Genomic DNA, 57,671 nt, shown 5'->3' with positions numbered 1-57,671 from the left:
AGCTCCTTGAAGGGTCGTTCGAGACCAGGACGTTGATAGGCTGGGTGTGGAAGCGCAGTAATGCGTTAAGCTAACCAGTACTAATTGCCCGTAAGGCTTGATCCTATAACCAGTGTGTTTCTACCTGGTGTGAGTGTCGCGTGCCGCTGCAGCAGCAACAAGCAGCTTGGCCGATACGCACAACCCCTACTACATCCCTATTTGCTGCGTTGAGCACACCTCAACGCGGCCACCGTTTATGCCTGGTGACCATAGCGAGTTGGAACCACCCCTTCCCATCCCGAACAGGACCGTGAAACGACTCCACGCCGATGATAGTGCGGATACCCGTGTGAAAGTAGGTAATCGCCAGGCTCTCCCTTGAAACCCCCCAGTACGAAAGTACTGGGGGGTTTTGCTTTTGCACGATCGAAAGTGCGATCGAAATAGCGACGGAAATAACGCTGTCGCTACACCAGGAATCCCCGCGTCAGGGTACCCGAGCCTTCCTTCGCCCATATCCTTCTGTTACCGTTTGTCTCAAGCTCCGGCTTGGTCCGGCGTGACGCGGTTCGATGCATTGACGCAGTTCGAAAGATTGAAATAAGTCCGGGCCGGTGCGCGCCAACAGGCGTGACCAGGCGGTGGCATCCAGGTTTGGGGGATGAATGGCGGCCAGATTTTGCCTGTTGGCACTGACCAGCGTGGTGGGTGCGCTTGTTTTGACGGGTTGCAGCACACTCGGAACGACGTCCCCGCCGCGGGGACCGATCCCGCTGTCAGGGCCTGGCGCCATGGCTGCGCTCTCGTCGAACGACTGCGGCAACTTTGCCGCGCAGATTGAGCAACTCAGGCTAGCCGAACCGGCGCAGACGCCGGTTTCCGCCGAGAGCGCGACAGCGGGCCTGATCGCAACGAGCCAGGACCCAGCCGAAGCCGATCATGCCGAATCCAGCGAGCCGGAAGAGCACCCTACGCTGAAGCGCCTGCCCTTGTTCTCCGCGACACCAAGCGGGCTTAGCAAGCCGGCAGGCTGGCAGCCCTGGACCGTCAATCGCAACAAAATTCCCACGCGCTATACCCTGACAGAAGTCGACCAACGCATGGTGTTGCATGCCGAAGCCGACAGTTCGGCATCCGGCCTGTACGTACCACTGGTCGGGCGCGAGCCGGGCATGCTGAACTGGACATGGAAGACGCGCGACGTCATCCGTAGCGCCGACAACTCACTGGCCCCGCGCGAGGACTCGCCGCTGCGCATCTTCGTCGCCTTCGATGGCGACAAAGGCAGCCTCTCGTTGAAGGATCAGCTGATGTATGAAATGGCGCGGCTGACAACGGGACGGGAGATGCCTTATGCCACGCTGATGTACATCTGGGGCGGGCGCAAGCCTGAAGGATCCGTGGTGTCGAATCCGCACACTGAGCGTGTGCGGATGATCGTGGTCGACTCTGGTACCCGGCATACCGGCGAATGGCGTTGCCACCGGCGCGACCTGCGCGCCGACTATCGCAAGGCCTTCGGGGCCGATCCGGGCAAGGTGGTGGCGATCGGCCTCATGACCGATACCGACAACACCAGGAGCCGCGCCGAAAGCTGGTACGGCGACATCGCGCTGGATTGACGCGCGCTCAGGCCGGCGCGAGCCACTTCTCCGCCAGCTTCACGAAGAAGGTCGAGCCGACCGGCAGGATCTCGTCGTTGAAGTCGTAGCTGGGGTTGTGCAGCATGCAGGGACCCAGGCCGTGGCCGGCTTCGCGGTGCACGCCTTCGCCATTGCCGATGAACAGGTAGCAACCGGGCTTTTCCAGCAACATGAAGGAGAAGTCTTCGGCGCCCATGGTCGGCTCGATCTTGCCGTCGACATTGCCCGCGCCCACCAGCTCGCTCGCCACTTCGACGGCGAACGCGGTTTCCGCTGCGCTGTTGACGGTGGGCGGATAGTTGCGGTGAAACTCGAATTCCACGGTGCAATCGAACGCGCTCGCAACCGCCTTGGAGACTTCTTCCATGCGGCGCTCAATCAGGTCCAGCACCGGCAGCGTGAAAGTGCGCACCGTGCCACCGATCCAGGCCTGGTCCGGCACGATATTGGTGGCATCGCCACCATGGAACTGCGTGACGGAGATTACGGCGGCATCGATCGGGCGCTTGTTGCGGGTAATGATGCCCTGCAGCGCGGACACGATCTGCGCACCGGTGAAAACCGGGTCGTTGCCGTTGTGTGGCAACGCAGCATGCGCGCCCTTGCCGCGCACGACGATGCGGAATTCATTGCTCGACGCCATCAGCGGGCCGGCGGTGGTGCCGAAGCTGCCGGCCGGCATGCCAGGCCAGTTGTGCATGCCGAACACGGCATCGCACGGGAAGCGCTCGAACAGGCCATCCTTGATCATCTCGCGCGCGCCGCCTCCGCCTTCTTCGGCCGGCTGGAAGATCAGGTTGATGGTGCCATCGAAATTCCGGTGCTCGGCCAGATAGCGTGCCGCACCCAGCAGCATTGCGGTGTGGCCGTCATGGCCGCAGGCATGCATGCGGCCGTCGTGCTGAGAGCGGTGGCCGAAGGTGTTGGCTTCCTGCAGCGGCAGGGCATCCATGTCCGCACGAAGGCCGATGCTGCGCTTGCTGCTGCCGTTGCGAATCACGCCGACCAGGCCAGTGGTGCCAAGGCCGCGATGGACCTCGATGCCCCAGGCAGCGAGGTTCTGCGCCACCACGTCGGAGGTCCGTTCCTCCTTGAAGCAAAGCTCCGGATGGGCATGGATGTCGCGTCGGATGCTGCGGATTTCAGGCTGCGCCTGAAGAATTTCGGGGATGAGTGTCATGATGCCAGTTGAGGGCGATGGATACCCCGATCATACGACGCCTTAGTCCAAAGCGCCAAAACAGGCGCCCGGCAGGACACTTCCGCCACTTTCACCAGCGCTTGCGCAGCGCATCATCGCCAACCAGCGCGGGGGTTTCCCCGCATTGCCCCGTATGGTGCAGTGCTGGAACAGTTCATGCTTGATGTGCTTGCCTGGCAACGTTGCCGCCTGTCGCGTCCGTAGCCGCACCAAAATGCGGCGCCTGGCGTGATTTGCCTGCGCTGCCCTTAGTAGTCATTTGCTACATTTCTTCCCGGGAGAGTTGCGCGATGTCCCTTCGCACATGCAAGAAGGCATTCGGTGCCATGGTGGTAACCGCGGCCATGAGCTTCGGTTTTGCCAGCCAGGCCCACGCGGTCGATTTCAAGCTGGCCATGAGTTCGCCCCCGACCTCCATGGATCCGCACTTCTACAACCTGTTCTCCAACATCAACGTCTCCGAGCACATGTTCGAGTGCCTGGTGAAGATGGATGCGGACAGCAAGATCATTCCGGGCCTGGCCGAGTCCTGGAAGCTGGTGAACAACCTGACCTGGGAATTCAAGATCCGCAAGGGCGTGAAGTTCCACGACGGCTCGGAGCTCACCACCGACGATATCGTCTGGTCGCTCGAGCGTCCGTCCACCATCCAGAACAGCCCGGGCAAGTTCGACGTCTACACCAAGGCGATCATCAACAAGAAGGTGATCGACAAGTACACCATCCAGCTCACCACCAACACGCCGTACCCGCTGATGCTGAACGACCTGACGTCGATCTTCATCGTGCAGAAGAAGGCCACGCAGGGCCTGACCTCGGACGACTTCGCGCAAGGCAAGGGCATGATCGGCACCGGCCCCTTCAAGTTCGTCAGCTACGCGCGCGACGACCGGGTCGAGCTGGTGAAGAACCCCGACTACTGGGGTCCCAAGCCCGCCTGGGACAAGGTGACGCTGCGCTTCATCCCGAACCCGGCGACCCGCATGGCAGCACTGCTGTCCGGCGACGTGCAGGCGATAGAGAACGTGCCGACGCCGGACCTGCCGCAGGTGCGCAAGGATCCGAAGCTGTCCTTCTTCTCCAAGATCTCGCATCGCGTGATCTACCTGTACACCGATGACAAGAAAGACAAGTCGCCTTTTGTCACTACCAAGGAAGGCGCGCCGATGGACAAGAACCCGCTGAAGGATGCGCGCGTGCGCAATGCCATCAGCATGGCCATCAACCGCCAGGGCATCAAGGACCGCCTGATGGAAGGCCTCGCCGAGCCGACCAACAACCTGGTGCCGCCCACGCTGTTCGGCTACAACCCGAACCTGAAGACGGTCAAGTACGACCCGGAAGGCGCCAAGAAGCTGCTGGCCGAGGCGGGCTATCCGAACGGCTTCGGCATTACGCTGCACACGCCGAACAACCGCTACGTCAACGACGAGAAGATCGCCCAGACCATTGCGCAGAACCTGACCCGCATCGGCATTGCGACCAAGGTAGAGGGGATGCCGATGGCAACCTATTCTTCCAAGGGTATCAAGCACGAATTCTCGTTCGGCTTGCTGGGCTGGGGCGCGCAAACCGGCGAAGTGAGCTCGCCGCTGCGCGCGCTGCTGGCGTGTGAGGATCCGAAGAAGGGCTTTGGCACGACCAACTGGGGCGAGTACTGCAATCCCAAGATGGACGTGGTGCTGGAAAAGGCGCTGGCCACCGTGGATGACGGCGAGCGTTCCAAGCTGCTGCAGGAAGCTACCGCGATTGCCATCAACGATGGCGGTATCATCCCGATCCACCAGCAGGTGACCACCTGGGCTACCCAGAAGGGCATCACATACGTGCCGCGTACCGACGAACGCACGTACGCGCACAATTTCAAGCCGCAGTGAAGCGAAGCCTTGGGCAGTAGCGGTAAGGCCGGGGAGCGCGACCACAACGCCGCGCTCCCCGGGCGCAAGATCATCTGCAGGTAAAAGCGGGAAAGCGTCCGCGGTCTGGGTGGCCGCTTCCCGGCGAATCATCCCCGGACGGTAGCCGGGCCTAGCCACGAGCCGACTGCCGGTGCAGCCAGGCGGCGCCCACAGGCGCCGTGGCCTGTCATCGGCGAAGGAAAGCTTCCGAACATGCTGGTTTTCATTATTCGGCGCCTGATGCAGAGCGTAGTCGTGCTCTTCGTCATGTCGCTATTGGTTTTCCTGGGCGTCTTTGCCATCGGCAACCCGGTCGATATCCTGATCAATCCTCAGGCCGACCAGGAAGACATCAAGCGCACCATCGCGGCGCTCGGACTCGACAAGCCCCTCTGGGAACAATACTGGATCTTCCTGCGCAACGCGCTGCATGGGGACCTCGGCACCTCGTTCGCGCACGGCACGCCCGCGCTCAAGCTGATCTTCGAGCGCATGCCGGCCACCATGGAGCTGGCCGTGTGCGCCATCCTGCTGGCCGTGCTGCTCGGCATCCCGCTCGGGCTGTGGGCGGGCCTGCGTCCTGGCGGCGTGGCCGGCAAGACCATCATGGGCGTCTCCATCCTCGGCTTCTCGCTGCCCACCTTCTGGGTCGGGCTGATGCTGATCATGGTGTTCGCGGTGCAACTGGGCTGGCTGCCGTCCAACGGGCGCGGTGAAACCACCTCGCTGCTAGGCATCCCCGTCAGCTTCCTGACGGTGGACGGCCTGCGCCACCTGCTGCTGCCGGCGGTGACGCTGTCACTGCTCAATATCGCCATGGTGATCCGTCTCACGCGGGCCGGCACGCAGGAAGCGATGCTGATGGACTACGTGAAGTTCGCGCGGGCCAAGGGCCTGTCGAATACGCGCATCGTGGGCGTGCACGTGCTCAAGAACATCATGATCCCCATCGTCACGGTGATTGCCCTGCAGTTCGGCTCGATCATCGCCTTCGCCATCGTGACCGAATCGATCTTCGCCTGGCCCGGCATGGGCAAGCTGATCATCGATTCCATCCAGCTGCTCGACCGGCCGGTCATCGTGGCCTACCTGATGGTGATCGTGACGTTGTTCATCCTGATCAACCTGCTGGTGGACATCATCTACAGCGTGCTCGATCCGCGCGTGCGTATCGCCGACAACAAGGGCTGAGCTCATGACAACCGCAACCGAAACCACCGCGGCCCCGCCGCTAGCCGAGCAGACCCCGCTGCGGCGCTTCGCCAGCCAGTTTTTCTCGAGCAAGATCGCCGTGACCGGCCTGACCTTGCTGATCGTCATCCTGCTGATCGCGCTGCTGGCGCCCTGGCTGTCGCCGCAGAACCCGTATGACCTTGCTACGCTCGACGTGCTCGATGCGCGCATGGCCCCGGGCGAGCAGTCCGGCAGTGGCATGACCTTCCTGCTTGGCTCGGACGAGCAGGGCCGCGACATTCTCTCGGCCGTGATGTACGGCCTGCGCATCAGCATCGGCGTGGGTGTGGTCAGCACCGTGATCGCGCTGCTGCTGGGCGCCACGCTCGGCCTGATCGCCGGTTTCCTCGGCGGGCGCGTCGAGGCCATCATCATGCGCGTGGCCGACCTGCAGCTGTCGTTTCCGCCCATCCTGCTGGCGTTGATCCTGCTGGCGTTCCTGCGGCCCGGCATCGGCAATATCGTGATCGCGCTGGTGGCGGTGCAGTGGGCTTACTACGCCCGCACCACCCGCAGCGCGGCGCTGGTGGAGCGGCGCAAGGAATATATCGAGGCCGCCACCTGCCTGGGCCTGCCGCCGGGGCGGATCATGTTCCGCCACCTGCTGCCCAACTGCCTGCCGCCCCTGATCGTGATCGCGGCGCTGCAGGTGGCGTCCGCCATCACGCTGGAGGCCACGTTGTCCTTCCTCGGCCTGGGCGTGCCCATTACCGAGCCGTCGCTGGGCTCGCTGATCGCCAACGGACAGCAATACATGCTGTCCGGCAAGTACTGGATCAGCTTCTTCCCGGGCATTGCGCTGGTGGTCACCATCGTGGCCATGAACCTGGTCGCCGACCAGCTTCGCGATGTACTCAATCCGCGCCTGCAAACGCAGTAACGCAGCAAGACAGGAGCGAATATGAGCAAACCGACCCTTGTGGTGGAAGGCCTCAAGACCCAGTTTTTCACGCGCGGCGGTGTCGCGCGCGCCGTCGACGATGTCTCGTTCTCGGTTGGCCGCGGCGAGATCATGGGGCTGGTGGGCGAGTCCGGATCGGGCAAGTCGATGACCGGCTACTCGATCATGGGCCTGATCGATCCGCCCGGCAAAGTGGTGGATGGCCGCATCGAGCTGACCAGCCGCGACGGCGTCACGCGCGACCTGCGCAACCTCACGCCGGCGCAGATGCGCGATGTGCGCGGCAACCGCATCGCGATGATCTTCCAGGACCCGATGATGACGCTGAACCCGGTCCTGCGCATCGACACGCAGATGATCGAGGCCGTGCTGGCGCATGAGAAGGTCGACAAGGCGGTGGCGCGCGAGCGCTCCCGCAACGCGCTGGCCCGCGTCGGGATTCCTTCGCCGGACGAGCGCTTGCGCGCCTATCCCCACCAGTTCTCGGGCGGCATGCGCCAGCGCGTGGCGATTGCCATCGCGCTGCTGAACAAGCCCGACCTGATCATCGCCGACGAGCCAACCACCGCGCTGGACGTAACCATCCAGGGCCAGATCCTGTACGAGATGCAGAAGCTGTGCCGCGAGTCCGGCACCGCGCTGATCTGGATCACCCACGACCTGTCCGTGGTGGCCGGCCTGGCCGATACCGTGTGTGTGATGTACGCGGGCAAGATCGTCGAAGCCGGCGATGTGCGCCAGGTGCTGGAGCGGCCCGAGCATCCCTACACGCACGGCCTGATCAGCTCCGCGCCGTCGCGCAATCCGCGTGGCGCGCCGCTGCGGCAGATTCCCGGCATGACGCCATCGTTGCTGAACCTGCCGGCCGGTTGTGCTTTCCGCGAGCGCTGCGCTTACGCCACCGATGTGTGCAAGACCACGCCGCCGCTCGACACCGCGGCAGACGGGCGCCGCCTGCGCTGCTTTCATCCGGTTCTCTCCCAGCAGGAGGCCGCATGAGCGCCGCCGTTGTTGATCCCGCCCTCGCCGCCATGACGACTGATTCCAGCGCGGAACCCACGCCCAACGCGCCTATCCTCGAGTTGCAAGGCGTGTCCAAGCGCTTTGTCAAATCGCTCGACGCCGCAGCCAAGATCGCCAACCTCTTCGGCGCAGGCGCGAAGGAGGAGGTAGTGCATGCGGTCGACCGGGTCGACCTGTCCATTCGCGCGGGCGAGGTGGTGGGCCTCGTCGGCGAGTCCGGCTGTGGCAAGTCCACGCTGGGGCGCATGGCGGTGGGCCTGCATTCTCTGACCGAAGGCTCACGCCTGTGGCGCGGCGTTGACCTGGACCGCCTGCCGCCGGAAAAGAAGCGCGAGAAGCAGCTGGCGATCCAGATGATTTTCCAGGATCCGTATGCATCGCTGAATCCGCGCCTGCGCGTGATGGATATCGTTGGCGAGGCGCCGGTCGTGCACGGCATGGTGCCGGCCAGCGAGCAGAAGCGCTACGTGGAAGACATGCTGGTGCGTGTGGGCATGGACCCCACCGTGCTGCGCCGCTTTCCGCACCAGTTCTCGGGCGGGCAACGCGCGCGCATCGGCATTGCGCGCGCGCTGGCGGTCAAGCCGGAATTCCTGGTGTGCGATGAGTCGGTAGCGGCGCTGGATGTCTCGATCCAGGCGCAGGTGCTGAATCTCTTCATGCGCTTGCGGCAGGACTTGAACCTGACCTACCTGTTCATCAGCCACGACCTGGGCGTGGTCAAGCACATCAGCGACCGGGTGGTGATCATGTACCTGGGGCGGGTGGTGGAGTCGGCGCCGGCGGAAGATGTCTTTGCCAGCCCCAACCATCCCTACACGCAGGCGCTGCTGGCCGAGGCCCCGAAGCTGGAGGTGGGCAAGAAGACCTTCGTGGCGATCAAAGGCGAAATTCCCTCGCCGCTGAACCCGCCACCGGGCTGCCATTTTCATCCGCGCTGCCCGCATGCGATGCCGCGTTGCCGGGAGGAGCAGCCGCTGTTGAAGGAAATCGCGCCGATGCGGTTTTCGGCTTGCCACCTGAACGACATGGCGTAGGTGCTGTCAGCACCGGGCCCACATGGCCCGTCTCACGCGTGCGCGAGACGGGCCATGTGCCCATCAGCGGATGACCTGCCCCCGCGAGTTGATGATGGTCATCTCGACAAATTTCGAGCCAACGTGGCTGTCCGGGCTGAAGTTGATGATGTAGCCGCCGAGGTCGACGTTTCTCATGCTTTCCAGCGCGGTGATCAGCTTTTCGCGGGTGAGGTCCTTGCCGGCGCGGCGCGTGCCTTCGACAAAGGCCTTGGCGGCGATGAAGCCTTCGATGCTGGCGTAGTCGAACTCGTTGGGCTTACCGGCCGCCTGCAGCAGGCGCAGGTACTCGCGCACCACCGGCAGCGTGGCGTTGCCAGGGTGGGGCATGACTTGCGAAATGATCACGCCGCTGCCCTTGGCGCCGACCTCCTTGGCGAGTGCCTGGGTGCCGACGAACGAGACGTTGTAGAACTGGCCATTGAAGCCGCGGCGCAGCGCTTCCTTCACGAAGGCGCCAGCGGTCCGGTACGCGTTGATCATCACCACCGCGTCGGGCTTGGACTTCATGGCGCCCTGCATGGCGTCGCCGATCTCCACCGTATTGCGCACCACGCCCTCGCGCGCGACGATCTGCACGCCGCTGTCGGGCGCGGCCTTGAGGGCGCGTTCGAGCGCATCCAGGCCGGCCTTGCCGTAGGCGTCCTCGTTGTAGACCACGGCAACCCGCTTGAGGCCGGTGACGCGCACCTGGCGCAGGATGGCCGCGGCTTCCTCGTTGAAGCCGGCGCGCACGTGGAAGGCATAGCGGTTGAACGGCTCGCGCAGCGACTGGGCGCCACTGTAGGGGGCGAAGAACGGCACCCTGGCCTGGGTGGCCAGCGGCAGCGAGGCCTCGCCTGTCTCCGTGCCGACGTAGCCGAACAGTGCGAAGGCGTGGTCCTCGTCGATCAGCGCGCGGGTGTTCTTGGCGGCGGATTCCGGCTCGTTGAAGTCGTCCAGCACCTTGAGCTCGATCTTGCGGCCGTAGATGCCGCCGTGCTGGTTGATGTAATCGAAGTAGAGCCGCGCGCCAGAATTGAGCTGCTTGCCTAGCGTGGCGGTAGGCCCGGTGAGGGCAGCCGACTGGCCCAGCAGGATGGTGTCCGCGCTGACGCCGTTCTCGGCGCTGGCATTGGCAACGAATGAGCCGATGGCGCATGCCACCAGCAGGCCGGCAATGCGCCAGCCCCTGACCCCAGAATGCACTTGCATGGTTTCCCCGTGAAAAACGGTGTGTTCTTTACCCGTGAATGCCTTGCCGGTCTGTGCCGGCGCTGCCCTGGCGCCATCCCCTGGCGCAGCGTCGGGCTATCATAATCGAATACAATCAGAGCCTAACAATTTCCCCCGGCGGCGCCCGTCGGGGCGACGCCGGCATACAACACGCGATGCCACCAGGCTAGTCCGGCAACGGCCTTTCCTGCAGGGTGACCAGGTCCCGCCGCGTGTGGTCGCTCAGCCGCCCCAGTGCATGCTGCCCCAAGGCAGTCGCGCCGCCCGTCCCCAATTGCTTGCCAGGAGAGTCCATGGCTTCCCGCATCGTCCGTGCTGCTTGCCCGCACGATTGTCCTGATACCTGTGCGTTGCTCGTCACCGTCGAAGACGGCCGCGCGACCAAGGTGGCGGGAGATCCCGACCATCCCGGCACCCAGGGCGTGCTGTGCACCAAGGTCTCGCGCTACACGGAGCGCACTTACCACCCTGACCGCCTGCTGACGCCGATGAAGCGGGTCGGCCGCAAGGGCGAAGGCAAGTTCGAGCCGATTTCCTGGGACGAGGCGCTGGACACCGTGGCCACCCGCTTGTCTGCCATCGCCGCGCGCGACCCGCAGGCCATCCTGCCGTACAGCTATGCGGGCACCATGGGGCTGGTGCAGGGCGAGAGCATGGCGGCGCGCTTTTTTCACAAGCTGGGCGCCTCGCTGCTTGACCGCACGATCTGCGCCAGCGCCGGTGCCACCGCGCTGCGCTACACGTACGGAGCCAGCATCGGCATGGATATCGAGCATGTGCCCGATGCCAAGCTCATCATCATCTGGGGCGGCAACCCCATCGCCTCCAACCTGCATTTCTGGACGCGGGTGCAACAAGCCAAGCGGCGCGGCGCCACCCTGGTGGCGATCGACCCGTACCGCTCGCTGACCGCCGAGAAATGCCATCGCCACATCGCCTTGATGCCCGGCACCGACGGCGCGCTGGCGCTGGCGATGATGCACGTGCTGATGCGCGACGACCTTCTCGACTTTGAGTACATCGCGAGCCACACGGTGGGCTTCGAGGCGCTGCGCGAACGTGTCCAGGCCTACACCCCGCAGCGCGCGGCCGAGATTTGCGGCGTCAGCGTGGACGACATCGAATGGCTGGCCGGCCTCTACGGGCAACTCGCGGTGCGCGAGCGCCAGCCGGTGGCGATCCGCCTGAACTATGGCATGCAGCGTTCGCACGGCGGTGGCCAGGCGGTGCGCGCGGTGGCATGCCTGCCGTCGCTGGTGGGTGCCTGGCGCCACGCGGCCGGGGGCCTGCAGCTGTCCACGTCGGGCTTCTTCCCGGTGGACAACCTGGCGCTGCAGCGCCCGGACTTGCTGCCGGGCCTGCCGGCGCTGCCCCGCACGGTCAACATGAGCACCATCGGCGACGCGCTGCTGGATGCCGGTGATGGCGCGGGCAACCCGAAGATCGAGGCGCTGGTGGTCTATAACAGCAACCCGGTGGCGGTCGCGCCGCAGTCGACCAAGGTGGCCGAAGGCTTCGCGCGCGAGGACCTGTTTACCGTGGTGCTGGAGCAGTTCCGCACCGATACGGCTGACTACGCCGACATCCTGCTGCCGGCCACCACCCAGCTCGAGCACGTGGATGTGCACAAGGCCTACGGCCATACGTACTTCCTGGCCAACAACCAGGCCATCGCGCCGCTGGGCGAGGCCATGCCCAACACCGAGATCTTCCGCCGCCTGGCCCAGCGCATGGGCTTTGCCGAGCCGTGCTTTGCCGATAGCGACGAAGATATCGCCGCCCAGGCCATCGTGGCCACGGACCCGCGCGCGGCAGGCATCAGTTGGGAGTCGCTCAAGGCACAGGGCTGGCAAAAGCTCAACCTGCCGGCGGCGCCGCTCGCCGAGGGCGGCTTTGCCACGGCGTCCGGCAAGTGCGAGTTCTACTCGGAGATCATGCGCCGCGATGGCCTCGATCCCTTGCCCGACTACGTGCCCCCGTACGAGACCCCCGCGACCGCGCCGGAACTGGCTGCGCGCTATCCGCTGGCGATGATCTCGCCGCCGGCGCGCAATTTCCTCAACAGCTCGTTCGTCAACGTCGACAGCCTGCGCGCCACCGAAGGCGAGCCGCACCTGGACATCCATCCTGATGACGCCGCCCCGCGTGGCATCGCCAGTGGCAGCATGGTGCGCGCCTTCAACGACCGCGGCAGCATGCTGGCGCGTGCCCGCGTGACCGACCGGGCCCGGCGCGGGCTGGTGGTGGGGCTGTCGATCTGGTGGAAGAAGCTGGCGCCGGATGGCAAGAACGCCAACGAGCTCACCAGCCAGCGGCTGACCGACCTGGGCCGTGCGCCGGTGTTCTACGATTGCCTGGTGCAAGTGGAAGCTGCATCGGCTGCGGCCGCCGCCACCGCCTAGCCGCCATGAACCTGCGCCGGGCACGCACGCTTCAAGCCCTGGCTGCACTGGGGCTTGCCGCGCTGCTGTCCGGCTGCGACACGGTCGGCTACTACGCGCAGTCGATCGGCGGCCACCTTGGGGTGATGGCGGATTCCCGGCCATTGCCCGACGCCATTGCCGCGGCGCAGCAAGCCAAGGATACGCGGCTGGCTCAGCGCCTGGCTCTCGCCGGCACCATCCGCGACTTCGCCTCGCATGAGCTGAAGCTGCCTGACAACGGCAGCTACCGGCGCTACGCCAACCTGCACCGGTCGTATGTGGTGTGGAGCGTGTTCGCGACCCCCGAGTTGTCGATGGAACTGCACAAATGGTGCTTCCTGGTGGTGGGCTGCATCAGCTACCGCGGTTATTACGCGCAGGCGGATGCCGACGGCTATGCGCAGAGTCTGCGCAAGGAGGGCCTGGAGCCGTATGTCGCCGGCATCCCGGCGTATTCCACGCTGGGCTATTTCGACGACCCGCTGCTCAACACCTTCGTCTACCAGCCCGAAGGCGAACTGGCACGGCTGATCTTCCACGAACTGGCGCACCAGGTGGTCTATGTGCGCAATGACACCACCTTCAACGAGTCTTTTGCCACGGCGGTGGAAACGGCCGGGGTGGAGCGCTGGCTGGCGCTGGCGGCGTCGCCCGATGCCCGCGCCAGCTACCGCCAGTACGACCTGCGCCGCCAGCAATTTCGCGCGACGCTGCTGGACACGCGCGATCGGCTCGATGCGCTCTATCACTCGCCCCTGTCGGACGATGCCAAGCGCGCGGGCAAGGCGGAAATCTTCGCCGGCCTGCGTGCGCGCTATGCGAAGCTCAAGGAAGAGTGGGGCGGCTACAGCGGCTACGATCGCTGGTTCGAGCGGCCGCTGACCAATGCGCAGCTTGCCGCGGTGGCGACCTACCAGCAATGGGTGCCGGCTTTCACGGTGCTCCTGGCGCAAAACGGTGGCGACTGGACGGCGTTCTATGCCGAGGTCCGGCGCATCGGCGATCTGCCGCGCGCCGAACGCGATGCCCGCCTGCGCCAGCTGGCGCCGCCGGCCAGTGGCGCCGATGCGCTGACCGCCGGCGAGAGCGGGACCGCGGTTGGGGCCGCGATCGGCGCGGCACGCGCCAGCGGCGCGCCCGACACGCCATCCGCGCCCGCGGCGGGTGCCAAGCCTTGATGGACTGACTAGGTGCCCGTTTAGGTGCCCGTTGGGCGCTTCATCCGGCAGACCGACGGCAGATTCAGGTCTCCCCCTGCCGTCGTGCTGTCGAGGCGGAAGCCGTACTGCGTGCCTTCCACGCCAACCTTGACGGTCTTGCCGTCCACCGGCGCGATGGTCGAGACCACCTGCGGCAGCAGCAACTGGTGATCGCTCTTGCGCATCAGCACGTCGCCAACGGGCGAGCGGTACTGCATGCCCTCGAGCGCAAACGCGATGCTGGTCGGGTCGTCGGATCTGGCGCGGCGAATCGCCTCGCTGAGCATTTGCACGGCGATCAGCACGCGCGGGGCGAAGTATTCGCCCGCCGGGGTTTGCCTGACCCGCGCCGCCAGCGCCGCCAGCACTGGATCGTCGCCGTTGGGCAGGTACTCGGCGACCCAGGTCAGGTGCGCGTTCTTTGCCTGCGACACGGCCAGCACGGTGCCGGGCGCGCCGCCGCCACTGTGGTTCAGGTAGTTCAGTTCGTAGCCGGCCTCGCCGCCGGCCTTGATCAGCAGGCTGAGGTCCTGGCCCCAGTTGCCCGTGACCACGGTATCGGCGCCGCTTTCCTTGATCCGGCTCATGTACGGCGCGAAGTCCTTGACTCGCGCCAGCGGGTGCAGCGCCTCGCCGACGAACTGCACGTCGGGCCGCGCTCCCGCGATCATCTGCCGCCCCAGTGCTGCCCAGATGCGGCCCTGGGTGTAATCCTGGTTGAGCAGGTAGACCTTGCGCATGCCCTTTTGCTCGCGCGCGAAATTGGCCAGCGCGCGCATTTTCATCGCCGTGTTCGCTTCGGTGGCGAAGTGCCAGAAGCTGCAGCGCGCGCCCGTCAGGTCGGGGTCGAGCGAGGCGTAGTTCATGATCAGCACGCGCTGACCGGGGTTGCGCTCGTTGTGCCGGTTGACGGCCTCCACCAGCGCCGTGACCACCGGCGAGCCAGATGCGCCGGTGAACACCACGTGCACGCCGGCGTCGATCGCGCTTTGCAGCGCGATGAGGCTTTCCTGCGCAGAGAGCTTGTTGTCGTAGCTCACCAGCGCGTAGTTGCGCCCGAGCACCCCGCCCTGGGCGTTGGCGTCGTCGAGCGCGAACTTCAGGTTGGCCTGGAAGATCTGGCCGACGTTGGCCAGTGGCCCGGACAACTGGTCGATGAACGCCACCTTGATGGGCGCGGCGGCGCCGTCTTGCGTTTTTTCCTGCGCTTTTTCCTGGGCCTGTAGCGGCAGCGCGCCGACCAGCGCGAGCGCGGCAACGGCGACGCTGCGCATGAACACGCCACGCGCCAGCGCGGCGATCTGGGCGGCGGCGCGTGGCGCGTGCCTCAAGTCATGGGACATCGATCCTCTCCTTCTGCTTGTCACCACGTGTCGATGAAACGGCGCGATCCGGCCGCCGGCGTATCGCGCGCGGCCGATGCCGGGAGTGCCGAGGCCAGGCCGCGCAGCAGCCAGTGGCGTGTATCGGCCGGGTCGATGACGGCGTCGATTTCCAGGTGGCTAGCCATATTAAGCGCTCGGCCACGCTGGTAGGCGCCCTCGATCATGCGCGCAAACAAGGCTTCGCGCTCGTCCGGGTCGGCCACCGCTTCGAGTTCCTTGCGAAAGCCCAGCCGGATCGAGCCCTCGATGCCCATCGCGCCGAACTCGCCGCTGGGCCAGGCCGCGGTAAAGAACGGCGCGCTGAAGCTGCCGCCCGCCATGGCTTGCGCGCCCAGGCCATAGCCCTTGCGCAGCACCACGGTGAAGAAGGGCACGCGCAGCGCGCCAGCGGTGACGAACAGGCGCGAGACGTGGCGCACCGTGGCGGTCTTTTCCGCCTCCGGTCCCACCATGAAGCCAGGCGTGTCGCACAGCGAGACGATGGGCAAGCCGTGCGCATCGCACAATTGCATGAAGCGCGCGGCCTTGTCGGCGGCGGCGGCATCGATGGCGCCGCCCAGGTGCCGCGGGTTGTTGGCGATGCAGCCGAAGGCGCGGCCCTCGATGCGGATCAGCGCGGTGATGATGCCCGCGCCAAAGGCGGCGCGCAGCTCCAGCACGGAGTCGTGATCGGCCAGCGCCGCTAGCACGCCGCGCATGTCGTAGCTGCGCAGCCGGTTCTCGGGAATCAGGTGGCGCAGCGCGCGCGCATCGCCGGCCTCCCAGTCGGGCAGGTCTCCCTGGAAATAGGACAGGTAGCGGCGCGCCGTCTCCACTGCCGCTATCTCGTCGTCGACCAGCACGTCGATCACGCCGTTGGGTGCTTGCACGCTCACCGGACCGACCTCCTCCGGAGCGAACACGCCGAGCCCGCCGCCTTCGATCATGGCCGGGCCACCCATGCCGATGGTGGCGTTGCGCGTGGCGATGATCACGTCGGCGCAGCCTAGCAGCGCGGCATTGCCGGCAAAGCAGCGCCCGGAGACGATGCCCACCAGCGGCACCTGGCCGGACAGCCGCGCGAACTGGATGAAGGACGTGCAATCCAGCCCGGCCACCACCGGGGTGTCGGTGTCTCCGGGCCGCCCGCCGCCGCCTTCGGCGAACAGCACCACCGGCACGCGCCACTGGCGCGCCAGCGCCAGCATGCGGTCCAGCTTCTTGTGGCCGTAGAAGCCCTGGGTGCCGGCCAGCACCGTGTAGTCGTACGCCAGCACCATGCAGCGCGCATCCGTGGCCGGGAAGCGTTCGGCATTGACGGTGCCAATGCCGGTGACGATGCCGTCGGCCGGCGTCGCGCGCTCCAGGTCTTCCACGCTGCGGCGCTGGCGTTGCGCGGCGATGGCGAGCGCGCCGTACTCGATGAACGAGCCTGCATCGCACAGCTGGGCGATGTTCTCGCGCGCGGTGCGCCCGCCGCGGGCATGGTGCTTGTCCACCGCTTGCGGGCGGGCCGCGTCCTGCGTGAGCGCATGGCGGGCCAGGGCGTCGCGCAGGTCCGCGCGGATATGGGCCGGATCCACGGCAGCGCCGGCCAGGGCCCCATGATGGCCGCCTTCATCCAGCGACAGCACGATCACCGGCGCGCCCGCGCGCAGCACGTCGCCGGGCGCGGCCAGCACGCGCAGCACTTCACCCGCGCCCGGCGCTTCCAGCGGGTGCTCCATCTTCATGGCTTCGATGATGGCCAGCGATTGGCCGCGCCGCACGCGGTCGCCGGGGCGCACCTGCACCGCCGCCAGCGCGCCGTCCATGGGTGCGCTGAGCAGCTCGGCATCGTCGGGCAGGTCGTCCGGCAGCGTGGATGCGAGCGCTTGCACGCTGCCGGGCGCGGCCACCGCATGCAGCACCGGATGGCCGGGATCGCTGCCCCGCGACTGCGCCGCGAGGGCCGGCAGCGCCGCGTCCAGGTACTGGGTGTGGACTGCGTTGCGCCGCACATCGTCGCGCAGCAGCAGGTCCTGCAGCAGCCTGCGGTTGGTGTCGATGCCCTCGATGCGGAACTCGCACAGCGCCCGATAAGCCTGGGCCAGCGCGCGCGCGTAGTTGCCGCCGGGCTCATGCACGATCAGCTTGGCCAGCAGCGAGTCGAAACGCGGGTTGACCGTCATGCCGGCATGGCCCGCGCCATCGACGCGCACGCCGGGGCCGCTAGGCGGCTCGTAGGCATCGATGCGGCCGCTGGCGGGGCGCAACTGGCCCTGCGCGTCGAGGTGCTCGGCGTTGATGCGCAACTGCACCGCGATGCCGCGCGGCGCGGGCGCTTGCACCAGCCCGAGGTGGCCAAGATCCTGCCCGGCGGCAATGGCCAGCTGCACCTGGACCAGGTCCACGCCGGTCACCATTTCCGTGACGGTGTGCTCCACCTGCAGGCGCGGGTTGGCCTCCATGAACCAGAACTCGCCATCCGCACCATTCGCAGCATCCGCACCCAGCAGGAACTCAAAGGTGCCGATGCCGCGATAGGCGCTGGCGCGCGCCAGCGTGATCGCGGCATCGGCCAGGCGCGCACGCATGCCAGCATCGAGCGAAGGGCTGGGCGCCACTTCAACCAGCTTCTGGTGCCTGCGCTGCAGGCTGCATTCGCGCTCGCCCAGGGCGATCACGCCGCCGGCTGCATCTGCCACCACCTGGATCTCGATATGGCGTGGAGCATGCACGATGCGCTCCACGTAGACGGCGCCGTTGCCGAACGCAGCCGTGGCTTCGGAGACGCAGCGGGCATAAGCCTCGTCGATGTCCGCAGCCGCATGCACCGCGCGCATGCCGCGCCCGCCGCCGCCGGCCAGCGCCTTGATCATCATGCCGGCTGCCTTGCCTGGCGCTTGCAGCGAGGCAAAGAACGCGTGCGTCGCCTCCAGCGTTGTCGGCCCGGTGGAGCCCGGCACCACAGGCACGTCGCACTCGTGCGCCAGCGCGCGCGCGCGCGCCTTGTCGCCGAACAGGCGCAGTACATCGGGTGCGGGACCGACGAAAGCCAGGCCGGCGTCCAGACAGGCCTGGGCAAACTCCGCGTTCTCGGACAGCAGGCCGTAACCCGGGTGGACCACGTCGCAGCCACTGCGGCGCGCGGCGTCCACGACCTGCGCGATATCGAGGTAGGCGCGCGGGCCGGTGCCGGGCAGGGCTACCGCGCCATCGGCCTTGCGCACGTGGAGGGCGTCGCGATCGTCCTCGCTATAAAGGGCCACGCTTTCCAGGCCCATGGCCGCGGCGGCGCGGGCGATGCGGATGGCGATTTCACCGCGATTGGCGATCAGTAGCTTGCGCAACGTCATGAGGCGAAGAAGGTGAATGTGGCGGATTTCATTGGGAGGGGCATCGCGGGATCAGCCAAGCTGCTCGGCCAGCGGCGCCAGGTCCTGCTTGCGCACCTTGCCCGTGGCGGTCAGCGGCAGGGCGTCGACAATATGCACCAGCGGCACCTTGTAGACGGCCATGTTGGCGCGGCACCATTGCACCAGCGCTGCGCTGTCCACCGTGCCGATGGCCTCGGGCTTGAGCATGACAAAGGCCACCGGCAACTGGCCCCGGTCCTCATCCGCGCGGCCCAGCACCGCCGAGCCGAGAATGGCCGGATGCTGGCCCAGCAGCGCCTCGATCTCGGCCGGGAACACGCTCATGCCGTTGACCTTGAGCATCTCCTTGCGCCGGCCCAGGTAGTGCAGGTAGCCGTGCTCGTCGATCAGGCCGATGTCGCCGGTGTGGAACCAGCCGTTGCGTAGCGATTCGCGCGTCGCGTCGGGTTTGTTCCAGTAGCCTTTGAGCAGGGTCGGCGTGCGCACGCACAGCTCGCCCTCGGCGCCCGGCGGCAGCAGCTCGCCGCTGGCGAAGTCGCAGATCTTGAACTCGGTGCCGGGCACGGGCAGGCCGACAAAGATGGGCTGGGCGCGCAGGTCCAGGTCATCGTCCTGCATGCCGTAGGCAAAGGTGTTGCAGGTTTGCGTCTCGGTCATGCCCCAGGCGGTCTCGGCAATGACCGAGCCGGTCAGCGCTTGCCACGCGCGGCGATAGGGCAGGTTGAGCTTCTTGACGAAGGACGATACGCCCACATGGCGCAGCGAGCGCAATGTGTACTGCGCCGCGCGCGGGTGCTCCATCACCTCCACCGCGTTGTCCACCAGCATCGACGCGTTGGTGACTTGGTAGCGCTGCACCGCCGCCATGAAGGTCTCGGGATCCCAGCGCGCCAGCAGCACCAGCGGGATACCGAAGAAGGCGGGGAAGATCAGGCAGAGGTTTTCGCCCGCGATCCAGAACTCGGGGAAGAAGCCCAGCATGACGCTGTCGTCGGCGATGTCGAGCGAGACCGCGCCGAACGCGGCCGCCATGTCCACCATATCGCCCTGGGTGTGGATGCAGCCCTTGGGCAGGCCCGTGGTGCCGCCGGTGTAGTTGAGCGCGGCCACGGCATCGAGCGAGGCCGGTGCGGCAGGGGCTGCGTGCGTGCACGCCGCCATCGCGGACAGCAGGTCGATGGCGTGGCCGTCTGCTTCGCAGTCATGGCGCGGGGCCTGCACCATGGGCGGCAGCGGCAGCGTGGGCTCGGCGGGAATCACATCGGCAAAGCTGGTCGAAAACAGCAGGGCGAGCGGATCCTGCGTGCCCAGCGCGGCGCGCGTTTCGCGCACCAGCGGCACCAGCTGGTCCAGCGCGATCAGCGCGCGCGGCGTGCTGTCGGTGAGCGCGTGCTGCAACTCGGCCCGCTGCGAGAGCGGGCTGATCGGCACGTACACGGCGCCCAGCTTGAGGATGCCGAAGAACACGATGTGGAACTGCGGGCAGTTCGGCATCAGCACCGCCACGCGCTCGCCTGCGCCGATGCCGTGTGCTGCCAGCAGCGCGGCGCAGCGGTCGCTCTGCGCGTCGAGCTCCGCGTAGCTGGTTTCGTGGCCGTAGAAGATCACCGCGGGGCGATCCGGCCGGGTGCGGCCCCAGTGGCGCAGCATGTCCGTGAGCGGCCGGCGCCCCAGCGGATATTGCGGCGTGCGCGGGGTGCGCTCGGGCCATGCGCGCTGCCAGCGCGCATGCATGTCGGCCAGGTAGGTCGTTTCGTCCATTGGCGGTGTCTCCTTGCTGATGGGCCGCCAAGCCGGCTGGGTTGGCGAAATTTACTCTTTGGTATATTTGTTTACCCTTTGGTATGATCGTATTGGCATTGCCGTCATGCGTCAAGCCAGGTGCCGCCCGCGTGAATCCAGGTTTCAGGGGGAATGGTCAACGCCAAAACGGACTGCCGGGCCTTCCAGCCGCGGCGCCATGCGAGAATCGCGTCATGCCGACTGCACAGAAAACCGCTCCCGCCGCCGAGGCCGCTCCGGAGATCGCTCCGGACGCCGTACCTGCCCGCTCGCATATCGCCGAGCGGCAGGAAGCGCGCCGCCGCCAGATCCTCGATGCCGCTGCCCAGCTGTTCTATACCAAGGGCTATCCCGGCATGACGATGAACGACCTGTGCCGCGCGCTGGGCGTGACCAAGCCGGCGGTGTACTACTACTTCACCGACAAGTACGAGATCTTCGACATCTTGTGCCGCGAGTCCGCGCAGACCTGCCTGCCGGTCATCCGCGAGACCGCCGATCCGGCCCTGCCGGTGCGCGAGCGCCTGCATGCCTGCCTGTTGGAAATGGCGCGGCGTTGCATTGCCTGCTACGTGCCCGCCACGCTCAGCTTTCGCGACAACCAGTACCTGCGGCCGGAAACGGTGACGTGGCTGGGCAATATGGCGCGCGCCTTCTACCGCGACCTCTATGCGCTGCTGGAGGAAGGCAAGCGCACGGGCGTGTTCAGCTATGGCGACGCGCGCGTGACCGCCCATGCGATCGGCAGCGTGGTTGGCTTCATGTACACCTGGCACCAGCCCGAGCGCATGGGGGCGCAGGCGCTGGCGCAAGAGCTGGCCACGAGCATGATGAAGATGGTGTTGCCGGTGGACGCCTGACTTCGGCAAGGCTTTTCGTTGCGGCCAGGCGCAAGCCGCTAGGGGAATTCCCCAGTCCGGGTTGAACTGTGCGCTAAACTTCACGTCAGACAGTGAGGAAGGTCCAGAGGACTTCATCTAACGTGTTGTCTTAACCGGGTCGCGCGTTTAGCATCTGTCGAAAATCGAACGACCATTCAGAAAATCAGGAGACGGTGCATGGAAAGACTGTGGCTGAAGCACTACCCGGCCGGCGTGCCTGCCGAGATCGATAGCAGTCAGTTCCGCTCGCTGGCCGAATTGCTCGAGGCGTCCTTCCGCACCTATGCTGATCGCCGTGCCTTTGTGTGCATGGACAAGTCGATCACCTACGGCGAACTCGACCGCATGTCGCGGCAATTCGCGGCGTGGCTGCAGTCGCGCGGGCTCAAGCCGGGCGCGCGCGTGGCCATCATGATGCCCAACGTGCTGCAGTATCCGGTGGTGCTGGCCGCGGTGCTGCGTGCCGGCTTTGTCGTTGTCAACGTCAATCCGCTCTACACCCCGCGCGAACTCGAGCATCAACTCAAGGACAGCGGCGCCGAAGCCATCGTCATCCTCGAGAACTTCGCCACCACGCTGCAGCAAGTGCTGCCCGCCACGCCGGTCAAGCATGTGGTGGTGGCCAGCATGGGCGACCTGCTGGGCGGCCTCAAGGGCGCGATCGTCAATTTCGTGGTGCGCAACGTCAAGAAGATGGTGCCGGCGTGGGAGCTGCCCAACTGCGTGCGCTTCAACGCCGTGCTGGCAGAGGGGCGCGGCATGCAGTTGCAGCCCGCCACCACGGGTCCGGACGACGTTGCCTTCCTGCAATACACCGGTGGCACCACTGGCGTTTCAAAGGGCGCCGTGCTGCTGCACCGGAACATCGTCTCCAACGTGCTGCAGTCCGAAGCCTGGATGCAGCCGGCGCTGGCCAAGGGTGCACCGATCGACCAGGTGATCACCATCACGGCGCTGCCGCTGTACCACATCTTCGCGCTGACGGTCTGCTGCCTGCTGGGCATGCGCAGCGGCGGCCTGAGCGTGCTGATTCCCAATCCGCGCGATATCCCCGGCTTCATCAAGGAGCTGCAGAAGTACAAGTTCAACATGTTCCCGGCGGTCAATACGCTGTACAACGCGCTGATCAACAGCCCGGATATCGACAAGGTCGACTTCTCTGGCTTGCGCGTGGCCAACGGCGGGGGCATGGCGGTGCAGGAAGCGGTGGCCAAGAAGTGGCTGGCCAGGACGGGCTGCCCGATCATCGAGGGCTACGGCTTGTCGGAGACCTCGCCTTCGGCGACCTGCAACCCGACTGATTCCGACGCGTTCTCCGGCACCATCGGCCTGCCGCTGCCGTCGACCGACATCGCCATTCGCGACGACGACGGCGCGGACGTGCCGCTCGGCCAGGCTGGCGAGATCTGCATCCGCGGCCCGCAGGTGATGGCCGGCTACTGGAACCGCCCGGACGAGACCGCCAAGGTCATGACGGCCGACGGCTTCTTCAAGTCTGGCGACATCGGTGTGATGGACGCGCGCGGTTACACCAAGATCGTCGATCGCAAGAAGGACATGATCCTGGTGTCCGGCTTCAACGTGTACCCGAACGAGGTCGAAGGCGTGGCCGCAGAGTGCCCGGGCGTGCTGGAGGTGGCAGCGGTGGGCGTGCCCGACGAGCATTCGGGCGAAGTGGTCAAGCTGTACGTGGTCCGCAAGGATCCCGCGCTGACAGAAGCCGAGCTGATCGCCTTCTGCAAGGAGCGACTGACCGGCTACAAGCGGCCCAAGTTCGTGGAGTTCCGCAGCGAGTTGCCCAAGACCAACGTGGGCAAGATCCTGCGCCGCGAGCTGCGCGACAGCCGCAAGGCGGCCTGAGCGAAGGGCGCTAGCCAGCCACGCACGCCGCAGCAAGAACGGCCTCCCGCAAGGGAGGCCGTTTTTCATTCAGCGGGGCGCGTCAGCATTCCCGCGAGGGCACGAGCAGCGGTTCGGGGGCGCCGTCGGGATAGACCATCCGCACGCAGGCGCCGGGCTCCAGACCAGGCGCGGCAGGGCCATTGACGATGACGTTGCCGCCGCGGCCATCCAGTGGCGCCACCGTGTACTGGAACAGGTCCATGCGCGGCCGCGGCTGCGGGCGTAACAACGTGTTCAGGTCGACGGCAAAGCCAACGCCTGCGCCGCTCCAGCCACCACCGTTCCATGCACCGCCGCCCACGCCCACGCCGGTGCTCACCGCACCGTTGTCCGGCATGTCGACCTGGCCCACCAGCGTTTTCGCGCCGATGCGCCCTAGCTTGATGGTGACGTTGAGCGGTGACACCTCGGGTCCCGGCGGCGTGCTCTGGCAAGCCGCGAGGAGCAGCGTCAGCAGCAAGGCGCAAAGCGTGCCCGGTCCCGAGCGGGCTGCGTTCATACGCTCACCAGCCCGGTCTTGAGCCGGCCCAGCAAGCGGAACAGGGCGCGCCGGTCGGTCTGGGGCAGGCCGCCGAACAATTGCTCGATCCAGTCCTCGTGCGCGCGCGCCATCTTGGAAAACGCGGTGCGCCCGGCAGGCGTGAGCCGGATCAGGTAAGCGCGGCGATCGCTCGGCAAAGCCTCGCGCGAGACCAGGCCTTCTTGCTGGAGCTGGTCCGTGATGCCGGTGACGTTGCCGCCGGTGACCATCATGCGGCGCGATAGCTCGCCCATCTTCAGGCCCTCCGGATGGCGGTCGAGCTGGGACATCAGGTCAAAGCGCGGCAGGGTGCAGGCGAAATCCTGGCGCAGCCGGGAGCGGATGTCGGCTTCGACCAGATTGGTGCAGGTCAGCAGGCGCAGCCACAGGCGCAGGGCGTCGTGGGCGTTATCGTCGGCGCTGGTTTCGAGATCGACCGGCGCTTCTTCGGCGCCGGCCTTGGGCGGGGCCTCGGCGGCAGGTGGGGTAGGCATCGCGGCACGCTGGTTGTTTGATGCCTCAAGTATATGCGCTTGCATGCCGCCACGGGCCGGCGCTCGCCTCAATCCACCTTGGCGCCCGAGTCCTTGACCACCTTGGCCCACTTGGTGAGCTCGGCGCGGATAAAGGCGGCGAACTGCTCCGGCGTGTTGCCGACCGGGTCGGCGCCCTGGGCCAGCATCTTTTCCCGCATGGCCGGCGTGCCCAGCGCGCGCGCGACTTCCTGCTGGACGCGTGCGACGACCTCATGCGGCGTGCCGGCGGGCGCCAGCAAGCCGAACCAGGAACTGGCCTCGAAGCCTGGCAGGCGGGCCGCCTCTGCCACCGTCGGCACGCCCGGCAGCGCCGGCGAGGGTTTGGCGCTGGTGACCGCCAGCGCCTTGAGCTTGCCGCTCTTGATCAGCGCCATCGACGAGGGCAGGTTGTCGAACATGAGCTGCATGGTGCCGCCGGCCAGGTCGGTCAGGGCCGGGCCGCTGCCCTTGTAGGGGAAGTGCACCATGAAGGTATGGGTCTGGGTCTTGAACAGCTCCCCTGCCAGGTGGATCGAGGTACCGTTGCCGCTCGACGCCATATTGAGCTTGCCGGGGTTGGCGCGCACATAGGCGATCAGGTCGGTGACGCTGTTGATGCGGTTTTGCTGCGCGAAGGCGGGGTTGACCACCAGCACATTGGGCACCGAGGCCACCTCAGTGATGGGGGAGAAGTCCTTGACCGGGTCGAACGGCAGCTTGCCGTACAGAGACTGGTTGATGCCATGCGTGCCGACCGTGCCCATCAACAGCGTGTAGCCGTCCGGCGCGGCCTTGGCGACCATGTCGGTGCCGATGTTGCCGCCCGCGCCCGGCCGGTTGTCGACGACTACGTTCCAGCCCTGGAGCTTGGACAGTTCGGCGGCCACTGCGCGCGCCAGGATGTCGGTCGTGCCGCCGGCGGGGAACGGCACCACCAGGCGGATCGGCTTGTTGGGGTAGGGGTCCGCGGCTTGCGCGGGCGCTTGCCAAGCGAGGGGGCCAAGGCAGGCACCGGCGAGGGTGGCAAGCAGCCTGTGTGTCGCGCGGCGGCGGGTGCGGTGCATGGGGTCTCCTTATGGGTGCCTGCGTTTTTTGCCGGACGGCGCGATGGCGTGGTACGCATCGCCGATACATCCGGAAGGCTGCTGCATTGTAGTGTCGGCATAACAATGTGCCGATAAGGTGATGCCCTAGGACCGGAAGGCGAGGCAGCGCCATGAAAAAAGGCACCCGAAGGTGCCTTTGCCGTGCCGCGCGGTGCGCTTAGAACTTGTGGCGGATACCGACGCCGACGCCCAGCATGTTGTCGTTGTTGGAGCCGAGGAAGTAGCCGTTGGCGAAGCTGATTGCCGAGGTGTCGAAATTCAGGCCGGCGTTCTTCGCGTATGCGGCCGTCAGGTAGACGTCGGTACGCTTGGACAGGTTGTAGTCGGCGATGAACGAAACCTGCCACGGGTTCTTGACGTTGACGCCGCCGAGGTTCTTGACGTCGTCATAGTTGTACTGCAGCGTCAGGCCCAGCGGTGCGGTGACCTGGTAGTTGGCACCGATCCAGTAGTAGTTGTCGCGCAGAATGGGCGCGCCGTTCTGTGCCTTGGCCTGGCCCCAGCGATAGCCGCCCATGATCTTGGCCGGGCCGAAGGCATAGCTGCCTGCCACTGCCGCCTTCTTGAACGTGCCGGTGTCGCCGGTCGCGCTCAGGGTCGGGTTGTACTGGTCGTAGGCGATGGTCGCGCCGAACGGACCGGCAGCGTAGGCCACGCCGGCGCCGTAGCCGGTGTCGCGGCGGAACTGGCCCGGGACTTCGCCGTTGCCTGCCACGCCGTTGCCGAAGGACCAGTGCGCGATCGCGGTCACCGGACCGAATACGCCCGTGTACTTGGCGGTGTTGTCGGAGCGGAAGTTCAGGCCGAGCTGGGCGACCACCGGCTCATACTGGGTGGCGTAGCCGCTGGGCGAGAAGTTGGCGAGCAGGTCGAACAGCGTGGTGTACTGGCGACCAAAGGTGAAGCGGCCAGCCTGGGCGCTTTCGATACCCACATACGCTTGACGACCGAACAGGCGGCCGCCTTGCTGCAGCGAGCCGGTGTCGAGGGAGAAGCCGTTTTCGAGCACGAACAGCGCCTTCAAGCCGCCGCCCAGGTCTTCCACGCCGCGCAGGCCCCAACGCGAGCCGGACAGGCCGCCGGAGGACATGCGATAGACGGAATTGCCGCGACCGGTGTTGAGGCCGTTGGCGACCGACGGCGCAACGCCGAGGTGATTGACGTATTCGAGGTTCATATCCGCAACGCCGTACAGCGTCACGCTGGACTGGGCCTGTGCGGCACCCGCGAATGCACCCAACGCAGCCAGCGCGAGAAGCGATTTTTTCATGCTCGATGATCTCCGTGTAAGAATTATTGGTGGCCAGCGGAGAAACCTCCTGAGTCTCCATTTTCCGCTTACCCAACTTCGTCAGAAGCTGCCAACTACTGTAACAAACCGCCTTCGATTCACAATCGGGTTCACTGCCCTTGTCAGCTTTTCACAACTCAGGGTTTTGGAGTATCTGGCCCTTGCCGGTGCGGGCCAGGCGGGAGAAGCCCGGCAAGCCGCCACGGTACAATGCGGGAAATCCCGAGGGCGTATTCGTCGGTCCATCTTCCCCTTCAGCCAGGGAGTGGGACGCGGAACCGCTTCGAGCAACCACCAGCGCATGCATCCATGGATACCTTGATTCGCGAATTCGATGTGGCCTTGCGCGCGATCGCAGGCGTCACGCGCGCCAGCCGCGCCAATCCCGCCGAGGCGCTTGCGCCCGATGCGCAGAGCCTCGACGAGACGCAACGCCGCCACGTGGCCGGGCTCATGCGCATCAACCACGTGGGTGAGGTCTGCGCGCAGGCTCTTTACCAGGCCCAGAAGCTGACCGCGCGCACGCCGCAGGTCCGCGCGCAGATGGATGAGGCCGCGCGCGAGGAAGAAGACCACCTCGGCTGGTGCGCCGAACGCCTGCGCGAGCTCGGATCGCGTCCCAGTCTGCTCAACCCGCTCTGGTACGCAGGCGCGTTTGCCATTGGCTGGGCGGCGGGCCGAGCGGGCGACCGCGTCAGCCTGGGATTTGTCTCCGAGACCGAGTACCAGGTCGAGCAGCACCTGAATGGCCATCTCGAGCAGATCCCCGTTGCCGATGACCGGTCGCGCGCGATCCTGGAGCAGATGCGCGACGACGAGGTGAGGCACGGCGCCGCCGCGCGCGAGGCGGGCGGCATGGCGCTGCCCTCGCCAGTGCGCGCGATGATGCGGGCAGCCTCCAAGGTGATGACCACCGCCGCGTATCGGATCTGAGTGACGGCACCGGAGCGGGAAGCCCCGCCCCGGCGCCTCGCGCACCAGCAAGCCAGGTACCCCCCGCACGCGGGGTAGACGCGAAAACGTTGTATCCTTCCATCGGTCCGGCTCGGCCGTTTTTCCTGTTGCAGGCAGTTCCTTCCTCAGTTGTTCTCAGGTGGTTTCTCTGCTTTCTTCCATAAGATCTTCATTTCATTGGGAATTCACTTTTTCGGTGCGCGAGGTGTGCGCGCTAAGTCATTGTTCTAATTAAAAAAACCCGGATTGTTGCCCCATAACGAGCCTTGACCCGTGAAATCGCTTCCTCTAAAGTGGGAAATAGTGTGAGGAAGTGTGTTTTTGTGTGAAAACGCAGTCTGGCTATGGGATCATCGCCCAACGTCGGATTTAAAGGATTCACGCGCCAGCCGGTGGCAAGCATGCCGGCGCGGACCGGGGAGCTAGCTTGTTTCAGGGCGCATCGGCGCTGTCACTGGATGCCAAGGGCCGGATGTCGATTCCGGCGCGGCACCGTGAAGCGCTACAACAGCAGGCCGAGGGCCGGGTAACGCTGACCAAGCACCCGGACGGCTGCCTGCTGCTGTTTCCGCGCCCTGAATGGGAAAACTTCCGTGGTCGCATTGCGGCTTTGCCGATGGACGCGCACTGGTGGAAGCGCATCTTCCTGGGCAATGCCGCCGATGTCGACATGGACGGCGCGGGCCGGGTGCTGATCGCGCCCGAGCTGCGTAGCGCCGCCTTGCTCGACAAGGAAGTCATGCTGCTCGGTATGGGCAGCCATTTCGAAGTCTGGGATGCCGCAACCTACGCCGCCAAGGAACAGCAGGCGATGGCGCAGGGCATGCCGGAAGCATTAAAGAATTTCTCTTTCTGACGAGGTCATGAGCTCAACCCAAACGCCGGGGACCACCGCCCTGCGCCATCGCACCGTGTTGCTGGACGAGGCTGTCGAAGCCCTGGTCTGGCGGCCCGATGGCGTCTATGTGGACGGCACCTTCGGCAGAGGGGGGCACAGCCGGGCAATTCTGGCCCGGCTAGGCCCGGCCGGGGCACTGGTGGCCTTCGACAAGGATCCGGCAGCAATCGCAGAGGCGGGCACCATCAAGGATGCCCGCTTCTCCATTGAGCACACCAGCTTCGCCGAGATGCCGGCGGCGCTGGCGGGCCATGGAAAGGTCGCCGGGATATTGCTCGACCTGGGCATCAGCTCCCCCCAGATCGACGACGCGGAGCGGGGGTTTTCCTTTCGCTTCGAGGGACCGCTGGACATGCGCATGGACACCACGCGCGGCATGACCGCCGCGCAGTGGCTGGCGCAAGCGGATGAGCAAGACATCGCAAGGGTGATACGGGACTATGGGGAAGAACGGTTTGCTGTACAGATTGCAAAGGCGGTTGTTGCTCGCCGGAGCGAACCCGGCCATGGCGGACCGCTTACCACTACTGCCGAGCTTGCCGCGCTCGTGGCGAAAGCCGTCAAAACACGCGAGAAGGGTCAGGACCCTGCGACCCGCACCTTTCAGGCTCTACGGATTCACGTCAATCAAGAGCTTGCGGACCTCGAAAGCGGCCTGAGCGCCGCTTACGACTTATTGCAGGAAGGCGGGCGGCTGGTGGTCATCAGTTTTCATTCGCTTGAGGACCGCATCGTCAAGCGGTTCATGCAGGCGCACGCCCGTCCGCAGCAGAATGCCGATCCCGCCATGCGCCGCGCGCCCCTGCGCGCGGACCAGCTGCCGCAGCCCACGCTGAAGCTGCTCGGCCGGGTCAAGCCGGGCGCCGAAGAGGTTGCCGCCAACCCGCGTGCCCGCTCCGCGGTGATGCGCGTGGCCGAGAAGCTGCCGTCCCCTTCGTCCCCTTCGTCCGCCTCCACCCAGAAGGCGGGCCGCCCATGAACCGCCTGACTTTCTTCCTGCTGGCCGCCCTGATGCTGTGCGCGCTCTCGCTGGTGAGCGCGCAGCACCAGGCCCGCACCCTGTTCGTCGCCCACGAGCGCGCGCAGGCGGAAGAAAAGCAGCTCGACATCGACTGGTCCCGCTTGCAGTACCAGCAGAGCTCGCTCGGCAAGAGCGCGCGCATCGCGGAAGCGGCCCGGACACAGTTGAAGATGACGCCGGTGCTGCCCGGCAGGACCCAATACCTGGCCGGCGTGGTGCTGGACGCACCGCCCGCCAGCGCGCCCGCCGCTGCAGCACCCGAGGGGAGTAAGCCATGACCATCGCCCGGCCCTCGCAAAACGCCCAGCGCGGCAACCCTTCGCGCCCACGCACCGGCCAGTTCGCCGCTAGTCCCGTGCTTGGCCTGCGCCTGCCGATGTGGCGCTCGAAGCTGGTGGTGTTCATGATGTTCGCCGCCTTCGTCGCCCTGGCTGGGCGCGCGCTCTGGATCCAGGGCCCGGGCAACCAGTTCTACGAGGCCGAAGGCAAGAAGCGCTTCCAGCGCACGCTCGAGCTGCCCGCAACGCGCGGCAAGATCCTTGACCGCAATGGGCTGGTGCTGGCGACCAGCTTGCCCGTGAAGGCCATCTGGGCGGTCCCGGAGGATGTGCCCGACGAGATCGACGCTGACAAGATCCGCCAGTTGAGCAAGCTGCTCGACATGAGCGACAAGGAACTGCGCCGCAAATTCACGGAAGACAAGAGCTTCGTCTACCTGAAGCGCCAGGTGCTGCCGGATGTCGCGGACAAGATCGCCGCGCTCAAGATCGAAGGCATTCACCAGACCCGTGAATACAAGCGCTTCTATCCGGAAGGCGAGGCGATGGCGCACATCGTCGGCTTTACCAATGTCGAAGACCGCGGCCAGGAAGGCGTGGAGCTGGCGCGCGAGGGCGTTCTGGCCGGCAAGTCCGGCGCGCGCCAGGTGATCAAGGACCGCCTTGGCCGCGTGGTGGAGGATGTGGGCATCCTCAAGACGCCGCGCGACGGCGAGGACCAGCAGCTCTCCATCGATGCCAAGATCCAGTACCTGGCCTACAACGAGGTCAAGGCCATCGTCGAGCGCAGCAAGGCCAAGGCGGCCAGCGCCGTGGTGCTCGACGCGCAGACCGGTGAGGTGCTGGCGCTGGCCAACTGGCCGACCTACAACCCCAACGACCGCACCCGCCTGTCGGGCGAGCAGCTGCGCAACCGGGTCCTGACCGACACCTTCGAGCCGGGCTCGATGATGAAGCCGATCACGATCGGCCTGGCGCTGCAGCTCAAGCGCGTCACGCCGTCGACGGTATTTGCCACGACCGGCAAGTTCAACTACGAAGGCGCCACCATCAGCGATACCCACAACTACGGGGCGCTGACCGTGGCCGGCATCATCCAGAAGTCCAGCAACATCGGCACGACCAAGATTTCGATGCTGCTCAAGCCGCAGGAAATGTGGGATATGTATATGAGCGTGGGCCTGGGCCAGGCGCCCAAGATCGGCTTCCCCGGCGCCGTGGCCGGACGGGTGCGCCCGTACAAGAGCTGGCGGCCCATCGAGCAGGCGACCATGTCCTATGGCTACGGCCTGTCGGTGTCGCTGTTCCAGATCGCCCACGCTTACACCATCTTCGCCCATGATGGCGAACTGATCCCGGTCACCATGTTCCGGAACCAGGGCCCGGTCACTGGCGAGCGCGTGCTGTCGCCCGAGGTGGCGCGCCAGGTGCGGGCCATGCTGGAGACGGTGACGGCGCCTGGCGGCACTGCGCCCGAAGCCCAGGTGATGGGCTACCGGGTTGGCGGCAAGACGGGCACGGCGTACAAGCACGTGGGCCGCGGCTACGACCGCAGCAAGTACCGGGCTTCCTTTATCGGCCTGGCGCCGATGTCCAACCCGCGCGTGATCGTGGCCGTGAGCGTGGATGAGCCTACTTCCGGCAGCCACTATGGTGGCGCCGCGGCGGGCCCGGCCTTCTCCGCGATTACCGGCGGCGCGCTGCGCGCGCTCAATGTGCAGCCGGATTCGCCGATCCGGCAGTTGGTCGTGAGCGACAAGGTGCAGGAAAGCGAACCGTGGAGCGCGACGCAATGACCCGGACGCTGCTCCCCCTCGAAGTGGCCGCGCAGGCTGGCGATGCCTTGGCCTGGCTGCGCCAGCACGCCCCCGCCGGCGCCAAGCTGACGGGCGACACGCGCCGGCTGGCTCAGGGCGACGTGTTCGTTGCCTATGTGCTGGGCAATGCGCGCCTGTCGACCGATGGGCGCCCCCATATCGCCCAGGCGATTGCCCGCGGCGCCAGCGCCGTGATCTTTGAGGCCGATGGCTTTGCCTGGCCGCATGGCGAAGGCGTGCCGCATCTTGGCGTGCCGGGCCTGCACCAGCTTGCCGGCCCGATTGCCGCAGGCTGGTATGACAACGCCGCGCGCGATCTTGCCGTGACCGGCATCACCGGCACCAATGGCAAGACGTCGTGCTGCCAGTGGTTGGCGCGCGTGCTGCAGGCCGCGGGCAAGCGCTGCGCCACCATCGGCACGCTTGGCACCGGGTTTCCCGATGCGCTCACGGCGACCGGCTTCACCACGCCCGACGCGGTCCAGTTGCAGGACAGCCTGGCCGCGCTGCATGGCGCCGGCGCGCGCGCGGTCGCCATGGAGGTGTCCTCGCACGGCCTGGAGCAAGGCCGCGTGGCCGGCACGCACTTCGCGGTGGCGGTGCTGACCAACCTGACCCAGGACCATCTCGACTACCACGGCACCATGGCCGAATACGAGGCGGCCAAGGCCCTGCTGTTCCAGTGGCCCGGCCTGCGTGCCGCCGTGATCAACCGCGACGATGCCATGGGTGGTCGCCTGCTGGCCGGCCCCGCGCTCGCCGCGCAGGTGATCGAGTACGGCATCGATGGCGCGGCCGGCCCGACCCGCAAGGCTGGCCAGTGGCTGCGCGCGACCAACGTGCGCGCCACCGCCGCAGGCACGGCCTTCCATGTGGATGGCAGCTTCGGCAGCGCCGATGTCAGCACGCCGATGATCGGCGCCTTCAATGTCAGCAACCTGCTCGCCGTGCTGGGCGCCACGCTGGCCAACGGCATTGCCTGGGACGCTGCCCTTGACGCGCTGCGCACGCTCAAGCCGGTCGATGGCCGCATGGAGTTGTTCGGCGGCAGCCATGGCGGCCAGGACGGGCCGCTGGCAGTGGTCGATTACGCTCACACCCCGGACGCACTAGAAAAGACGCTGGACGCGCTGCGCCCCGTGGCCCAGGCCCGCAAGGGCCGGCTGTGGTGCGTGTTCGGCTGTGGCGGCGACCGCGACCCGATCAAGCGCCCGCTGATGGGCGAAGTGGCCGAGCGGCTTGCCGACGAGGTGGTGCTGACCAGCGACAACCCGCGCAGCGAAGACCCGCAAGACATCCTGAACGCCATTGCCGACGGCATGGCCGACCGCAGCCGCGCGCACCTGATCGAGGACCGCGCAGCCGCCATCCTGTATGCCATCAAGCACGCCACCGTAGCCGATGTGGTGCTGGTGGCCGGCAAGGGGCACGAAGCCACCCAGGAGGTGCAGGGCCGCAAGCGGCCTTTCTCCGACCGCGAGCATGTCCGTCTGACGCTGGGCACGCGTGGGGTGTCAGCATGACGCAATACACCATGACCGATTTGCAGCAAGCCGCCGGCTGGATCGCCGGCGCGCGTCTTTCCGGGCCCGATGGCGCAGGCAGCCGGGCGTTCGCGCGCGTGCTGACTGACAGCCGCACGGTCCAGCCCGGCGACCTGTTCGTCGCGCTCAAGGGCGAGCGCTTCGACGCGCACGACTTCCTGGCCGACGTCGTGGCGAGTGGCGCCGCCGCGGTGCTGGTGGACCGCGAGCCCGACGCCGCGCTTGGCATTCCCGCCATCGTGGTGCCCGATACCCGCCTGGCGCTGGGCCAGCTGGCCGCCGGCTGGCGCCGCCGTTTCAGCTTGCCCGCGGTTGCGGTAACGGGCAGCAACGGCAAGACCACTGTCAAGGAAATGATCGCCGCGATCTTCGCGGCGGCGGTAGGGGAGGGTGCCCGCCTGGCAACGGGCGGCAACCTGAACAACGATATCGGCCTGCCGCTGACCGTGCTGCGGCTGTCCGCCGCGCACCGGCTCGCCGTGCTCGAGCTCGGCATGAACCACCCGGGTGAGACCGTCTACCTGGCCAGCATCGCCCAGCCTACCGTGGCGGTGGTGACCAACGCGCAGCGCGAGCACCAGGAGTTCATGGTGAACGTGGAGGCCGTGGCGCATGAACACGCCGCGGCGATCGCGGCATTGCCCGCAGACGGCGTGGCGGTGTTCCCGCTCGACGCCGAAGGCGGCGGCGCGCATGCCGGCATCTGGCGCCAGGCAGCCGGTGCGCGCCGAGTGCTGTCGTTTGGCCTGGATGCCAGCGCCGATGTCCGCGCCGATGTGGCTCTGGACGACGGCGTGCAAATGATGCAGGTCAGCGCGCCTGGTGCCGCGTTCGAGGTCCGCTTGTCGGTGCTTGGCACCCACAACGTGCGCAACGCGCTGGCGGCGATCGCCTGCGCGCTGGGCGCGGGCGTCGGCATCGCGGCGATCCAGGCAGGGCTGGCCGGGTTTGCCGCGGTCAAGGGCCGGCTGCAGGTCAAGCATGCCACCGGCGGCACGCTGGTGATCGATGACAGCTACAACGCCAATCCCGATTCGGTGCGAGCCGCCATCGACGTGCTGGCCGGGTTTGCCGCGCCGCGTTTGCTGGTGTTGGGCGACATGGGTGAAGTGGGCGACCAGGGGCCGGCCTTTCACACGGAGATCGGCGCCTACGCGCGTGCGCATGGCATCGAGGCGCTGTGGGCGACCGGCGCGGCCATGGTGCACGCGGTGCAGGCGTTTGGCGCCGCAGCCCGGTATTTCGAACGGGCCGAGGACCTCGCCCAGGCGTTGGCGCAAGACAAGGACGGTACCGTGGCGGCGGCAAGCGCGGTACTGGTGAAGGGATCTCGGTTCATGCGGATGGAACGGATGGTCGATGCGCTGGTCGCAATCACTCCCGCGCATTAATCGTCATCAACAGTTATTTACGCAATCAATCAGATAGCCCGGCGCCGCTGGGTGGTTGTCGAAAGGAATACGGACACACGATGTTATTGGCTCTGGCCCAGTGGCTGCAAAACGACTACAGCTTCCTGCGGGTCTTCAACTACCTGACCTTCCGCGCGGTGATGGCTAACCTCACCGCGCTTTTGATCGGGCTCGGCCTTGGGCCGTGGGTGATCCGCAAGCTGACCGAACTCAAGATCGGCCAGGCGGTGCGCACCATCGGCCCGCAGTCGCACCTGGTCAAGGCCGGCACGCCCACCATGGGCGGCGTGCTGGTGCTGGTGTCGATCGCCATCTCCACGTTGCTGTGGTGCGACTGGGGCAATCGCTTTATCTGGGTCGTGATGCTGGTGACCCTGGGCTACGGCGCGATCGGCTGGGTGGACGACTACCGCAAGGTGGTTTATCGCGATCCGCGCGGCATGTCGAGCCGCGAGAAGTTTTTCTGGCAGACCCTGATCGGCCTGGTGGCCGCGGTCTACCTGGCGTTTTCGGTATCGGAAAGCAGCAATGTGCGGGTGTGGGACTTGTTCCTGGGCTGGGTCGAAGGCGGTTTGTCGCTCGACATGCCTTACAAGTCCAACCTGATCGTGCCCTTCTTCAAGGAAGTGAGCTATCCGCTGGGCGTGGCCGGCTTCATCGTGCTGACTTATCTGGTGATCGTGGGTTCGAGCAATGCGGTGAACCTGACCGATGGCCTGGACGGCCTGGTGATCATGCCGGTGGTGCTGGTTGGCAGCGGGCTGGGCGTGTTTGCCTACGTGATGGGCAGTTCGGTCTACAGCAAGTACCTGCTGTTCCCGCATATCCCCGGGGCCGGCGAGTTGCTGATCTTTTGCTCGGCGCTGGCGGGGGCGGGCCTGGCCTTCCTCTGGTTCAACGCGCACCCGGCCCAGGTCTTCATGGGCGACGTTGGCGCGCTCGCGCTGGGCGGCGCGCTGGGCACGGTGGCGGTGATTGTGCGCCAGGAGATTGTGCTGTTCGTGATGGGCGGCATCTTCGTGGTGGAAACGTTGTCGGTGATGCTGCAGGTGGGCTGGTTCAAGATCACCAAGCGGCGCTACGGCGAGGGCCGGCGGTTGTTCAAGATGGCGCCGCTGCACCACCACTTTGAATTGTCGGGCTGGAAGGAAACGCAGGTGACGGTGCGCTTCTGGATCATCACCATGTTGCTGGTGCTGATCGGGCTGTCGTCGCTCAAGTTGCGCTGAAACCGGCGCGTATCTATTAACGCAGTCACGCAAGAAAGGCGGGAATCGAAGTGTTTGGCGAGTTGCAAAAACCTCATGTGCTGGTGCTGGGCCTCGGCGAATCGGGGCTGGCGATGGCGCGCTGGTGCGGCCTGTATGGTGCACCCGTGCGCGTTGCCGACACGCGCGAGGCTCCCGCCAACCTGGTCTTCCTGCAGGCCGAGCTGCCCTCGGCCGAGTTTCATGGCGGCGCCCTTGCCGAAACGCTGCTGGACGGCATCGAACTGGTGACGATCAGCCCTGGCCTGTCGCCGCTGGAGAGCGATACCGCTGCGCTGCTGGCAGTGGCGCGCGAGCGTGGCATTCCGGTATGGGGCGAAATCGAGCTGTTCGCGCGCGCGCTCGCGCATCTGCGGGCAGAGTCGGGCTACGCGCCGAAGCTGCTGGCCATCACCGGCACCAACGGCAAGACCACCACTACCGCGCTGACCGGCCGCCTGGTGGAGCGCGCCGGCAAGAGCGTCGCGGTGGCGGGAAATATCAGTCCGTCGGCGCTGGACAAGCTGGCCGCCTGCATCGCCTCGGCCACGCTGCCCGAGGTCTGGGTGCTGGAACTGTCGAGCTTCCAGCTGGAGACCACGCATACGCTGGCGCCGCACGCGGCCACGGTGCTCAATATCACTCAGGACCATCTGGACTGGCACGGCAGCATGGAAGCCTATGCCGCCGCCAAGGCTCGGATCTTTGGCCCGGCGCCGGCGCCCGGCGAAGCCGGCTGCCTGCAGATCCTGAACCGCAACGACCGTCTCAGCCTGGATATGGCCCGCCCGGCCAGCGCACCGGTGACCTTCGGCACCGATCTGCCCGAATCGCCGGGCAGCTTCGGCGTCCTCCGCGAGGGCGGCATGCCCTGGCTGGTGGTGGCCGAGCCTGATAGCGAAGCGGAGGGCGAGAACAAGCCGCGCCGCCGCAAGGCCGCGGCCGCCGAGAGCGTGGAAGCCGTGCCGGTGCGCCACAAGCGCCTGATGCCGGCCGACGCGCTGCATATCCGTGGCATGCACAACGCCACCAACGCCATGGCCGCCCTGGCGCTGTGCCGCGCCATCGACCTGCCAATGAACGCGTTGCTGCATGGCCTGCGCGAGTACCGCGGCGAGCCGCACCGGGTGGAGTGGGTCGCCACGGTGGATGATGTCGAGTTCTTCGATGACAGCAAGGGCACCAATGTGGGCGCCACCGTCGCCGCGTTGTCCGGCCTGGACAAGCGGGTGGTGCTGATTGCCGGCGGGGAAGGCAAGGGACAGGATTTTTCGCCGCTGGCCGCGCCAGTGGCGCAGTACGCGCGCGCCGTGGTGCTGATCGGCAAGGATGCCGGCGAGCTGCGCCGCGCGCTCCAGGACACCGGGGTCACGCTGGCCGATGCCGCCACGCTGGAGCAGGCGGTCACGCTGGCTGCCGGCGCAGCGCAGGGCGGCGACGCCGTGCTGCTGTCGCCGGCGTGCGCCAGCCTCGACATGTTCCGTAATTATGTGCACCGTGCCGAAGTCTTTCGCGCCGCGGTGGAAGAACTGGCGATGTCCAGGGGGATCGTGCCATGAGCGACGCACAGGTCAAGCGTAGCGGCTTTATCGGGGCCACCATCGGCAACGCCTGGGGCGGCTTGCGCGATGCGGTGTCCGGTGTCAAGCCGACGCGCTCGCGCATGATGGAATACGACCAGCCACTGCTGTGGGTGGCGATCGTGCTGCTCGCGCTTGGCCTGGTGATGGTCTATTCGGCCTCGATCGCGCTGCCTGACTCGCCGCGCTACGCCAACTACCGCGAGAGCCACTTCCTGGCGCGCCACGCGTTCGCGCTGTTCATCGGACTGTCGATGGGACTGCTGGCCTTCCAGATTCCGGTCAAGTTCTGGGATAAGTACGCGCCCAAGCTGTTCGTGATCGCGCTGGTGATGCTGATCGTCGTGCTGGTGCCGTTCGTGGGCAAGGGCGTGAATGGCGCGCGGCGCTGGATTCCGCTGGGCATCATGAACTTCCAGCCGTCCGAGCTCATGAAGCTTGCGGTGGTGCTGTACACCGCCAACTACACCGTGCGCAAGCAGGAGTGGATGCAGAACGTGGGCAAGGGCTTCCTGCCGATGGGCGTGGCCGTGGTGGTGGTCGGCATGCTGCTGCTGCTGGAGCCCGACATGGGCGCCTTCCTGGTGGTGGCCACCGTCGCCATGGGCATCCTCTTCCTCGGCGGCATCAACGGCAAGCTGTTCGCCGGCCTGGTTGGCGTGGCAGTGGGCGCCTTCGCGCTGCTGATCACGGCGTCGCCCTGGCGGCGCGAGCGGATCTTCGCCTATCTCAACCCGTGGGAAGAAGCCAACGCGCTGGGCAAGGCTTACCAGCTCACCCATTCGCTGATCGCCTTCGGCCGCGGCGAGTGGACCGGGGTGGGGCTGGGCGGCAGCATCGAGAAACTGCACTACCTGCCCGAGGCCCATACCGACTTCATCCTCGCCGTGATTGGCGAGGAATTCGGCTTTGTGGGCGTGCTGGTCGTGATCGTGCTGTTCTACTGGATGGTGCGCCGTGCCTTCGAGATCGGCCGCACCGCGCTGCAGCTCGACCGTACCTTTGCCGGCCTGGTGGCCAAGGGCATCGGCATCTGGGTTGGCTGGCAGACCTTTATCAATATGGGTGTGAACCTGGGCCTGCTGCCGACCAAGGGGCTGACCTTGCCGCTGGTGAGCTACGGCGGCTCGGGCATTTTGATGAACTGCGTGGCGCTGGCGATCCTGCTGCGCATCGACTACGAGAATCGGGTGATGATGCGCGGAGGGAAGGTATGACGGCACCGCGCACCTTGCTCGTGATGGCTGGCGGCACCGGGGGGCATGTCTTCCCCGGGCTGGCGGTCGCGCGCGCGCTACGTGAGCAGGGCTGGCGAGTGGTATGGCTGGGCAACCGCACCGGCATGGAAGCCACGCTGGTGCCCAAGTACGACATCCCGATGGAGTTCATCCAGTTTGGCGGCCTGCGCGGCAAGGGTCCGCTGACCAAGCTGATGCTGCCGCTGAACCTGTTGCGCGCCTTCTGGCAAAGCCTGCAGGCTTTGCGCCGGGTGCGTCCCAACGTGGTGCTGGGCATGGGAGGCTATATTACGTTCCCCGCCGGCATGATGGCTTCGCTGCTGGGGCGGCCGCTGGTGCTGCACGAGCAGAACTCGATTGCCGGGCTGGCCAACAAGGTACTGGCCAAGGTCGCGGACCGGGTGCTGTGCGCCTTCCCGAATGCGTTGCCTGACAGCGAGTGGACCGGCAACCCGGTGCGCGACGAAGTGGCGCACATGCCGGCGCCCGAAGCGCGCTACGACGGCCGCACCGGCCCGTTGCGGCTGCTGGTGGTGGGCGGCAGCCTGGGCGCGGCGGCGCTCAACGAGGTCGTGCCCAAGGCGCTGGCGCTGCTGCCGCAAGGCGAGCGCCCGCTCGTCAAGCACCAGGCCGGCGCGAAGCAGATCGACACGCTGCGCGCCAACTACCAGGCCGCCGGCGTGGCGGCGGAAGCCTTGCCCTTTATCGACGACATGGCGGCGGCATACGCAGAGGCGGATCTGGTGATCTGCCGCGCGGGCGCAATGACCGTGTCGGAGGTGGCGGCGGCAGGCGTGGCGGCACTATTCGTGCCGTTCCCGCATGCGGTCGATGACCACCAGACCACCAATGCGGAATTCCTTTCGACCCAGGATGCCGCCTTGCTGGTCCAACAGAACGAACTGACCGCGAGCGGGCTGGCGCAGACGCTGGCCTCGCTGTCGCGGCCCCGACTCAGAGAGATGGCGCATCAGGCGCGCGGTCTTGCCAAGCCCGAAGCGACCCGGCGCGTGGCGGAGATCTGCAGCCAGATGGCCAGGGATTGAACCAACGGATTCATGAAGCACATCGTCAAGAACATCCATTTCGTAGGCATCGGCGGCGCCGGCATGAGCGGCATCGCCGAGGTCCTATTGAACCTGGGCTACAAGGTCTCAGGGTCCGACGTGGGCAGCAATGCCGCCACGCGGCGCCTCGCGTCGCTCGGCGCGACCGTGATGCACGGGCATGATGCCGCCAACGTCAACGGCGCCAACGCCGTTGTGGTGTCCACCGCCGTGACCAACGACAACCCCGAGGTGCTGGCCGCGCGCGCCAAGCGCATCCCGGTGGTGCCGCGCGCGGTGATGCTGGCCGAGCTGATGCGTCTGAAGCAGGGCGTGGCCATCGCCGGCACGCATGGCAAGACCACCACCACCAGCCTGGTGGCGTCGGTGCTGGCCGAAGGCGGACTCGATCCCACCTTCGTGATCGGCGGCCGGCTCAACTCGGCGGGCGCCAACGCGCGCCTGGGCACGGGCGACTTCATCGTGGCCGAGGCCGACGAGTCGGATGCCTCGTTCCTGAACCTGTTCCCGGTGATCGAGGTCATCACCAACATCGACGCCGACCACATGGACACCTACGGGCATGACTTTGCCCGGCTCAAGCAGGCGTTCGTGGAGTTCACCCAGCGCCTGCCGTTCTATGGCATCGCCGTGCTGTGCGTGGACGACCCCAACGTGCGCGAGATCATGCCGTTCGTGTCCAAGCCGATCGTGCGCTACGGCTTTGCCGAAGATGCGCAGGTGCGCGCGGTCAATGCCCGCGCCGTCGACGGCCAGATGCATTTCACCGTGCTGCGCCAGTTGAACGGACACGCCGAGGCGCCGCTGGAGGTGGTGCTGAACCTGCCGGGCATGCACAACATCCAGAACGCGCTGGCGGCGATTGCCATCGCGACCGAGCTGGAAGTGCCGGACGCCGCCATCGTCAAGGCGCTGCGCGAGTTCCACGGGGTGGGACGACGCTTCCAGCGCTATGGCGAAGTGGCCTGCGTCGGCACTAACGAGCAGGGCGAGGCCAAGAGCGCAGGCACCTTCACGCTGGTGGACGACTACGGCCACCATCCGGTCGAGATGGCGGCGACGCTGGCCGCCGCGCGCGGTGCGTTCCCGGGGCGCCGGCTGGTGCTGGCGTTCCAGCCGCACCGCTATACCCGCACGCGTGACTGCTTCGAGGACTTCGTCAAGGTACTGGGCACCGTGGATGCACTGCTGCTGGCGGAGGTCTACGCCGCCGGCGAAGCCCCGATTGTGGCCGCCGATGGCCGCGCGCTGACGCGCGCGCTGCGCGTGGCTGGCAAGGTTGAACCCGTTTTTGTGGAGCAGATCGACGAAATGCCGCAGGCTATCCTGAACGCCGTGCGTCCCGGCGATGTGGTGGTGACGATGGGCGCGGGCACGATCGGTACCGTGCCCGGACAACTGGTTTCGCAGCAAGCCGGGGGGCAGGCATGAGCTTCGTCGCCCATCCCAATATCGATCCCAAGGCGCTGGGCAAGGTTGGCGTGCTGCTCGGCGGCCGCTCGGCCGAACGCGAGATTTCGCTGCTGTCGGGCAACGGCGTGCTGGCAGCGCTGCGCTCGCGCGGCGTCGATGCCCATGCCTTCGATCCCGGCCTGCAGTCGGTGGCCGAACTGGCCACGGCTGGCTTTGACCGCGTCTTTATTGCCCTGCATGGCCGCTACGGTGAAGACGGCACCATCCAGGGCCTGCTCGAGCAACTCGGCGTGCCCTATACCGGCAGCGGCGTGCTGGCCTCGGCGCTGGCCATGGACAAGCAGGCCACCAAGCGCTTGTGGACCACGCACGGCCTGCCCACGCCGCGCTTCGCCATGCTGCACGCCGATACCGATTTCGATGCCGTGGTGGCCGACCTGGGCCTGCCCCTGATCGTAAAGCCGGCGCGCGAGGGCTCGTCCATCGGCCTGACCAAGGTGACCGAGGCCGGCCAGATGCGTGCCGCCTTCGAGAAGGCCGCGGCGCTGGACAACGACGTGATCGCCGAAACCTTTATCGACGGCGCGGAGCTGACCTGCCCGATCGTGGGGGAGGGCGCCACCGCCGAAGCGCTGCCGGTGATCCGCATCGTCGCGCCCGGCGCGAACTACGACTATCAGAACAAGTACTTTACTGACGATACCCAGTATCTGTGCCCGTCGGGCCTGCCCGCCGACGTGGAAGCCGAAGTCCGGCGCCTGGCGGTGCAATCCTTCCGCGTGCTGGGTTGCCGCGGCTGGGCGCGCGCCGACGTGATGCTCGGTGCCGACAACAAGCCTTACCTGCTCGAGATGAATACCTCGCCCGGCATGACCGGCCATTCGCTGGTGCCGATGGCGGCGCGCGCGGTGGGCATCAGCTACGAGGACTTCGTCATGCAGGTGATTGCCGCGGCCACGCTGGACCTGCATCCCAGCGCGGCCTGGAAGCCCGATTGAGCATAGACCGAGCCAACACTGAACCCTGACTGACCGGAACCGGGACAACCCAACGCCATGTGGCATAACACTCGCCTGCTTAACCTGATCGCCTCCACGCTCTATGCGCTGGTGGCGATGATGGCGTTCGCGGCCGGCATGCTATGGCTGGCGCAGCGGCCGGTGTTTGCCATTACCCACGTCGAGCTGATGTCGATGGAAGGCGGCACCCTGCGCCATGTCAATGCGCCGAGCGTGCGCGCCAACGCGCTGGGCAAGCTGTCGGGGAGCTTTTTCACGCTCGACCTGAACGAGGCGCGCCAGATCTTCGAGTCGGTGCCCTGGGTGCGCCGTGCCAGCGTACGGCGCGAATGGCCCAACGGGCTGGCGGTCGAGGTCGAGGAGCACGAAGCCCTCGGTACGTGGGGCAATGCCGACAGTGGCCGCCTGATCAACACTTATGGTGAAGTTTTCGTCGCCAATCCGGCCGAAGCCGAGGAAGATGCCCAGTTGCTCGCACTCGATGGCCCGCCGGACAGCGAGGGCGACGTGGTGGACAAGCTCGAAGTCATGCGCGAGTGGTTCAAGCCGCTGAAGGTGGAGCCGCTGGCGGTCACGCTGTCGTCCCGCTACGCCTGGCGCGCCAAGCTCTCCAACGGCATGGTGGTGGAGCTTGGCCGTGAACAAAACGACGAGGAGCGCGACGCCATGGACCAGCGCGTCAAGCGGTTCGTGGTGGCCTGGCCCCAGGTCACGGAGCAGTGGGGCAAGCAGATCGAGTATGCGGACCTGCGATACCCCAACGGGTTCGCGATTCGCGCGGCCAACGTGCGCTTCCTGACCGACGCCCAGGCAGCGGCGGCGGCCAAGGCGAGAGCAACTGGTTCCAGTACGAGCACTAGCACGAGCACCGGCGCGAACACGAACGCCAGCACCAATCCGAACAACAATCCGACGCGACTCAAGAGCAAGAACGCGGAGAAAAACCGATGAGCAAGGAATACAAGGACCTACTGGTCGGTCTCGATATCGGCACTTCCAAAGTGGCCGCGGTGGTGGCCGAGTTGCGCCCCGACGGCAGCTACGAAGTGATCGGGATGGGCCAGTCAGAGTCCAAGGGTCTGAAGAAAGGGGTCGTGGTCAATATCGAGGCCACCGTGCAGTCCATCCAGCGCGCGCTGGAGGAGGCTGAGCTGATGGCCGACTGCAAGATCTCCGAGGTGTTTACCGGCATCGCCGGCAGCCATATCCGCAGCTTCAATTCCAGCGGCATGGTGGCGATCAAGGACAAGGAGGTCACCCAGACCGATGTGGCCCGGGTGATCGAGACCGCCAAGGCGGTCAATATCCCGACCGACCAGCAGATCCTGCACATCCTCACGCAGGAATTCATCATCGACGGCCAGGAAGACGTGCGCGAGCCCATCGGCATGAGTGGCATCCGCCTGGAAGTGAAGGTGCATATCGTCACCGGCGCGGTCAGCGCGGCGCAGAACATCGTCAAATGCGTGCGCCGTTGCGGCCTGGAGGTGCACGACCTGATCCTGCAGCCGCTGGCTTCCAGCCTGGCGGTGCTGACCGAGGACGAGAAGGAACTCGGCGTGGTGCTGGTCGATATCGGTGGCGGCACCACCGATATCGCCATCTTCAGCGAAGGCGCGATCCGGCATACGGCCGTGATCCCCATCGCCGGCGACCAGATCACCAACGACATCGCCATGGCGCTGCGCACGCCCACGCCCGATGCCGAGGACGTCAAGATCCAGTACGGCATCGCCAAGCAGGCCATCGCCGACCCGGAAGACATGATCGAGGTCCCGGGCGTTGGCGACCGCGGCACGCGTTCGCTATCGCGCCAGGCGCTGGCCGCCGTGATCGAGCCGCGTATCGAGGAGTTGTACTCGCTGGTGCACCAGGTGGTGCGCGAGTCGGGCTATGAGGAATTGCTGTCGTCGGGGGTCGTGATCACCGGCGGCACCGCGATGATGCCGGGCATGGTGGAGCTGGGCGAGGACATCTTCCTCAAGCCGGTTCGGGTCGGCGTGCCGGAATATCGCGGAAATTTGCACGAAGTAGTAAAGAGTCCGCGCTATTCGACCGTAATGGGACTACTGCTCGAAGGCCGCGTGCAGCGCATGCGCGGGCGCAAGGTGGCGGTGCAGAGCGGCTCGGTCAAGCAGGTGTGGACCCGCATGAAGGAATGGTTCGTCGGCAACTTCTGAACGTTGCGGGCGACTGGATTGCACTGGATTGAATGGCGGGCCTGTCCACCGAATGGCGGGCAGGCCGTTGAACACGCAGTTTTTTGATGGTTTCTTGTTCAGTAACCAAGGGTTGCGGCGGGGAGGCTGCAGCGTTTGGCGGCTGATTCTTCTTGGAGGCAGTGATGGACTTTGACATGATCGAAACGGAATTGCAGGACGGCACCATCATCAAGGTGATCGGCGTGGGCGGCGCGGGCGGTAACGCTGTGCAGCACATGATCAGCCGTGGCGTGCAAGGCGTCGAATTTATCTGCATGAACACCGATGCGCAGGCGCTCAAGCGCTCCAGCGCTTCGCGCGTGTTGCAGCTCGGCAACACCGGCCTGGGGGCCGGCGCCAAGCCGGAGGTCGGCCGCAACTGTGCAGATCAGGCGCGCGAGCAGATCGCCGACTCGCTGCGTGGTGCGCACATGGTCTTCATCACTGCCGGCATGGGCGGTGGCACCGGTACCGGCGCTGCCCCGGTCGTGGCCCAGGTTGCCAAGGAAATGGGCATCCTGACCGTGGGCGTGGTCAGCAAGCCCTTCGAGTTCGAAGGCGCGCGCCGCGCCAAGGTGGCGGAAGCTGGCTCGGGCGAGCTGGAGTCCTGCGTCGATTCGCTGATCGTTGTGCTCAACGAAAAGCTGTTCGAAGTGATGGGCGATGACGCCGAGATGGACAAGTGCTTCCAGTGCGCCGACGACGTGCTGCACAACGCGGTTGCCGGCATTGCCGAGATCATCAATGTCGACGGCCTGGTGAACGTCGACTTCGAAGACGTGAAGACGGTCATGGGCGAGCAGGGCAAGGCCATGATGGGCACGGCCACCGTGTCGGGCGTTGACCGCGCCCGCCTGGCTGCCGAGCAGGCTGTCGCCAGCCCGCTGCTGGAAGGCGTGGACCTGTCGGGCGCACGCGGGGTGCTGGTCAACATCACGGCCAGCCGCTCGCTCAAGCTGTCGGAAACCAAGGAAGTCATGAACACCATCCGCAGCTACGCCGCGGAAGATGCCACCGTGATCTTCGGCACGGTGTACGACGACGCCATGGGCGATGCACTGCGCGTGACCGTGGTGGCGACGGGCCTGGGCCGTTCGGCCAAGAAGCAACAGCCGATGACCCTGCTCAAGACCGGTACCGACAACATGCCGGTGCAGATGATGGGCAACATGACCAGCAACGTGGGCGTAAGCCACAGCAGCGCGCCGGACTACAGCAATCTGGACACGCCGGCGGTATGGCGCAGCTCGCGCGAGTCTGCGTCCGCCCACGTGGCTGCGCTGCAGGAGAAGGGTGTGGATACGTACGACATCCCGGCCTTCCTGCGCAAGCAGGCGGACTGAGTTGGCTCGGCAAGGTGCCGGCAGGGCCGGTTGCCTTCAGGCTGCGACCCCGGACCAGCGAAACACGCAAGCGCTCCCTACGCTCGTGTTCCGCCCGGTGGTTTCGGACTGAGCGGCAACCCGCCAGGCTGCCCTTTCGCTGACGCTCAGGCTGCATCCCGTCGCCGGGACAGGCGTGCCTCCGGCCGCCTCCCCGGACTGGTCTCCCGCCCCTCCCGGCCGGGATGTGTCGTCGTCCGCGCGTCGATCGCAAGATCGGCGCGCGGATTTCTTTCAAGAACAGCGTGGCCCGCAGCATGAAAAGCCGCCTTCAAGTGATGTAAGCGTCGTGCGCCGCGCCGCGCGGCGCGAGCCACCCGATGTTCCCTGCGCAAGAGCCTGGGTACCGCCTTGTCGGAGGATTCCGACGAAGCAACGGGCGGTGAACCGCCTTGGGCAGCCGCGGCGGGCGAACTATGATGCTAAACAGGGTTTTTACCGAGACAGGAAGACACAGCATGATCGCTATTGGAGCGCGTGTGCCGGACGCCACGCTGAATGAGTTCTTTGAGGTTGAAACCGGCGGCTGCGCCCTTGGGCCCAATTCCTTCTCGGCGCTGGAACTCGCGCGTGGCCGCAAGATCGTGGTGTTCGGCCTGCCCGGCGCCTTTACGCCGACCTGCTCCGCCAAGCATGTGCCGGGCTTTGTCGCGCAGGCAGACGCGCTGCGCGCAGTCGGCGTGGACGAGATCTGGTGTGTATCGGTCAACGACGCCTTTGTCATGGGCGCCTGGGGCCGGGAGCAGAAGACCGGCGGCCGTGTGCGCATGATGGCCGACGGCAGCGCCGAATGGACCCGCCGGCTGGGCCTGGAGCAAGACCTGACCGCACGTGGCATGGGCATACGCTCCAAGCGCTATGCCATGGTGCTTGACGATGGCGTGGTGTCCCATCTGTGGCTTGAAGCGCCTGGCGAGTTCAAGGTCAGCAGCGCCGAAGCCGTGCTGGCTGCGTTGCGCGCGTAATACGAGAGTGCGCCGGCACGCGTCACAAAAGTGATGTATTGTGCTTTTATGGTGATTTATTTCTTCTTGCTAACACACCGAAACAAAGTGACGCAGCGCAGCAAACGAAGCAATGGTAAAATCGCTATATTGGAAAGTGTACTTGATAGATTTTAATAATAGCTGAGACTGTCATGTTAAAACAGCGCACCATCAAATCCCTGGTCAAGACCGTTGGCATTGGTTTGCACTCGGGCCGTAAAGTGACGCTGACGCTGCGCCCGGCCCCGGTGGATACCGGCATCGTATTCACCCGCGTCGACCTGCCCGAAGCGGTCGAAATCGTCGCGAGCGCGTCAGCCATTGGCGACACGCGCCTGGCGTCCGTCCTGCAGAAGGACGGCGCGCGCGTTTCGACCGTCGAGCATTTGATGTCCGCCTGCGCGGGCCTTGGCATCGACAACCTGTATGTGGATGTCGACGCCGAAGAAATCCCCATCATGGACGGCAGCGCCGCATCTTTCGTCTTTCTGCTGCAGTCGGCCGAGATCGAGCAGCAATCGGCGCCCAAGCATTTCATCCGCGTGAAGAAGGCCGTGGAAGTGCGTGAAGGCGACAAGCTGGCGCGGCTGGAGCCCTTCTTTGGCTTCAAGCTGGCGTTCACCATCGATTTCCGCCATCCTGCGGTGGACAAGACCGGCCAGACCTTCGCCATTGACTTCGCCGACACCAGCTATGTGCGCGAAATCGCCCGCGCCCGCACCTTCGGCTTTGCCCATGAAGTGGAAGCCCTGCGCGAGATGGGCCTGGCGCGCGGCGGCAGCCTGGACAACGCGATCGTGCTCGACGAGCACCGCATGCTGAATAACGAAGAACTGCGCTACGGCGACGAGTTCGTGCGCCACAAGATCCTGGATGCGATTGGTGACCTGTACGTGGTCGGGCATCCGCTGATCGGCGCGTATATCGCCAACAAGTCCGGGCACGGCCTCAACAACCAGCTGTTGCGCGCGTTGCTGGCCGATCAGGAAGCCTACGAGATGGTGACGTTCGAGCGCGTCGAGGATGCGCCGCCAGCGTTCCTGCCGCAGCTGGCGCCGGCGTTCGCGTAGCGCGGGAAGGGAGTTCAGGGCCGCTGCACGGTCCTATGTGAAAGCCGGCCACTAGGCCGGCTTTTTCACGTTTGGGCGTCGAACCGGCCCGCGCTTCAGGTATCAGCGGCCGCCGACGCTTTCACCTTTCACCGATGGTGGGACAACAGCGTATTCAGTGCATCGCGCAACGGCGACTCGGGCAGTTCCTGGGCCAGCTGGGTCAGGCTGGACAAGCCGGTCGCCGACATCCGCGCGACCTTGGGCTTCACCACCGGCCCGGTGTCCCAATCGCTCTGCCGCCCGACCTCCGGTTGTACCCTCACCCGGATTGCGGTAATCTGCGATCCCCGCTGTTGCAGTCTCGAAAGTAGTGTAGGGACCACTTGCCGGACTCGTGCCGCTGCGGCCCCATGGGCGGCAAGCAACAGCAAAGTTCGCTCCGATTGGCCTTGCCCAATGCCGCGGGCGTCTTGCTTGACGCCGGCTACAGCGATGCCATCCTGCAGTCCGCGTGGCAGGAGCGATAGCACCTCAGCCTCCAGTACCGCCAGTTCCCGTGCCGTCTGCATCAGGGCCGAGACCGGGCCAGCCTTGTCCAGCCAGTCGTTAAGCGGCTTGGCGGCGGGCGTCTGGAGGGCGTAATGGGTAAACATGCGCATGCGCGCATTCTAGCGTGCCGTTCGCGTCAGTGCGGCGGCTTATGCGTCGCGGCTGCCCGGCCTGCGCCGGCCAGGCATGAGAAGGAGTTGCGCCATGCAGATCATCGTGCTTCACCCACGCCTACCGCGTGTTCGCCATTTCACCCTGTCGCGGGGCAAGATCCTTGCCGGCATCGCGTTGCTGTGCCTGGTCGTTGCGCTGGTGTCGTCGGCCCTGACCTGGATCGTGGCGCGCTCGGGCATCGCAGCGCCGGCCAGGGCACCGGGCGACGACGCTTACCTGCGGGCCAACCTCAATGTGCTCGCGACCCGCGTGGGCGAGATCCAGGCCCGGATGGTGCGGCTGGATGCGCTTGGCGAGCGGGTCTCGGGGCTGGCCGGCATCGCGCCCAAGGAATTCAACTTCCGGCAGCCGCCCGGGCGCGGCGGCCTGGCCGCATCCGCGCAGTCGCGCACCTCGAGCCTGCCGGAGCTGCAGCTTGCGCTGGCACGCCTGTCGGACCAGGCCGAGCAGCACGCGGACTATTTCGACGCGGTGGCAAGTACCTTGCTGGACCGCCAGAGCGAGAGCCGCCGTGTCCCGCGCGTGCTGCCGGTGGCTAGCGGCTACGACGCATCCGGCTTTGGCTGGCGCTTCGATCCGTTCACCGGGCGCCGCACTCCGCATGATGGTGTGGATTTTTCGGCACCCACGGGCACCCCGATCGTGGCGGCGGCCGGCGGCGTGGTGGTTGCGGCGGAATGGCATCCAGAATATGGCAACCTGATCGACATCGACCACGGCAACGGCCTCAAGACCCGCTATGCGCACGCGTCCAAGCTGCAGGTGAAGGCCGGCGACCTCGTCAAGCCTGGCCAGCAGATCGCCCTGGTGGGCTCCACCGGGCGCTCCACCGGCGCGCACCTGCATTTCGAGGTGCATGTGGACGGTGTTCCACAAAACCCGAATCGCTTCCTGGCCATCGCCAAGCCTGCGCCGGCCCAGGTTGCCCAGGCGCCGGACCCCACCGATCGCAATCTCATCCGTTGAAGAACCGGGGCGTCGCCCCGATGTCGGAAGGATTGGATGCGCGGGTTGTGTCCGGGCCGTCAAGTGGTGGGGGATGCATGGTGTGGTTTGCACAGCGTTTCACCTGCCGCTTGGTTCCGGTCGTGACCCGCGCGCATGATAAACTCGGCGTTTTGCGCCAATCTTCCTATTTCCTCGCGCGGTCCGCCCTGGGCAGCCGGCCAAGCCGGCGGCTAGGCCGCCCTAGTGCGTACCACGGCGGCGTACCACTCGCGTAGGTGAAAGCAATCGATGATCACGGGCCTTCTCAAGAAAGTCTTCGGCAGCCGTAATGAACGGCTGATCAAACAATATGGCAGGACCGTCGCGCAGATCAATGCGCTGGAACCGAAGTTCGAGGCACTTTCGGATGACGACCTGCGTGGCATGACCGAGATTTTCCGGCAGCGCCACGCCGCCGGGGAGTCGCTCGAGGCGTTGCTGCCCGAGGCCTTCGCGGTGTGCCGCGAGGCCAGCAAGCGGATCATGAAGATGCGCCACTTTGACGTCCAGCTCATCGGCGGCATGGTGCTCAACGACAACAAGATCGCTGAAATGCGCACCGGCGAGGGCAAGACCCTTACCGCGACGCTGCCGGTGTACCTCAATGCCATTACCGGCCGCGGCGTGCACGTTGTCACGGTCAACGACTACCTGGCCCAGCGTGACGCCGAGTGGATGGGGCGCCTGTACAACTTCCTCGGCCTGTCGGTCGGCGTGAACCTGTCGCAGATGCCGCACGACCAGAAGGCCGCTGCCTATGCGTCCGACATCACGTACGGCACCAACAACGAGTTCGGCTTCGACTACCTGCGCGACAACATGGTCTACGACCCTGGCCAGCGCGTGCAACGTCCGCTGAACTACGCCATCGTCGACGAGGTGGACTCGATCCTGATCGACGAAGCGCGCACCCCGCTGATCATCTCGGGCCAGGCGGAGAACCAGACCGACCTGTACCAGCGCATGAACGGCGTGCCCAAGCTGCTGGTGCGCCAGATCGGCGAGGAAAAGGCCGACGGCACCGGCGTCGAGAAACCGGGCGACTACTTCGTCGACGAAAAGGGCCACCAGGTCTACCTGACCGAGGCCGGCCACGAGAAGGCCGAAGAGATCCTGATGCAGCAAGGCCTGATCGGCGAGGGCGAATCGCTCTACGCGCCGCAGAACATCACGCTGATGCATCACCTCTACGCCGCACTGCGCGCGCAGAGCCTGTTCCATCGCGACCAGCATTATGTGGTGCAGAACGACGAAGTCGTCATCGTCGACGAGTTCACCGGCCGCCTGATGACCGGACGGCGCTGGTCCGACGGCTTGCACCAGGCCGTGGAAGCCAAGGAAGGCGTGACGATCCAGCAGGAAAACCAGACGCTGGCGACGATCACCTTCCAGAACTACTTCCGCATGTACGAGAAGCTGTCCGGCATGACCGGCACGGCCGATACGGAAGCCTACGAATTCCAGGAGATCTACGGCCTGGAAGTGGTGGTCATCCCCACCAACCGTGGCGCCCAGCGCAAGGACTTCCAGGACCAGATCTACAAGACCTCGAACGAGCGCTACGACGCCGTGGTGCGCGATATCCGCGACTGCTACGAGCGCGGCCAGCCCGTGCTGGTGGGCACCACCTCGATCGAGACCTCGGAATACCTGTCCGGCCTGCTCGACAAGGCCAAGCTGCCGCACCAGGTGCTCAACGCCAAGCAGCACGAGCGCGAGGCCGAGATCGTGGCGCAGGCGGGCCGCCCCAAGATGATCACCATCGCCACCAACATGGCGGGCCGTGGCACCGACATCGTGCTGGGCGGCAACGTGGAGAAGCAGGCTGGCTTCATCGAAGCCGACGAAAGCCTCTCCGAGGCCGACAAGGCCGCGCGCATCGCCCATCTGGAAGGCGAGTGGCAGTCGCTGCACGAGCAGGTCAAGGCCGCCGGCGGCCTGCATATCGTGGGCACCGAGCGCCATGAGTCGCGCCGTATCGACAACCAGCTGCGCGGCCGTGCCGGCCGCCAGGGCGATCCGGGCTCGTCCCGCTTCTACCTGTCGCTGGACGACCAGTTGCTGCGCATCTTTGCCGGCGACCGCGTGCGCGCCATCATGGAACGCCTGAAGATGCCGGAAGGCGAGCCGATCGAAGCGGGCATCGTCACGCGCTCGATCGAATCCGCCCAGCGCAAGGTGGAAGGCCGCAACTTCGATATCCGCAAGCAGCTGCTGCAGTACGACGACGTGGCCAACGACCAGCGCAAGGAAATCTACAAGCTGCGCAACGAGGTGCTCGAGTCGCAAGACGTTGGCGAGATGGTGAAGAACCTGCGCCAGAGCGTGCTGGTCGAGATGTTCCGCGACCACGTGCCGGCCGACACCATGGAAGAGCAGTGGGACATCAAGGGCCTGGAGACCAAGCTGCGCGAGGAATGGTCCCTGGACGTGCCGCTGGCCGCGACCATCGAGGCCGCCCAGAGCATCGAGGACGAGGTGCTGCTGGACAAGATCATGCACGCGGCCGACGAGCGCTACGATGCCAAGGTCAAGCAGGTTGGCCGCGAATCGTTTGCCGGCTTCGAGCGTTCGGTGATGCTGCAAAGCATCGATACGCACTGGCGTGAGCACCTGGCCGCGCTGGATCACCTGCGCCAGGGCATCCACCTGCGCGGCTATGCGCAGAAGGATCCCAAGCAGGAATACAAGCGCGAGTCCTTCGAGCTGTTCGCCCGCCTGCTGGACGTGATCAAGGTAGAAGTCACCCGGGTGATCTTCAACGTGCAGATCCAGTCGCCGGAAGAGCTCGAGCAGGCCTCGGAGCAGATCGAGGAAGGCCTGTCGCACCTCGCCAACGTGCAGTACAAGCACGAGGAGTTCGACGAGGCCACGCAGGGCGCGGAGAGCGTGGGCAGCAGCGCGCCCGAGCGCGCCGGCGTTGCCTACGCCGCCGCGGCGGAAGCCGCGGGCATGGCCAAGGTGGGGCGCAACGATCCCTGCCCATGCGGCTCCGGCAAGAAGTTCAAGTTGTGCCACGGCAAGCTCAGCTAAGCCGCGCACCGTGAAGTCAGCAAACATGCCCGCGCAAGCGGGCATGTTCGTCAGGGGCGGGGCATTCAGTTGAGAGCGCCGCCGTCTGGCAGCAGCAGAAACAGCAAAACCAGCAACGTCGAACGCATAGAGGAAAGCACATGGCCGTCAACCTGCCCCTGCCGCTGGCAGAAAACCTGAAACCTGTCGCCGGCGTCGAGCTCGGTTGGGCCGAAGCGGGTGTCCGCAAGGCCAACCGCAAGGACGTGCTGGTGGTGCGCGTTGCCCAAGGCAGCACCGTTGCGGGCGTGTTCACCCGCAACCGCTTCTGCGCCGCACCGGTGCAGGTCTGCCGCGAGCACCTGGCCGCCGGCAAGGGCATCCGCGCGATCGTGGTCAACACCGGCAATGCCAATGCCGGCACCGGCGAGCCGGGCCTGGCCAATGCGCGCGCCACCTGTGATGCGTTGGCCGCGCAACTCGGCATTGCTCCGGAGCAAGTGCTGCCGTTCTCGACCGGCGTGATTCTCGAGCCGCTGCCGGTGGACCGCATCACCGCCGCGCTGCCCGCCGCCATCGCCAATGCCAAGCCCGACAACTGGCTGGCCGCGGCGGAGTCGATCATGACCACCGACACCCAGCCCAAGGCTGCCTCGCGCACCGTGCAGATCGGCGGCAAGACCGTGACGTTGTCCGGCATCAGCAAGGGCGCGGGCATGATCCGCCCCAATATGGCGACCATGCTCGGCTTCGTCGCTACCGATGCCACCGTGTCGCAGGATGTGCTGCAGGCGCTGGTGTCGTACGCGGCGGATCACTCCTTCAACAGCATCACCATCGATGGCGACACGTCGACCAATGACTCCTTCGTGCTGATCGCCAGCGGCAAGGCCGGCGCGCCGGCCATCGAGCGTGCCGAGGGTGCGGACTTCGAGGCCCTGCGCGCCGCGCTGACCGACCTGTCGCAGGAACTGGCGCAGATGATCGTGCGCGATGGCGAAGGCGCCACCAAGCTGATGACCATCCAGGTCGAGGGCGGCAAGGACGTGGCCGAATGCCGCCTGATCGCCTACGCGGTGGCGCATTCGCCGCTGGTCAAGACTGCCTTCTACGCCTCGGACCCTAACCTGGGCCGCATCCTGGCCGCGGTGGGCTATGCCGGCGTGGACGATCTCGAAGTGGAGCGTGTCAATCTGTGGCTGGACGATGTCCTGGTCGCGCGCGACGGTGGCCGCAACCCCGAGTATCGTGAGGAAGACGGCCAGCGTGTGATGAAGCAGGCCGAAATCACCGTGCGCATCGCGCTGGGCCGTGGCGACGCCACCGCCACGGTCTGGACCTGCGACCTGTCGCACGACTACGTTTCGATCAACGCGGACTATCGTTCGTAAGCACCAGCCAGGCACGCATTGCGTGCGTGCCGCTCCCGCCAGCGCGGGGACGGCACGCCAGCCGCTCGCCCTCCTGCCAACGATCCGCTTTTCCCCCAAGCCGCCATGTCAGACCTTGCTGCCCGCCTCGATAGTTTCCTCGCCCGCCTTGAACAATGGCTGCCACCCCAGCTGACCGACGCAGACTGGGAGCAGGCCGTCGCTTTCCGCTGGCGCAAGCGGCAGAGCCTGTTCGGCAACATCGGCTACCTGCAGGCGATCCGCCAGCTGCCGCCGATCCATCTCGACGACCTGAAGAACATCGAGCGGCAGAAGGATGCCATCGTGGCCAATACGCGCCAGTTCGTGCAGCGCCTGCCGGCCAACAACGTGCTGCTGACGGGCGCGCGCGGCACCGGCAAGTCCTCGCTGATCAAGGCCTGCCTCAATGCCTTCGTCAAGGATGGCCTGCGCCTGGTGGAAGTGGACAAGGATGACCTGGGTGACCTCGGCGATATCGTCGAGCAGTTGTCGGGGCGTCCCGAGCGTTTTGCCATCTTTTGCGACGACCTGTCGTTCGAAGAAGGCGAGTCGGGCTACAAGTCGCTGAAGTCGGCGCTGGACGGCTCGGTGGCCGCGCAGTCGGACAATGTGCTGATCTACGCCACCTCCAACCGCCGCCATCTGCTGCCCGAGTACATGAAGGACAACGAGACTTACCGGCACACCGACGATGGCGAGATCCATCCCGGCGAAGTGGTGGAGGAAAAGATCTCGCTGTCCGAGCGCTTCGGGCTGTGGCTGTCGTTCTACCCGCCCAAGCAGGACGAGTACCTGGCCATCGTCGGCCACTGGCTCGGGCACTTTGGCTGCAGCGCAGAAGACATCGCCGCAGCACGTGGCGATGCGCTGGTGTGGGCGCTGGAGCGCGGCTCGCGCTCGGGGCGGGTGGCCTGGCAGTTCGCCCGCGACTGGGGCGGTAAGCATGGCAAGCCTTATATGGCCTCGGCGCAGGACGGCCAGGCATGAGCGAGGCATCGCAGGTGACCGATGCAGCGGCGCCGGCGCGCAAGGTGACCGAGGTCGCCGTTGGCGTGCTGGTGCAGCCCGACGGGCGCTTCCTGCTGGCCCAGCGGCCGGCGGGCAAGCCCTACGAAGGCTACTGGGAGTTCCCGGGCGGCAAGCTGGAGCCGGGCGAATCGGTGGAAGAGGCGCTGGCGCGCGAGCTGCATGAGGAGCTCGGCATCGAGGTGGGCGCCAGCGTGCGCTGGCACGTGCTGGAGCATGATTACCCGCATGCCTATGTGCGCCTGCATTTCTGCAAGGTCACTGCATGGACGGGCGAGCTGGTCGGCCGCGAGGGCCAGGCCTTCTCGTGGCAATCGGCGCCGGTAGACGTGGGCCCCTTGCTGCCCGCTACGATCCCCGTGGTGGACTGGCTGGCTGCCGAGAGCGGCACCGCCTGAACTGCCTGAACTGCCTGAAGCGTCGGGGCCGTCGGGGCCGCAACGGTCGCGCGGTGCTTAGTCCTCGTCTTGCTCGTCCGGCGAGGGCTCCTCGCCGGGTTTGCCGCCAATCACGTATTTCTCGGACGCCCACGCGCCTAGGTCGATCTGCTTGCAGCGGTTCGAGCAGAAGGGACGGAATTTACTCTCGGGTACCCAGGCCACGTCCGTGCCGCAGGTGGGGCATTTGACTACGGTTGTCATTGCTTCAGAAATTGCAGAGCTTGAGCAGGAAGGGGATGTCGGCGTCGACTGAACGGGGGCGCAAATCGCCATCCTGCTGCGTGAAACGGACCCACAGCATGTACTTGTTGGCGCTCATCTCGGGGATGAAGGCCAACAGCGATTCATCCAGCAGCACCTGCATCAACTGGTAGCTGCGACCGGACAGCATCTGCTGGTAGCTGCCGCCGGTGGCGATGACCTTGCCGCTCTGGCCGGACTCGCGCAGCAGGCGCAACACGGTATTGGTGCCAAGGCGCAGCGGCACCAGCGGGCGCGCCCACTTGAGGATGTCCGCGCGGCGGTCTTCGACGGGACGGTGCTGCCAGGCGTAGTAGGCCGGCAGATCGAACTCGCAGGTGCCGCCTGGGATGATGGCGCGACTGCGGATGCTGGTCAGCCACTCGTTATCGGTCAGCAACTGGCCGGCCTTGCCAACCGACTGGTTAAGCTGGGTGACCGCCTGCTCGATCTCGCTGATGACGCCATCCAGCGCACCCTGGTCGATCTGCGGATTGGCGCGCAGCGCGGCAAGCGCCTGGCGCTGGCGTTCCAGTTCCTTGAGCAGGTCGGTCTTCAGGTCCGCGCGGCCGGCGACGTCGATGATCTCGAACAGCGTCGTCAACGCCACGTGATGCTGCAGGGCGTGATCCTGGCCGAGAAAATAATCCAGCCGATCGAACAGGTCTTCCAGGCGCAGGAGAGTCCTGATGCGTTCGTTAAAAGGATATTCGTACAGAATCAATGGGTGTATCCGTGCAACAGGGCGGGTTGGCGGGTGGGCGATCTGACCCGGGCAGCATTGCCGGAGCGGCGAGGCTCCCGGTGTATGCGGGCCTGTGCGATGCGAATCGGCCTGGGCCCGCAATATCGGCAGTATGCGGCCATTTCCCGCGTGATTCCAGCGCATTCTATGTGAGACCGCCAAACAGGACAATGAAACGGCCGACTTGGGGTGTCGCATGCAGCACCGCACAAAGATGGTGCGGGATGCTGCCAGTCACTCCGCCTGTGACTGTCTAGACGCCAGCCAGGGTCCGGTACAACTGGTCCAGGCGATCCACCTGGGCGGGCAGGGCTTCCGCCGGGCCCTCGTTGTCGACCACATCATCGGCGGCGGCCAGGCGTTCGCTGCGCCTGGCCTGCCTGGCCATGATGGCCTCGACCTGGGCCTGGGAAAAGCCGTTGCGTGCCATGACCCGCGCAACCTGCGTGGCCTCGCTGCAATCCACCACCAGCACCCGGTCCACCCGCGCGCGCCATGAGCCCGACTCGACCAGCAGCGGGACCACGTAGATCAGGTAAGGATGCAGCCCGGAGGCGCGGATCGCGGCGGCGCGCGCCTCGGTCAACTGGCGGATCAGGGGGTGGGTGATGCCCTCCAGCCGGGCCTTGGCCGCGGGGTCCGAGAACACCAGCTCGCGCATGGCATTGCGGTCCATGGCGCCGTCGGCGCGCAGGCAGGCGGGGCCAAAGGCTTCCAGCAGGGCAGGGATGGCCAGCCCGCCCGGCGCGGTGATCTCGTGCGCGAGCAGGTCGGTGTCGATCAGAGCGGCGCCGCGCGCGGCGAACAGGTCCGCCACGCGGGTCTTGCCAGAGCCGATGCCTCCGGTCAGTCCGATTTGCAGCATGTAGGCCTCGAAGCTTGCTGTGGGTGTGATAAGGGCCGCCTTGCGGCGGCCGGCGCCCGGCGTCCGTTCAGCCCGCAATGCCCAGCGGCAGCACATTGGGCCCAAAGAACAGCACAAGCAGCCCGGCTCCGGCGATATAGGGGCCGAAGGCGAAGTGCGTATCGCGATCCTGACGGCGCAGCGCGATATTGGCAAGCGCGAAAACCAGCCCCACCACGGAGGAAAGCAGCACCAGCGCCGGCAGGGCCTGCCAGCCGAACCAGGCGCCCAGCGCGCCCATCAGCTTGAAGTCGCCATAGCCCATGCCTTCCTTGCCCCGCACCAGCTTGAAGATCCAGTACACCGTCCACAGCAGCAGGTAGCCGGCGGCCGCGCCGATCACGGCATCCGCCAGCGGTGCGAACAGCCCGCCGAGATTGAGCAGCAGGCCCAGCCATACCAGCGGCAGCGTGATCTGGTCGGGCAGAAGCTGCGTGTCGGCGTCGATCAGGGTGAGGGTGATCAGGGCCCAGATCAGAGCGATGGCCGCGAGAGCCTGCCAGGTCGGGCCGAAGTGCGCGGTGGCCAGAGCGGTGAGCAGCGCGGTGCCCGCTTCCAC

The 57,671-nt window shown here is 66.1% G+C and carries 47 protein-coding genes and 2 rRNA genes (2 of these 49 only partly in view); 35 read left to right on the top strand and 14 right to left on the bottom strand.

Going from position 1 to position 57,671, the window contains the following annotated elements:
• From A9975_RS37110 to A9975_RS37100, 3 genes are all read left to right on the top strand, one after another.
• Window positions 1-105: ribosomal RNA gene (locus tag A9975_RS37110) — 23S ribosomal RNA — on the top strand (its annotated part extends 78 nt beyond the left edge of the window); the annotation flags it as partial.
• A gap of 136 nt (window positions 106-241) precedes the next feature.
• A 5S ribosomal RNA gene (gene rrf / locus A9975_RS37105) occupies window positions 242-354 on the top strand.
• Between the two features lie 419 nt (window positions 355-773).
• Window positions 774-1,604, top strand: coding sequence for a DUF3047 domain-containing protein (locus A9975_RS37100; protein ID WP_255504284.1), 831 nt, complete (start codon window positions 774-776; stop codon window positions 1,602-1,604).
• 7 nt (window positions 1,605-1,611) lie between these two features.
• Here the strand turns inward: A9975_RS37100 and A9975_RS37095 are convergent, their stop codons facing one another.
• Complete coding sequence (locus A9975_RS37095) at window positions 1,612-2,805, bottom strand: M20 aminoacylase family protein (RefSeq protein ID WP_174423072.1); 1,194 nt, start codon at window positions 2,803-2,805, stop codon at window positions 1,612-1,614.
• Window positions 2,806-3,116: 311 nt separating this feature from the next.
• Here A9975_RS37095 and A9975_RS37090 point away from each other — a divergent pair, with 311 nt between their 5' ends.
• The 5 genes from A9975_RS37090 to A9975_RS37070 all read left to right on the top strand — a co-directional run bounded on the left by A9975_RS37090 (window position 3,117) and on the right by A9975_RS37070 (window position 8,918).
• Complete coding sequence (locus A9975_RS37090) at window positions 3,117-4,703, top strand: ABC transporter substrate-binding protein (RefSeq protein ID WP_043349901.1); 1,587 nt, start codon at window positions 3,117-3,119, stop codon at window positions 4,701-4,703.
• Between the two features lie 234 nt (window positions 4,704-4,937).
• A complete protein-coding gene (locus A9975_RS37085; RefSeq protein WP_006163472.1) occupies window positions 4,938-5,915 on the top strand; it encodes an ABC transporter permease in 978 nt (325 codons plus the stop codon).
• Between the two features lie 4 nt (window positions 5,916-5,919).
• The gene (locus A9975_RS37080) at window positions 5,920-6,837 is read left to right on the top strand and encodes an ABC transporter permease (protein WP_150993204.1); all 918 of its coding nucleotides are present in this window, start codon (window positions 5,920-5,922) and stop codon (window positions 6,835-6,837) included.
• A gap of 21 nt (window positions 6,838-6,858) precedes the next feature.
• Complete coding sequence (locus tag A9975_RS37075) at window positions 6,859-7,857, top strand: ABC transporter ATP-binding protein (RefSeq protein ID WP_043422230.1); 999 nt, start codon at window positions 6,859-6,861, stop codon at window positions 7,855-7,857.
• Window positions 7,854-8,918 carry an ABC transporter ATP-binding protein gene (locus A9975_RS37070; protein ID WP_043349891.1) on the top strand — a complete coding sequence of 355 codons (1,065 nt, stop codon included), beginning with the start codon at window positions 7,854-7,856 and terminating at the stop codon, window positions 8,916-8,918. The genes A9975_RS37075 and A9975_RS37070 overlap by 4 nt, the downstream gene beginning before the upstream one ends.
• 63 nt (window positions 8,919-8,981) lie before the next feature.
• Here A9975_RS37070 and A9975_RS37065 read toward each other — a convergent pair whose 3' ends face one another.
• Entirely contained in the window at window positions 8,982-10,151 is a 1,170-nt protein-coding gene (locus A9975_RS37065; protein ID WP_183037070.1) for an ABC transporter substrate-binding protein, read from the bottom strand.
• A 314-nt stretch (window positions 10,152-10,465) separates the two neighbouring features.
• On the opposite strand from A9975_RS37065, the gene A9975_RS37060 reads away from it, so the two are divergent.
• Together A9975_RS37060 and A9975_RS37055 are read left to right on the top strand one after the other, a co-directional pair.
• A complete protein-coding gene (locus tag A9975_RS37060) occupies window positions 10,466-12,574 on the top strand; it encodes a molybdopterin-dependent oxidoreductase (RefSeq protein WP_183037069.1) in 2,109 nt (702 codons plus the stop codon).
• 5 nt (window positions 12,575-12,579) lie between these two features.
• Window positions 12,580-13,773, top strand: a complete 1,194-nt coding sequence (locus A9975_RS37055; protein WP_183037068.1) for an aminopeptidase — start codon at window positions 12,580-12,582, stop codon at window positions 13,771-13,773.
• 20 nt (window positions 13,774-13,793) lie between these two features.
• Here A9975_RS37055 and A9975_RS37050 read toward each other — a convergent pair whose 3' ends face one another.
• From A9975_RS37050 to A9975_RS37040, 3 genes are read right to left on the bottom strand one after another with little or no spacing between them, the layout of a single operon-like run.
• Window positions 13,794-15,137: a branched-chain amino acid ABC transporter substrate-binding protein gene (locus A9975_RS37050; protein WP_183037067.1), complete on the bottom strand. Its 1,344-nt coding sequence runs from the start codon at window positions 15,135-15,137 to the stop codon at window positions 13,794-13,796.
• 20 nt (window positions 15,138-15,157) lie between these two features.
• Complete coding sequence (locus A9975_RS37045; protein ID WP_183037066.1) at window positions 15,158-18,496, bottom strand: carboxyl transferase domain-containing protein; 3,339 nt, start codon at window positions 18,494-18,496, stop codon at window positions 15,158-15,160.
• 51 nt (window positions 18,497-18,547) lie between these two features.
• The gene (locus tag A9975_RS37040) at window positions 18,548-20,278 is read right to left on the bottom strand and encodes an AMP-binding protein (protein ID WP_183037065.1); all 1,731 of its coding nucleotides are present in this window, start codon (window positions 20,276-20,278) and stop codon (window positions 18,548-18,550) included.
• A gap of 215 nt (window positions 20,279-20,493) precedes the next feature.
• Here A9975_RS37040 and A9975_RS37035 point away from each other — a divergent pair, with 215 nt between their 5' ends.
• Both A9975_RS37035 and A9975_RS37030 read left to right on the top strand, forming a co-directional pair.
• Window positions 20,494-21,159: a TetR/AcrR family transcriptional regulator gene (locus A9975_RS37035; RefSeq protein ID WP_183037064.1), complete on the top strand. Its 666-nt coding sequence runs from the start codon at window positions 20,494-20,496 to the stop codon at window positions 21,157-21,159.
• Between the two features lie 198 nt (window positions 21,160-21,357).
• Complete coding sequence (locus A9975_RS37030) at window positions 21,358-23,040, top strand: long-chain fatty acid--CoA ligase (protein WP_183037063.1); 1,683 nt, start codon at window positions 21,358-21,360, stop codon at window positions 23,038-23,040.
• A gap of 82 nt (window positions 23,041-23,122) precedes the next feature.
• Here the strand turns inward: A9975_RS37030 and A9975_RS37025 are convergent, their stop codons facing one another.
• From A9975_RS37025 to A9975_RS37010, 4 genes are all read right to left on the bottom strand, one after another.
• Window positions 23,123-23,581, bottom strand: a complete 459-nt coding sequence (locus A9975_RS37025; protein ID WP_183037062.1) for a hypothetical protein — start codon at window positions 23,579-23,581, stop codon at window positions 23,123-23,125.
• Window positions 23,578-24,096, bottom strand: coding sequence for a MarR family winged helix-turn-helix transcriptional regulator (locus tag A9975_RS37020; RefSeq protein WP_183037061.1), 519 nt, complete (start codon window positions 24,094-24,096; stop codon window positions 23,578-23,580). Before A9975_RS37020 ends, A9975_RS37025 begins: the two co-directional genes overlap by 4 nt.
• A gap of 68 nt (window positions 24,097-24,164) precedes the next feature.
• Window positions 24,165-25,181: a tripartite tricarboxylate transporter substrate binding protein gene (locus tag A9975_RS37015; RefSeq protein WP_183037060.1), complete on the bottom strand. Its 1,017-nt coding sequence runs from the start codon at window positions 25,179-25,181 to the stop codon at window positions 24,165-24,167.
• A gap of 199 nt (window positions 25,182-25,380) precedes the next feature.
• Complete coding sequence (locus A9975_RS37010; protein WP_150986798.1) at window positions 25,381-26,493, bottom strand: porin; 1,113 nt, start codon at window positions 26,491-26,493, stop codon at window positions 25,381-25,383.
• 330 nt (window positions 26,494-26,823) lie between these two features.
• Between A9975_RS37010 and coq7 the strand changes: the two genes are divergently transcribed.
• The 18 genes from coq7 (at window position 26,824) to lpxC (ending at window position 47,641) form a co-directional block, all read left to right on the top strand.
• Entirely contained in the window at window positions 26,824-27,447 is a 624-nt protein-coding gene (gene coq7 / locus A9975_RS37005) for a 2-polyprenyl-3-methyl-6-methoxy-1,4-benzoquinone monooxygenase (protein WP_183037059.1), read from the top strand.
• A 448-nt stretch (window positions 27,448-27,895) separates the two neighbouring features.
• Entirely contained in the window at window positions 27,896-28,324 is a 429-nt protein-coding gene (gene mraZ, locus A9975_RS37000) for a division/cell wall cluster transcriptional repressor MraZ (RefSeq protein WP_150986800.1), read from the top strand.
• Between the two features lie 7 nt (window positions 28,325-28,331).
• Window positions 28,332-29,345: a 16S rRNA (cytosine(1402)-N(4))-methyltransferase RsmH gene (rsmH, locus tag A9975_RS36995; protein ID WP_183037058.1), complete on the top strand. Its 1,014-nt coding sequence runs from the start codon at window positions 28,332-28,334 to the stop codon at window positions 29,343-29,345.
• Window positions 29,342-29,665, top strand: a complete 324-nt coding sequence (ftsL, locus tag A9975_RS36990) for a cell division protein FtsL (protein ID WP_150986802.1) — start codon at window positions 29,342-29,344, stop codon at window positions 29,663-29,665. Before rsmH ends, ftsL begins: the two co-directional genes overlap by 4 nt.
• A complete protein-coding gene (locus A9975_RS36985) occupies window positions 29,662-31,461 on the top strand; it encodes a penicillin-binding protein 2 (protein WP_150986803.1) in 1,800 nt (599 codons plus the stop codon). Before ftsL ends, A9975_RS36985 begins: the two co-directional genes overlap by 4 nt.
• Window positions 31,458-33,005 (top strand): UDP-N-acetylmuramoyl-L-alanyl-D-glutamate--2,6-diaminopimelate ligase, encoded by a 1,548-nt coding sequence (locus A9975_RS36980; protein WP_183037076.1) that lies wholly within the window; start codon window positions 31,458-31,460, stop codon window positions 33,003-33,005. Before A9975_RS36985 ends, A9975_RS36980 begins: the two co-directional genes overlap by 4 nt.
• Window positions 33,002-34,417, top strand: coding sequence for a UDP-N-acetylmuramoyl-tripeptide--D-alanyl-D-alanine ligase (murF, locus tag A9975_RS36975; RefSeq protein ID WP_183037057.1), 1,416 nt, complete (start codon window positions 33,002-33,004; stop codon window positions 34,415-34,417). The genes A9975_RS36980 and murF overlap by 4 nt, the downstream gene beginning before the upstream one ends.
• A gap of 80 nt (window positions 34,418-34,497) precedes the next feature.
• A complete protein-coding gene (gene mraY / locus A9975_RS36970) occupies window positions 34,498-35,667 on the top strand; it encodes a phospho-N-acetylmuramoyl-pentapeptide-transferase (RefSeq protein WP_017227540.1) in 1,170 nt (389 codons plus the stop codon).
• Between the two features lie 50 nt (window positions 35,668-35,717).
• Entirely contained in the window at window positions 35,718-37,244 is a 1,527-nt protein-coding gene (murD, locus tag A9975_RS36965; RefSeq protein ID WP_183037056.1) for a UDP-N-acetylmuramoyl-L-alanine--D-glutamate ligase, read from the top strand.
• The gene (gene ftsW / locus A9975_RS36960) at window positions 37,241-38,482 is read left to right on the top strand and encodes a putative lipid II flippase FtsW (RefSeq protein ID WP_150986807.1); all 1,242 of its coding nucleotides are present in this window, start codon (window positions 37,241-37,243) and stop codon (window positions 38,480-38,482) included. Before murD ends, ftsW begins: the two co-directional genes overlap by 4 nt.
• On the top strand, window positions 38,479-39,549 hold the full coding sequence (gene murG, locus A9975_RS36955) for an undecaprenyldiphospho-muramoylpentapeptide beta-N-acetylglucosaminyltransferase (RefSeq protein WP_183037055.1): 1,071 nt from the start codon (window positions 38,479-38,481) through the stop codon (window positions 39,547-39,549). Before ftsW ends, murG begins: the two co-directional genes overlap by 4 nt.
• Window positions 39,550-39,561: 12 nt before the next feature.
• Entirely contained in the window at window positions 39,562-41,001 is a 1,440-nt protein-coding gene (murC, locus tag A9975_RS36950) for a UDP-N-acetylmuramate--L-alanine ligase (RefSeq protein WP_150986809.1), read from the top strand.
• Window positions 40,998-41,981, top strand: coding sequence for a D-alanine--D-alanine ligase (locus tag A9975_RS36945; protein WP_150986810.1), 984 nt, complete (start codon window positions 40,998-41,000; stop codon window positions 41,979-41,981). The genes murC and A9975_RS36945 overlap by 4 nt, the downstream gene beginning before the upstream one ends.
• Before the next feature lie 57 nt (window positions 41,982-42,038).
• Window positions 42,039-42,953, top strand: a complete 915-nt coding sequence (locus tag A9975_RS36940; protein WP_183037054.1) for a cell division protein FtsQ/DivIB — start codon at window positions 42,039-42,041, stop codon at window positions 42,951-42,953.
• On the top strand, window positions 42,950-44,182 hold the full coding sequence (gene ftsA / locus A9975_RS36935) for a cell division protein FtsA (RefSeq protein WP_035875601.1): 1,233 nt from the start codon (window positions 42,950-42,952) through the stop codon (window positions 44,180-44,182). Before A9975_RS36940 ends, ftsA begins: the two co-directional genes overlap by 4 nt.
• Before the next feature lie 164 nt (window positions 44,183-44,346).
• On the top strand, window positions 44,347-45,546 hold the full coding sequence (gene ftsZ, locus A9975_RS36930; RefSeq protein WP_006162527.1) for a cell division protein FtsZ: 1,200 nt from the start codon (window positions 44,347-44,349) through the stop codon (window positions 45,544-45,546).
• A 497-nt stretch (window positions 45,547-46,043) separates the two neighbouring features.
• Window positions 46,044-46,550, top strand: a complete 507-nt coding sequence (locus A9975_RS36925; RefSeq protein ID WP_183037053.1) for a peroxiredoxin — start codon at window positions 46,044-46,046, stop codon at window positions 46,548-46,550.
• Between the two features lie 173 nt (window positions 46,551-46,723).
• The gene (lpxC, locus tag A9975_RS36920) at window positions 46,724-47,641 is read left to right on the top strand and encodes a UDP-3-O-acyl-N-acetylglucosamine deacetylase (RefSeq protein ID WP_183037052.1); all 918 of its coding nucleotides are present in this window, start codon (window positions 46,724-46,726) and stop codon (window positions 47,639-47,641) included.
• Between the two features lie 128 nt (window positions 47,642-47,769).
• Here the strand turns inward: lpxC and A9975_RS36915 are convergent, their stop codons facing one another.
• Entirely contained in the window at window positions 47,770-48,282 is a 513-nt protein-coding gene (locus A9975_RS36915; RefSeq protein WP_150986814.1) for a DciA family protein, read from the bottom strand.
• Between the two features lie 94 nt (window positions 48,283-48,376).
• Between A9975_RS36915 and A9975_RS36910 the strand changes: the two genes are divergently transcribed.
• The 5 genes from A9975_RS36910 (at window position 48,377) to A9975_RS36890 (ending at window position 55,181) form a co-directional block, all read left to right on the top strand.
• On the top strand, window positions 48,377-49,312 hold the full coding sequence (locus tag A9975_RS36910) for a M23 family metallopeptidase (RefSeq protein WP_183037051.1): 936 nt from the start codon (window positions 48,377-48,379) through the stop codon (window positions 49,310-49,312).
• Between the two features lie 270 nt (window positions 49,313-49,582).
• Entirely contained in the window at window positions 49,583-52,366 is a 2,784-nt protein-coding gene (gene secA, locus A9975_RS36905) for a preprotein translocase subunit SecA (RefSeq protein ID WP_183037050.1), read from the top strand.
• A 140-nt stretch (window positions 52,367-52,506) separates the two neighbouring features.
• Window positions 52,507-53,736, top strand: coding sequence for a bifunctional glutamate N-acetyltransferase/amino-acid acetyltransferase ArgJ (gene argJ, locus A9975_RS36900; RefSeq protein WP_183037049.1), 1,230 nt, complete (start codon window positions 52,507-52,509; stop codon window positions 53,734-53,736).
• A gap of 105 nt (window positions 53,737-53,841) precedes the next feature.
• Window positions 53,842-54,744, top strand: coding sequence for an ATP-binding protein (locus tag A9975_RS36895; protein ID WP_150986818.1), 903 nt, complete (start codon window positions 53,842-53,844; stop codon window positions 54,742-54,744).
• On the top strand, window positions 54,741-55,181 hold the full coding sequence (locus A9975_RS36890) for an NUDIX domain-containing protein (RefSeq protein WP_183037048.1): 441 nt from the start codon (window positions 54,741-54,743) through the stop codon (window positions 55,179-55,181). Before A9975_RS36895 ends, A9975_RS36890 begins: the two co-directional genes overlap by 4 nt.
• 57 nt (window positions 55,182-55,238) lie before the next feature.
• Here A9975_RS36890 and A9975_RS36885 read toward each other — a convergent pair whose 3' ends face one another.
• From A9975_RS36885 to A9975_RS36870, 4 genes are all read right to left on the bottom strand, one after another.
• The gene (locus tag A9975_RS36885; protein WP_043349767.1) at window positions 55,239-55,424 is read right to left on the bottom strand and encodes a DNA gyrase inhibitor YacG; all 186 of its coding nucleotides are present in this window, start codon (window positions 55,422-55,424) and stop codon (window positions 55,239-55,241) included.
• A 4-nt stretch (window positions 55,425-55,428) separates the two neighbouring features.
• Window positions 55,429-56,187 carry a cell division protein ZapD gene (gene zapD / locus A9975_RS36880; protein ID WP_150986821.1) on the bottom strand — a complete coding sequence of 253 codons (759 nt, stop codon included), beginning with the start codon at window positions 56,185-56,187 and terminating at the stop codon, window positions 55,429-55,431.
• A gap of 274 nt (window positions 56,188-56,461) precedes the next feature.
• Window positions 56,462-57,073, bottom strand: a complete 612-nt coding sequence (gene coaE / locus A9975_RS36875; protein ID WP_183037047.1) for a dephospho-CoA kinase — start codon at window positions 57,071-57,073, stop codon at window positions 56,462-56,464.
• A gap of 67 nt (window positions 57,074-57,140) precedes the next feature.
• A protein-coding gene (locus A9975_RS36870) for an A24 family peptidase (protein ID WP_255504280.1) crosses the window boundary here: on the bottom strand, window positions 57,141-57,671 show its 3' portion. Its footprint extends 387 nt past the window's final position; the window shows 531 of its 918 coding nt (coding positions 388-918); the start codon falls outside the window, past its right edge; its stop codon occupies window positions 57,141-57,143.

Origin of the sequence: Cupriavidus sp. UME77 (assembly GCF_014170355.1) — a bacterium.
Taxonomy (GTDB): Bacteria; Pseudomonadota; Gammaproteobacteria; order Burkholderiales; family Burkholderiaceae; genus Cupriavidus; species Cupriavidus basilensis.
This window is presented reverse-complemented; position numbering and strand designations above follow the sequence as displayed.

Coding starts and splice junctions, on each gene's coding strand:
- murC (WP_150986809.1), top strand. CDS start 39,562: ATGAAGCACATCGTCAAGAACATCCATTTCGTAGGCATCGGCGGCGCC.
- lpxC (WP_183037052.1), top strand. CDS start 46,724: ATGTTAAAACAGCGCACCATCAAATCCCTGGTCAAGACCGTTGGCATT.
- ftsL (WP_150986802.1), top strand. CDS start 29,342: ATGAACCGCCTGACTTTCTTCCTGCTGGCCGCCCTGATGCTGTGCGCG.
- ftsA (WP_035875601.1), top strand. CDS start 42,950: ATGAGCAAGGAATACAAGGACCTACTGGTCGGTCTCGATATCGGCACT.
- A9975_RS37030 (WP_183037063.1), top strand. CDS start 21,358: ATGGAAAGACTGTGGCTGAAGCACTACCCGGCCGGCGTGCCTGCCGAG.
- A9975_RS36890 (WP_183037048.1), top strand. CDS start 54,741: ATGAGCGAGGCATCGCAGGTGACCGATGCAGCGGCGCCGGCGCGCAAG.
- A9975_RS36940 (WP_183037054.1), top strand. CDS start 42,039: ATGTGGCATAACACTCGCCTGCTTAACCTGATCGCCTCCACGCTCTAT.
- A9975_RS37065 (WP_183037070.1), bottom strand. CDS start 10,151: ATGCAAGTGCATTCTGGGGTCAGGGGCTGGCGCATTGCCGGCCTGCTG.
- A9975_RS37045 (WP_183037066.1), bottom strand. CDS start 18,496: ATGACGTTGCGCAAGCTACTGATCGCCAATCGCGGTGAAATCGCCATC.
- A9975_RS37040 (WP_183037065.1), bottom strand. CDS start 20,278: ATGGACGAAACGACCTACCTGGCCGACATGCATGCGCGCTGGCAGCGC.
- A9975_RS37050 (WP_183037067.1), bottom strand. CDS start 15,137: ATGTCCCATGACTTGAGGCACGCGCCACGCGCCGCCGCCCAGATCGCC.
- A9975_RS36910 (WP_183037051.1), top strand. CDS start 48,377: ATGCAGATCATCGTGCTTCACCCACGCCTACCGCGTGTTCGCCATTTC.
- A9975_RS36895 (WP_150986818.1), top strand. CDS start 53,842: ATGTCAGACCTTGCTGCCCGCCTCGATAGTTTCCTCGCCCGCCTTGAA.
- A9975_RS37010 (WP_150986798.1), bottom strand. CDS start 26,493: ATGAAAAAATCGCTTCTCGCGCTGGCTGCGTTGGGTGCATTCGCGGGT.
- A9975_RS37020 (WP_183037061.1), bottom strand. CDS start 24,096: ATGCCTACCCCACCTGCCGCCGAGGCCCCGCCCAAGGCCGGCGCCGAA.
- mraY (WP_017227540.1), top strand. CDS start 34,498: ATGTTATTGGCTCTGGCCCAGTGGCTGCAAAACGACTACAGCTTCCTG.
- A9975_RS36885 (WP_043349767.1), bottom strand. CDS start 55,424: ATGACAACCGTAGTCAAATGCCCCACCTGCGGCACGGACGTGGCCTGG.
- murG (WP_183037055.1), top strand. CDS start 38,479: ATGACGGCACCGCGCACCTTGCTCGTGATGGCTGGCGGCACCGGGGGG.
- A9975_RS37035 (WP_183037064.1), top strand. CDS start 20,494: ATGCCGACTGCACAGAAAACCGCTCCCGCCGCCGAGGCCGCTCCGGAG.
- A9975_RS37055 (WP_183037068.1), top strand. CDS start 12,580: ATGAACCTGCGCCGGGCACGCACGCTTCAAGCCCTGGCTGCACTGGGG.
- A9975_RS37025 (WP_183037062.1), bottom strand. CDS start 23,581: ATGAACGCAGCCCGCTCGGGACCGGGCACGCTTTGCGCCTTGCTGCTG.
- rsmH (WP_183037058.1), top strand. CDS start 28,332: ATGAGCTCAACCCAAACGCCGGGGACCACCGCCCTGCGCCATCGCACC.
- secA (WP_183037050.1), top strand. CDS start 49,583: ATGATCACGGGCCTTCTCAAGAAAGTCTTCGGCAGCCGTAATGAACGG.
- ftsW (WP_150986807.1), top strand. CDS start 37,241: ATGAGCGACGCACAGGTCAAGCGTAGCGGCTTTATCGGGGCCACCATC.
- A9975_RS36945 (WP_150986810.1), top strand. CDS start 40,998: ATGAGCTTCGTCGCCCATCCCAATATCGATCCCAAGGCGCTGGGCAAG.
- A9975_RS36985 (WP_150986803.1), top strand. CDS start 29,662: ATGACCATCGCCCGGCCCTCGCAAAACGCCCAGCGCGGCAACCCTTCG.
- A9975_RS37075 (WP_043422230.1), top strand. CDS start 6,859: ATGAGCAAACCGACCCTTGTGGTGGAAGGCCTCAAGACCCAGTTTTTC.
- A9975_RS36915 (WP_150986814.1), bottom strand. CDS start 48,282: ATGCGCATGTTTACCCATTACGCCCTCCAGACGCCCGCCGCCAAGCCG.
- A9975_RS37070 (WP_043349891.1), top strand. CDS start 7,854: ATGAGCGCCGCCGTTGTTGATCCCGCCCTCGCCGCCATGACGACTGAT.
- ftsZ (WP_006162527.1), top strand. CDS start 44,347: ATGGACTTTGACATGATCGAAACGGAATTGCAGGACGGCACCATCATC.
- A9975_RS37090 (WP_043349901.1), top strand. CDS start 3,117: ATGTCCCTTCGCACATGCAAGAAGGCATTCGGTGCCATGGTGGTAACC.
- A9975_RS37015 (WP_183037060.1), bottom strand. CDS start 25,181: ATGCACCGCACCCGCCGCCGCGCGACACACAGGCTGCTTGCCACCCTC.
- A9975_RS37085 (WP_006163472.1), top strand. CDS start 4,938: ATGCTGGTTTTCATTATTCGGCGCCTGATGCAGAGCGTAGTCGTGCTC.
- A9975_RS37080 (WP_150993204.1), top strand. CDS start 5,920: ATGACAACCGCAACCGAAACCACCGCGGCCCCGCCGCTAGCCGAGCAG.
- murF (WP_183037057.1), top strand. CDS start 33,002: ATGACGCAATACACCATGACCGATTTGCAGCAAGCCGCCGGCTGGATC.
- A9975_RS37060 (WP_183037069.1), top strand. CDS start 10,466: ATGGCTTCCCGCATCGTCCGTGCTGCTTGCCCGCACGATTGTCCTGAT.
- coq7 (WP_183037059.1), top strand. CDS start 26,824: ATGGATACCTTGATTCGCGAATTCGATGTGGCCTTGCGCGCGATCGCA.
- A9975_RS36925 (WP_183037053.1), top strand. CDS start 46,044: ATGATCGCTATTGGAGCGCGTGTGCCGGACGCCACGCTGAATGAGTTC.
- argJ (WP_183037049.1), top strand. CDS start 52,507: ATGGCCGTCAACCTGCCCCTGCCGCTGGCAGAAAACCTGAAACCTGTC.
- A9975_RS36980 (WP_183037076.1), top strand. CDS start 31,458: ATGACCCGGACGCTGCTCCCCCTCGAAGTGGCCGCGCAGGCTGGCGAT.
- A9975_RS37100 (WP_255504284.1), top strand. CDS start 774: ATGGCTGCGCTCTCGTCGAACGACTGCGGCAACTTTGCCGCGCAGATT.
- A9975_RS37095 (WP_174423072.1), bottom strand. CDS start 2,805: ATGACACTCATCCCCGAAATTCTTCAGGCGCAGCCTGAAATCCGCAGC.
- coaE (WP_183037047.1), bottom strand. CDS start 57,073: ATGCTGCAAATCGGACTGACCGGAGGCATCGGCTCTGGCAAGACCCGC.